This is a genomic window from Psychrobacter pygoscelis (genome assembly GCF_004335015.1).
In the GTDB taxonomy this organism is placed as follows: Bacteria; Pseudomonadota; Gammaproteobacteria; order Pseudomonadales; family Moraxellaceae; genus Psychrobacter; species Psychrobacter pygoscelis.
Genome location: NZ_RQRU01000001.1, coordinates 980418 through 1038088, shown reverse-complemented (window position 1 = coordinate 1038088; position 57671 = coordinate 980418). Strand labels below are relative to the sequence as shown.

At 44.9% G+C, this 57671-nt stretch carries 47 protein-coding genes (2 of these 47 cut by a window edge); 27 read left to right on the top strand and 20 right to left on the bottom strand.

Annotation, left to right across the window (positions count from 1 at the left end):
* Nucleotides 1-1283, bottom strand: the 5' portion of a protein-coding gene (locus EGV92_RS04085) for a transferrin-binding protein-like solute binding protein (protein ID WP_131667910.1). 517 nt of this gene lie to the left of the window's left edge; only the first 1283 of its 1800 coding nucleotides appear in the window; its start codon is at nucleotides 1281-1283; the stop codon falls past the left edge of the window.
* A gap of 324 nt (nucleotides 1284-1607) precedes the next feature.
* Between EGV92_RS04085 and EGV92_RS04080 the strand changes: the two genes are divergently transcribed.
* Entirely contained in the window at nucleotides 1608-2099 is a 492-nt protein-coding gene (locus EGV92_RS04080; protein WP_131667908.1) for a hypothetical protein, read from the top strand.
* Nucleotides 2100-2279: 180 nt separating this feature from the next.
* Here EGV92_RS04080 and EGV92_RS04075 read toward each other — a convergent pair whose 3' ends face one another.
* Nucleotides 2280-2813 carry a DUF2058 domain-containing protein gene (locus EGV92_RS04075; protein ID WP_131667907.1) on the bottom strand — a complete coding sequence of 178 codons (534 nt, stop codon included), beginning with the start codon at nucleotides 2811-2813 and terminating at the stop codon, nucleotides 2280-2282.
* A 357-nt stretch (nucleotides 2814-3170) separates the two neighbouring features.
* Here EGV92_RS04075 and EGV92_RS04070 point away from each other — a divergent pair, with 357 nt between their 5' ends.
* A complete protein-coding gene (locus tag EGV92_RS04070) occupies nucleotides 3171-3821 on the top strand; it encodes a hypothetical protein (RefSeq protein ID WP_131667906.1) in 651 nt (216 codons plus the stop codon).
* 37 nt (nucleotides 3822-3858) lie between these two features.
* On the opposite strand, the gene hemJ is transcribed toward EGV92_RS04070, so the two are convergent.
* From hemJ to serB, 6 genes are all read right to left on the bottom strand, one after another.
* Entirely contained in the window at nucleotides 3859-4293 is a 435-nt protein-coding gene (hemJ, locus tag EGV92_RS04065; RefSeq protein WP_131667905.1) for a protoporphyrinogen oxidase HemJ, read from the bottom strand.
* A 308-nt stretch (nucleotides 4294-4601) separates the two neighbouring features.
* Nucleotides 4602-5714 carry a biotin synthase BioB gene (gene bioB, locus EGV92_RS04060; protein ID WP_131667903.1) on the bottom strand — a complete coding sequence of 371 codons (1113 nt, stop codon included), beginning with the start codon at nucleotides 5712-5714 and terminating at the stop codon, nucleotides 4602-4604.
* A gap of 456 nt (nucleotides 5715-6170) precedes the next feature.
* Entirely contained in the window at nucleotides 6171-6677 is a 507-nt protein-coding gene (locus EGV92_RS04055) for a hypothetical protein (RefSeq protein ID WP_131667901.1), read from the bottom strand.
* 743 nt (nucleotides 6678-7420) lie between these two features.
* A complete protein-coding gene (gene aciT, locus EGV92_RS04050) occupies nucleotides 7421-7837 on the bottom strand; it encodes an AciT family ciprofloxacin tolerance protein (RefSeq protein WP_131667900.1) in 417 nt (138 codons plus the stop codon).
* A 341-nt stretch (nucleotides 7838-8178) separates the two neighbouring features.
* On the bottom strand, nucleotides 8179-9216 hold the full coding sequence (locus EGV92_RS04045; RefSeq protein ID WP_131667899.1) for a DUF368 domain-containing protein: 1038 nt from the start codon (nucleotides 9214-9216) through the stop codon (nucleotides 8179-8181).
* Between the two features lie 213 nt (nucleotides 9217-9429).
* The gene (gene serB, locus EGV92_RS04040) at nucleotides 9430-10614 is read right to left on the bottom strand and encodes a phosphoserine phosphatase SerB (protein ID WP_131667898.1); all 1185 of its coding nucleotides are present in this window, start codon (nucleotides 10612-10614) and stop codon (nucleotides 9430-9432) included.
* A 286-nt stretch (nucleotides 10615-10900) separates the two neighbouring features.
* Between serB and EGV92_RS04035 the strand changes: the two genes are divergently transcribed.
* The 10 genes from EGV92_RS04035 (at nucleotide 10901) to EGV92_RS03990 (ending at nucleotide 21419) form a co-directional block, all read left to right on the top strand.
* Nucleotides 10901-12439 carry a hypothetical protein gene (locus EGV92_RS04035; protein ID WP_131667897.1) on the top strand — a complete coding sequence of 513 codons (1539 nt, stop codon included), beginning with the start codon at nucleotides 10901-10903 and terminating at the stop codon, nucleotides 12437-12439.
* A gap of 788 nt (nucleotides 12440-13227) precedes the next feature.
* Nucleotides 13228-13488 carry a PA3496 family putative envelope integrity protein gene (locus EGV92_RS04030; RefSeq protein ID WP_131667895.1) on the top strand — a complete coding sequence of 87 codons (261 nt, stop codon included), beginning with the start codon at nucleotides 13228-13230 and terminating at the stop codon, nucleotides 13486-13488.
* Between the two features lie 182 nt (nucleotides 13489-13670).
* Nucleotides 13671-14222 (top strand): UPF0149 family protein, encoded by a 552-nt coding sequence (locus EGV92_RS04025; protein WP_131667893.1) that lies wholly within the window; start codon nucleotides 13671-13673, stop codon nucleotides 14220-14222.
* A 258-nt stretch (nucleotides 14223-14480) separates the two neighbouring features.
* Nucleotides 14481-15956 carry a sn-glycerol-3-phosphate ABC transporter substrate-binding protein UgpB gene (gene ugpB / locus EGV92_RS04020; RefSeq protein WP_207401731.1) on the top strand — a complete coding sequence of 492 codons (1476 nt, stop codon included), beginning with the start codon at nucleotides 14481-14483 and terminating at the stop codon, nucleotides 15954-15956.
* A 176-nt stretch (nucleotides 15957-16132) separates the two neighbouring features.
* The gene (gene ugpA / locus EGV92_RS04015; RefSeq protein WP_131667891.1) at nucleotides 16133-17014 is read left to right on the top strand and encodes a sn-glycerol-3-phosphate ABC transporter permease UgpA; all 882 of its coding nucleotides are present in this window, start codon (nucleotides 16133-16135) and stop codon (nucleotides 17012-17014) included.
* A 353-nt stretch (nucleotides 17015-17367) separates the two neighbouring features.
* Nucleotides 17368-18216 (top strand): sn-glycerol-3-phosphate ABC transporter permease UgpE, encoded by an 849-nt coding sequence (ugpE, locus tag EGV92_RS04010; RefSeq protein ID WP_242678593.1) that lies wholly within the window; start codon nucleotides 17368-17370, stop codon nucleotides 18214-18216.
* 89 nt (nucleotides 18217-18305) lie between these two features.
* Complete coding sequence (locus EGV92_RS04005) at nucleotides 18306-19517, top strand: ABC transporter ATP-binding protein (protein ID WP_131667890.1); 1212 nt, start codon at nucleotides 18306-18308, stop codon at nucleotides 19515-19517.
* Nucleotides 19514-20311, top strand: a complete 798-nt coding sequence (locus EGV92_RS04000) for an HAD family hydrolase (RefSeq protein WP_131667889.1) — start codon at nucleotides 19514-19516, stop codon at nucleotides 20309-20311. Before EGV92_RS04005 ends, EGV92_RS04000 begins: the two co-directional genes overlap by 4 nt.
* A gap of 127 nt (nucleotides 20312-20438) precedes the next feature.
* Nucleotides 20439-20813, top strand: a complete 375-nt coding sequence (locus EGV92_RS03995) for a YbjQ family protein (RefSeq protein WP_242678592.1) — start codon at nucleotides 20439-20441, stop codon at nucleotides 20811-20813.
* A gap of 33 nt (nucleotides 20814-20846) precedes the next feature.
* Nucleotides 20847-21419, top strand: coding sequence for a YbjQ family protein (locus EGV92_RS03990; protein ID WP_423227883.1), 573 nt, complete (start codon nucleotides 20847-20849; stop codon nucleotides 21417-21419).
* 9 nt (nucleotides 21420-21428) lie between these two features.
* Here EGV92_RS03990 and EGV92_RS03985 read toward each other — a convergent pair whose 3' ends face one another.
* Nucleotides 21429-22427 carry a formate/nitrite transporter family protein gene (locus tag EGV92_RS03985; RefSeq protein ID WP_242678591.1) on the bottom strand — a complete coding sequence of 333 codons (999 nt, stop codon included), beginning with the start codon at nucleotides 22425-22427 and terminating at the stop codon, nucleotides 21429-21431.
* A gap of 163 nt (nucleotides 22428-22590) precedes the next feature.
* Here EGV92_RS03985 and EGV92_RS03980 point away from each other — a divergent pair, with 163 nt between their 5' ends.
* The 7 genes from EGV92_RS03980 (at nucleotide 22591) to EGV92_RS03950 (ending at nucleotide 30991) form a co-directional block, all read left to right on the top strand.
* A complete protein-coding gene (locus tag EGV92_RS03980; protein ID WP_131667887.1) occupies nucleotides 22591-22836 on the top strand; it encodes a hypothetical protein in 246 nt (81 codons plus the stop codon).
* 436 nt (nucleotides 22837-23272) lie between these two features.
* Nucleotides 23273-26215, top strand: coding sequence for a valine--tRNA ligase (locus EGV92_RS03975; protein ID WP_131667886.1), 2943 nt, complete (start codon nucleotides 23273-23275; stop codon nucleotides 26213-26215).
* 221 nt (nucleotides 26216-26436) lie between these two features.
* On the top strand, nucleotides 26437-26763 hold the full coding sequence (locus EGV92_RS03970; protein ID WP_131667885.1) for a hypothetical protein: 327 nt from the start codon (nucleotides 26437-26439) through the stop codon (nucleotides 26761-26763).
* A gap of 74 nt (nucleotides 26764-26837) precedes the next feature.
* On the top strand, nucleotides 26838-28547 hold the full coding sequence (locus tag EGV92_RS03965; RefSeq protein WP_131667884.1) for a hypothetical protein: 1710 nt from the start codon (nucleotides 26838-26840) through the stop codon (nucleotides 28545-28547).
* Nucleotides 28548-28598: 51 nt separating this feature from the next.
* Entirely contained in the window at nucleotides 28599-29891 is a 1293-nt protein-coding gene (locus tag EGV92_RS03960; protein WP_131667883.1) for a VWA domain-containing protein, read from the top strand.
* An 18-nt stretch (nucleotides 29892-29909) separates the two neighbouring features.
* The gene (locus EGV92_RS03955; protein WP_131667882.1) at nucleotides 29910-30290 is read left to right on the top strand and encodes a hypothetical protein; all 381 of its coding nucleotides are present in this window, start codon (nucleotides 29910-29912) and stop codon (nucleotides 30288-30290) included.
* Between the two features lie 275 nt (nucleotides 30291-30565).
* Nucleotides 30566-30991, top strand: coding sequence for a YbaN family protein (locus EGV92_RS03950; protein ID WP_131667881.1), 426 nt, complete (start codon nucleotides 30566-30568; stop codon nucleotides 30989-30991).
* A 45-nt stretch (nucleotides 30992-31036) separates the two neighbouring features.
* Here the strand turns inward: EGV92_RS03950 and EGV92_RS03945 are convergent, their stop codons facing one another.
* Nucleotides 31037-32164 (bottom strand): YeiH family protein, encoded by a 1128-nt coding sequence (locus EGV92_RS03945; RefSeq protein ID WP_131667880.1) that lies wholly within the window; start codon nucleotides 32162-32164, stop codon nucleotides 31037-31039.
* A 180-nt stretch (nucleotides 32165-32344) separates the two neighbouring features.
* Between EGV92_RS03945 and EGV92_RS03940 the strand changes: the two genes are divergently transcribed.
* A complete protein-coding gene (locus EGV92_RS03940) occupies nucleotides 32345-33310 on the top strand; it encodes a LysR substrate-binding domain-containing protein (protein ID WP_131667879.1) in 966 nt (321 codons plus the stop codon).
* A gap of 153 nt (nucleotides 33311-33463) precedes the next feature.
* Here the strand turns inward: EGV92_RS03940 and EGV92_RS03935 are convergent, their stop codons facing one another.
* Entirely contained in the window at nucleotides 33464-33922 is a 459-nt protein-coding gene (locus EGV92_RS03935; RefSeq protein ID WP_131667878.1) for a universal stress protein, read from the bottom strand.
* Between the two features lie 437 nt (nucleotides 33923-34359).
* On the opposite strand from EGV92_RS03935, the gene EGV92_RS03930 reads away from it, so the two are divergent.
* Both EGV92_RS03930 and EGV92_RS03925 read left to right on the top strand, forming a co-directional pair.
* Nucleotides 34360-34572, top strand: a complete 213-nt coding sequence (locus EGV92_RS03930; protein ID WP_131667877.1) for a cold-shock protein — start codon at nucleotides 34360-34362, stop codon at nucleotides 34570-34572.
* 661 nt (nucleotides 34573-35233) lie between these two features.
* Nucleotides 35234-38275 carry an insulinase family protein gene (locus EGV92_RS03925; RefSeq protein WP_131667876.1) on the top strand — a complete coding sequence of 1014 codons (3042 nt, stop codon included), beginning with the start codon at nucleotides 35234-35236 and terminating at the stop codon, nucleotides 38273-38275.
* Nucleotides 38276-38380: 105 nt separating this feature from the next.
* Here the strand turns inward: EGV92_RS03925 and EGV92_RS03920 are convergent, their stop codons facing one another.
* On the bottom strand, nucleotides 38381-38944 hold the full coding sequence (locus EGV92_RS03920; RefSeq protein ID WP_131667875.1) for an NUDIX hydrolase: 564 nt from the start codon (nucleotides 38942-38944) through the stop codon (nucleotides 38381-38383).
* Nucleotides 38945-39241: 297 nt separating this feature from the next.
* Between EGV92_RS03920 and EGV92_RS03915 the strand changes: the two genes are divergently transcribed.
* The gene (locus tag EGV92_RS03915; RefSeq protein ID WP_242678590.1) at nucleotides 39242-40078 is read left to right on the top strand and encodes an NUDIX hydrolase; all 837 of its coding nucleotides are present in this window, start codon (nucleotides 39242-39244) and stop codon (nucleotides 40076-40078) included.
* Nucleotides 40079-40421: 343 nt separating this feature from the next.
* Here the strand turns inward: EGV92_RS03915 and EGV92_RS03910 are convergent, their stop codons facing one another.
* The 3 genes from EGV92_RS03910 to nhaA form a co-directional block, all read right to left on the bottom strand.
* Nucleotides 40422-41804 carry an oxygenase MpaB family protein gene (locus tag EGV92_RS03910; protein ID WP_131667874.1) on the bottom strand — a complete coding sequence of 461 codons (1383 nt, stop codon included), beginning with the start codon at nucleotides 41802-41804 and terminating at the stop codon, nucleotides 40422-40424.
* A gap of 469 nt (nucleotides 41805-42273) precedes the next feature.
* A complete protein-coding gene (locus EGV92_RS03905) occupies nucleotides 42274-42855 on the bottom strand; it encodes a DUF2799 domain-containing protein (protein WP_131667873.1) in 582 nt (193 codons plus the stop codon).
* A 152-nt stretch (nucleotides 42856-43007) separates the two neighbouring features.
* Entirely contained in the window at nucleotides 43008-44213 is a 1206-nt protein-coding gene (nhaA, locus tag EGV92_RS03900) for a Na+/H+ antiporter NhaA (RefSeq protein ID WP_131667872.1), read from the bottom strand.
* A gap of 670 nt (nucleotides 44214-44883) precedes the next feature.
* Here nhaA and EGV92_RS03895 point away from each other — a divergent pair.
* Nucleotides 44884-45645, top strand: coding sequence for a TSUP family transporter (locus EGV92_RS03895; protein ID WP_131667871.1), 762 nt, complete (start codon nucleotides 44884-44886; stop codon nucleotides 45643-45645).
* Between the two features lie 30 nt (nucleotides 45646-45675).
* On the opposite strand, the gene EGV92_RS03890 is transcribed toward EGV92_RS03895, so the two are convergent.
* The 5 genes from EGV92_RS03890 to radC all read right to left on the bottom strand — a co-directional run bounded on the left by EGV92_RS03890 (nucleotide 45676) and on the right by radC (nucleotide 55007).
* Nucleotides 45676-46587 (bottom strand): AEC family transporter, encoded by a 912-nt coding sequence (locus EGV92_RS03890; protein ID WP_131667870.1) that lies wholly within the window; start codon nucleotides 46585-46587, stop codon nucleotides 45676-45678.
* Nucleotides 46588-46788: 201 nt separating this feature from the next.
* The gene (gene gltS / locus EGV92_RS03885) at nucleotides 46789-48063 is read right to left on the bottom strand and encodes a sodium/glutamate symporter (protein ID WP_131667869.1); all 1275 of its coding nucleotides are present in this window, start codon (nucleotides 48061-48063) and stop codon (nucleotides 46789-46791) included.
* A gap of 892 nt (nucleotides 48064-48955) precedes the next feature.
* Entirely contained in the window at nucleotides 48956-50347 is a 1392-nt protein-coding gene (locus tag EGV92_RS03880; RefSeq protein WP_131668104.1) for a dicarboxylate/amino acid:cation symporter, read from the bottom strand.
* A gap of 336 nt (nucleotides 50348-50683) precedes the next feature.
* Complete coding sequence (locus EGV92_RS03875; protein ID WP_131667868.1) at nucleotides 50684-53533, bottom strand: acyl-CoA dehydrogenase; 2850 nt, start codon at nucleotides 53531-53533, stop codon at nucleotides 50684-50686.
* Between the two features lie 793 nt (nucleotides 53534-54326).
* The gene (radC, locus tag EGV92_RS03870) at nucleotides 54327-55007 is read right to left on the bottom strand and encodes a RadC family protein (protein ID WP_131667867.1); all 681 of its coding nucleotides are present in this window, start codon (nucleotides 55005-55007) and stop codon (nucleotides 54327-54329) included.
* Nucleotides 55008-55455: 448 nt separating this feature from the next.
* Between radC and coaBC the strand changes: the two genes are divergently transcribed.
* From coaBC to EGV92_RS03855, 3 genes are all read left to right on the top strand, one after another.
* Nucleotides 55456-56703 (top strand): bifunctional phosphopantothenoylcysteine decarboxylase/phosphopantothenate--cysteine ligase CoaBC, encoded by a 1248-nt coding sequence (coaBC, locus tag EGV92_RS03865; protein WP_242678588.1) that lies wholly within the window; start codon nucleotides 55456-55458, stop codon nucleotides 56701-56703.
* A gap of 34 nt (nucleotides 56704-56737) precedes the next feature.
* Nucleotides 56738-57505, top strand: a complete 768-nt coding sequence (locus EGV92_RS03860) for a sulfite exporter TauE/SafE family protein (RefSeq protein WP_131667866.1) — start codon at nucleotides 56738-56740, stop codon at nucleotides 57503-57505.
* A 65-nt stretch (nucleotides 57506-57570) separates the two neighbouring features.
* On the top strand, nucleotides 57571-57671 hold the 5' end (the start) of the coding sequence (locus EGV92_RS03855; RefSeq protein WP_131667865.1) for a DMT family transporter. Its footprint extends 844 nt past the window's final position; only the first 101 of its 945 coding nucleotides appear in the window; the start codon lies at nucleotides 57571-57573; the stop codon falls past the right edge of the window.

The following is a 57671-nucleotide window of genomic DNA, read 5'->3' as shown; positions in this document are numbered from 1 at the left end:
TTGCTGTTTTCTTTAGCCGCTTCGGTAAGCAGATTAATCTTCACCCCATTTAGAGTGATTTCATCTAACTTTGGAAGTTTTTGCGTATTTTCCATCACATCTTCAAAGTTTGTGGTAAATACTGGCTTACCACTTTCAGTAAAGTTAATGGCTTTGGCTTGGTTATAAATGGTTTTTGGTTTAGCTTCACCAGCGGTAATATTTTCACTACCGGTTTGTTTAGCGGCAAAGACCCCTGCGGCATTATCACTAAGCAGTTTGCCGGCAAGCTCAGCTCCCTGATCACCAAAAAAACCTCCTGTTACTTTTGCTGTATCTGGGTTGGTCGCTGCATCTGTTGAAGTGGCATCTGCTGTAAAAGTATTGCCGTTGATTTTGCCATTTAGTGTATAAGCAAATGCTTGATCGTTAGCAAGATTCTTGTTCAAATTACCACGGATGCTTTTATTAGAAAAATCGACAGTGAAATCTGCTGGTGTTCTTGTATTCAGCGAATCTGGGCCATAACCAACAACCGCCTCACCGGGATTAACCTCTACTTTTCTAACCACAGTCCATGCGCCATTATATTGAGCCGTACCACCTGAAGGTAATAATTCAGATGCATCTTTGCCACGATAGAAGATGTTGGCATATTGATTACCACCTGCCTCGAATACTGCGCCTGCTTTGGTGTGGTTAAATGCCACCATTTTTAGTGCATCATAATTATTGCCATCAATAACCAAGACTAAGTTGTCTTTAATATCGGCATGGGTATCACCAGACACAGGATAATATGTTTCAGTATCGGAAACTGAGAAGACATTATCTGTAAAGCCATCTTTAGTAATGGTGACTTGTTTTGTGCTTCCATCCGATTGTTTTTCAGGACTATTAACAAATGTCAGGGTATCATAATCATCGGCAGTTGCATCGCTATCTGCCGCCGCTTTATTAATGCTGGCATTGGTCTGTTTTTGCTCAGTTGTCATACCATCAAGTGTGGGACCGCCTGTAAATGGAGAGGCGATAGAATAGCCATACTCTACTTGTGGGGCAGGCTCGTTATTACCCTCTTCAGTGGCATTGTTTAAGGCAGTGATACTAGAGTCATTGACCTTGACATACTTAGTTTTCGATTTGTCATTATCTTTACTGCCGCCATTAGGAGTCCCCTTACCGGGAGTCGGTATGGTAGAGACGCCTCCATTTCCGTTGTCTAAACCACCACCTGTACTACAGGCAGTAGTCATAGCAGCGAAAACAGCAATACATAGCAGTCGTTGTTTAGTTATAGCCATGGTTTTTCCTTCACTTCTAACAGTAATTAGTGATGTTATGAAAATACAATATATCTTGTATTAGGTATAAACGTCTCTTTAGGGGTTGAGTTGCTATAGGTATCACAAGACTAAAAGAGAGGTTGATTTTATTTAAATAATAACTCAGCAAAGCCTAGTACGATTCAATAGGAATGTTTAATAAAATTAATGGTATAAAAGCTAGCGCTAATGATAATTATTTCCATTTAAAAATTCAAGTTTTATAATAATCATAATAGAGATAACTAACTCAAGTCATCTAAGATACAATAAAGGTAAGATCTCTAATGGGAATAATTTACCATGCTAAAACTCACAAATGATGGCGCGCATATTATTCTAAAAGGACAGTACACACCGAAAGGTGATGGTATGTTTTGGTTTGCTGCGGCGCTATTAATCGGTGCGGTAGGCGTCGCGATGGCGATGAGCTTGCTGTCAGAGCGCTTGGCTATTGGTGCCTTGGCGCTATTGATCGTCGGTTGCTTTATCTTCAATCGGCAGCGGCAGCAGCAAAAAAAGCAAGCCGCTAGCCACATTTGCGATGGGGTGCTCGAGGTACAAGCTGGCAGTTTTATCCACAAGTCATTTGCACGGCAAAACCAAGTGGTAATCGATACCAATGACCGCATTGAAGTTAGTGACACTGAGCTGATGATAATGGGGAGTGATAATCAGCAAAAATATGTCATATCTGGCTTTGAGTCACCTAAAGAAGTGCAAGTCATGCAGGCGGTATTAAAAGGACAACAGTTTGGCAAGCGTCATGCCAATATTAAGATGCAGTCCAATTAGCCTAGGTTAACTTAAGCAAAAATTGGTTGGTATCTTTATCTTAGGTAGCTGGTGATCTGTCGATTCAGCACGGCGACAAGATATGGACGGTCTTAATTTAGCAAGCTTACACAGCCATTAACGGCCCTAAAATAAAAAGTCCTGAATAGATTTATTCAGGGCTTTTTAGTATATACCGTACTACCACATTAAGTCGTCAGGAATCACATAAGCAGCATAGGGGTCGTCTTCTGCCGGCTCATCTTCTGCTTTGTCGTTAGAGACGACGATGAAGCCTTCTAATTTTGCATTGATACGATCTGCTAAAGGTCGCGGAAGCAGAGCATAGCCGTCCTCTAATCGAGCTATCACCACATGACCTGCTACGATTTGGTCATATAGCTTTTGTGTGACATTGATCTTTTTGACTTTCGCTTCATCAACAAATTGATAGGTGATCTCACCTTGGGTGTCCGTAATTTGATGCTGCTTAATCATTTGAATCACGTTAGCTTTTAGCGTTTTTTCTTCTAAAATCTGTTGTTTTTGTTGATTTAGCTTTTGATCTTTAGCGACTTTTTGCGCTTGGGCTTCTGCCAATGCTTTTTTTACTTCTGCATCTTCTGAGTTGCCAGTACGCTTCGCATGCGCGGACTGTTTGCTGATTTTTTTGGCTTTTTTACTATCCACCAATCCAGCTTTTAAAAGTTGAGCCTGAAGGGCATTTTTGGCCATAATCCAACCACCTAAATAATGTAATCCAAATCGAAACGCATAAATATACATGGTAGCAAATTTTGCTAAGACATGGGCTGAATTAACGCTAGCTACCGGCTTTAATGACTAAGGGCACTCACTAATATCTACGAAATTAGTCACCACTAACTACTAGAATTGTCTGATTAAAAATAGTACATTTTTATTTCTAGCATCCTTAACTACCTGCTTGCAAATACCATCGTTATAGTATTACCAAATGGTGACGGTGTGACATCTGTATTAATATGCGATCCGGATTAATATATAGCCTACCTGACGCTGCGTTGTGTCCGTTTTAAACCGTGGCAACTATACAATAGAGAAGTCAATAAAATGTTAAAAATATACTATGAATTACCAAGAATTGGTGTTCAAGCCTTGGGCAGTATTGCGCTATTACTGACACCATTGTGGGCAAACGCCACACTGCTGATTTCCTCAGAGCCTTGGCAATCACCACCAATCACGAGTGCTGTCTCAGCTCCTCTCCATATTCCTAGCCAAGCTGCATACTCCTCATTGGCAGTTGCCCCAGATCGCCAGCAAGCCTATGATAATTTAGCGCCAGAACACGAGCCGACGCTCCTCGCTGCTGAATCTATGGCCCTACCAGCCGCGCAGAAGGTATTGCAGCAAGCAAGGCGCATGACCCTTGATGAGCGTTTTATTATTCGCGGAGGCTGTTGGGATTATCTGAATGAAGTCTTCCGTCGAGCAGGTATTGAGCGAGAGACAGTATTTAAAGGCAGCTATGGTGCAGGGCCGTATGCGGATGTGGAGTCATTACGTTCAGGAGATTGGCTGTATTATATCAATCACGGTTATAACGATATTGAGCACAGCGGCTTATTTGTCGGTTGGCTTGATAAGCCCAGTCGTCAGGCACTGATACTAAGCTATGCAGGTGAGCGCCGACATGAGCCAGCGCGCTACAAGGTTTACGACTTAAGTCATGTCTATCAAGTCATGCGCCCCGTTGAGTGACGAGTCGCTACTAACTTTAGGCTTAGATGGATTGATCTTAAAACGGCTTCACAATAACTAAGGTAACCACAGCAATCAATATCAGTACTGGCACTTCATTGAACCAGCGCCAAAAGGTATGGGATTTATAGTGTGGGTTGTCTATAAGCTTCTTACGGTAAAAGCCGCAAGCCCCATGGTAGCCAGATAAAAGTACTACCAGCACTAGCTTGGCGTGCAGCCAACCTTGCGTCTTATATACGTCCCAACCTAAAGTGAGCATCCATAAGCCAAATAGCCATGTTGCAATCATAGAAGGGGTCATGATGCCGCGATAGAGCTTGCGCTCCATAATAGTGAAGCGCTCTTGACTGATACCATCATCACTCATGGCATGGTAGACAAAAAGTCTGGGTAAATAAAAAATCGCCGCAAACCAGCACACCATCGAGATGACGTGCGCGGCTTTAATCCAATTAAAATAATCTGCCATTTTGCTGCCTTTCGTATTGGGTAGCGCTATTTAGCTACGGTTGGCTTAGTTATTTTTAGCTTAGATACTGCTAGTTTCGCTATTATAAAGCTTGCTTATTTTTAGCCCAGTTATTTCAAGCTTCGCCACTTTAGCTGCATATAGTGAGGCTATCGTAGTGACGTAAGGCAAGCTTAGTTCAGACCATTCGCTATTCGCTATGGTCTTGAGTCAGCCTTATAGCTGTTAAATCAAAAAGTAGTTATGCTAGATACGCTACTAATAATTCGAGCTTTTGATACTGAATATAATCCAACGATAACACTGGGCTAGGCTTCTAGCAGTAGGCAAGAGGTCTGAGCACTGACAGCATCGGTGACGAGCAGTCGCTTTGGCTCGCTCACTTGGCTAGGCTGCGCCTTAAGTCCTAGCGTGCGCATTAGTCTATCATCGTTAGATTGACTGGCATTGCCGGTGGTCAGTAGCTTATCACCATAAAAGAACGAGTTGGCACCAGCCATAAAGGCCAGCGCTTGCTCAGCATCCGAAAGGCTTTCTCTACCCGCAGACAGGCGCACATAGCTGCTAGGGCAGCTAAGTCGAGTCACGGCGATAGTACGAATCCACTCCAGCACCGACAGCTCACCCTCAGCAAGGACTTTATCACCGAGCGGTGTACCTTTAATCGGCACCAAAAGATTGACAGGAATCGATTCAGGCGGCGTTGGCATACTGGCCAGCTCATAAATCCAATCGATTCGATCGTCTCGCTGCTCACCCATTCCAACGATACTGCCGCTACAGACATTGATACCGGCATTACGGACGTGGGCGATAGTGTCCAAGCGATCATCGTAGCTGCGGGTACTAACGACTTGGTCGTAATAACGGCGAGAGGTATCTAGATTGTGATTGTAATAGTCGAGTCCAGCCTCAGCGAGTTGCTGCGACTGCTCGGCGCTCAGCATACCTAAGGTCATACAGGTCTCAAGCCCTAAGGCCTTGACCTCCTTGATAAGGGTTGCGACGTAGGGCATATCTTTGGCACTGGGATGTTTCCAAGCCGCGCCCATACAAAAGCGCGATGAGCCAGATGCTTTAGCGCGTTTAGCAGCAGCGATTACTTTATCGATTTCGATACGCTTTTCTGCTTGAAGGCCCGTCTTATCGCGGTGATGTCCAGATTGCGAGCAATACCCGCAGTCTTCAGGACAGTTGCCAGTCTTAATTGACAGTAGGGTGCTCACTTGCACTTCATTAGCTGAGAAATGCTGACGGTGGACCGATTGCGCCTGCAATAACAAATCCATAAATGGCATCTCAAACCATGCTGCGATTTGCTCACGGCTAATGGGAGCTGACTCACCACCAATTCCCTTATCTTCACTCTCAATGCTGGCAGCGCTAGCGCTTGGCTCGGCAATATTAAGTAATCCTGTCATGACCTCTGTCCTTTAAGTTATGCTGATAGAGTAGAGCAGCACTGGCATTAAAAGATAAAAAATATCCTTTGTAATCCGGTAAAGCTAATCTACTTCAAATTGGCTATAGAGTAACTGAAAATAAATAGTACTGTCTGAAGCTTGCTATGACTTCTAGACTATCCATTTATTCCTGCCACTCGTTTTATATATCGATTTTATCGTTGCTAGACTACAGCGATGTGCGCGTCGTCCTTGATCCAATGTCGTCTTTTTAGTTAACTATTATCTTCCTAATTTACTGTCACATTGCTGAGTAACTCTCCATTTTATCTTCATTTTCTACCGTAATTATTGCCGTATTTAGACATTATATATTATCACTAGGTGAATAAAAAACGCCTAACCTGCTGCTAGAGAGGTTAGGCGATAAAGAATGTCGAACGCTAACTATAAAATGACTAGCGTTTATTCAGTCTATTTTGATAGTTTGTGTTTGGCGACACCCATCCAATGCTTAGCAAACTGTTGTACTTTGTAAGCATAGGGTTTGGCTTTTTGGATATACGGTTTATATTCTTCTGGAATTTCAGGCACGATGTGCTTAGCCAGCTTGTTAAACCACATCAGCAAGCTATAATCGCCTTCCATCTTCATTTTACCGTCTTGAATTGCGGTCATAAAGGCTGAAGCATCGCCACCAGATAGCAGCTTAACACCGGTCATAGAATCCTGAAAATCGATGGTTAAATCCGCATCTTTTGCCTCGCCACTATGTTGGCTAAAGCTACCATTATTAAACTGATAATAGCGCGCTATACCAGCGTCATCGCTACCTAACTGGATGGTCACTTGACGATCATTAAGTAGGTCTTTGAAATCCTCATTGTCACTGCCTGCAAGCATGGACAAGCGGTAGCCAATAGCGGCAAGTAGTGCATCTAACGGATCCGCTTTGATATTTAGTACCGGAATAGTAAACATGGTAAAACTCCTAAAAAATTAAGATATAGAGTAACGATATAGATTAATAATAGATGACAATGAAAAATACGACCTGTACCATTATTATAGGGAATATCAAAAGTAAGATCGCCATTATAGTGACAATTTAATGATAACGAGCAGTATAAAGCTTAATGACCATGGCAGTCATTAGTAATTACGTAGGTATTTTAGTAATTAGGTAGCCACTTTGGTTCAGCATGTAATTACTTTAAGAATAGAGTAAGTGGGGCAATAGTCAGTATTCTAGCTTAAGGCAAAAGTAAAAAAGCCTATCATCAATGTTAGATGATAGGTGCTAATTTAGTAAACTATAGTTGAGTATAAATACAATCGAGTCATCGTAATATGATGGCAATTGGTATAAATTTTTCTGGCTTTCTGTGGGCGCGCCGACAGAGGCTGCGAAAGATGCATCCCAGTACCGCTAAATCGTTTTTATAATGAGCTGACTATAATTAAAATTAAGAGAAGATAGCCTAAATGACGGCAGCCGCAGTATAAACAAGACAGGTATCAGCAGTAATGCGAATAAAGGTGGTAATGATGAGCGATAGAAAATAGCTTATTAAAATGAGTTGCCTCTAGTTTTCCAATCTTTAGCTATTGATAACTATAGAGTGTAAGAAGGTGCTATATGACACCTAATATTCAACGTATTAAACGGGCAGTATTGCTGATGGCTGATAATAGTGGCTCAAATGGCTGCCATGGATAAGTAACTATTGAAACTTGGGTTGGTATTGATCGTAGACGGGTGTGTGCTCAATGTAGCGACTTTGTGCCGCAGCTCGGCGTTTTTTAGTGGTCAAGCTGACTGTGTCATAACGCCATATTCTGGCGATAACCCAAGCACAGAATGGTAGCCAGCTAATCGCCATCGCGGTGACATAACCGTGCCAACTAGACAGTGGTAGGGTGGAGGTCAGGACAGTCTGCATGCCCTCGATAACTAGCCAATACATCATGCCTGCTAATGCATAAAGTAGTAAGTAGCGCTGTGATGATAGTGCAGTTGCTATAACGCCTATTGCCAGTAGACCATAGCCCATCAGCTCCCCTGAACTTAAAGAAGAAGTACCGATAGGAGCCGCATTAATATCGCCGGATGTGAGCGTTGTGAGGGTAAAGATAAGCATAGTGCATCGCCTCGTTAGCAGTCAGATGGTATGCAGCTATTATGGCGATAAAGTGTGACAATCGAAAGAGCAATTCGTCAGCTTTGCGACAGCAGTTGTCGTATAAAATTAGATAACATTTTTGCACTTTTTTAGCGCTTTTTTGACGCAAGATGACATAGGGTGTTAAGGAGAACTTATAGTCGAGTCCAAATAAAATAGAGTCATCGTAATGTAATGCGGAACTGTTATAAATTTTTCTGTCTTACTACGGACGCGTCGACAGAGGCTGCGAAAAATTCATCCCAGTACCAGTACCATTGAACTATTTTTATAATGAACTGGCTATATATTGTCAGTCACTAATAAGCTTGATTACGTCGTCCCCACCAAGAGATCAATAACACGACAATTGCTCCTACGAACATCAGTCCTAAAGTGGTCAGCCACTGAGCGCCACCAGGGTAATGCCAAGGTAAGGTGTGGCCTAAGCTTTCTGTCTTCCAAGGCCAAATCTTGAGTAAAGAGCCAGCGATAAAGCCAGTTAACAGCGCCAAAGTACCTTGATAATAATGAGACAATAGCCATTTGAGTACCCGCGAGAACAATAGCAATCCTGTCACCATACCCGCAAGTACAGTGAGTAAAATAGACAAATTCAGCGAGTGCGCTGCTTCAAGTACGGTGTCATAAGCCCCCAATAGTAACAATATAAAAGAGCCAGATACCCCTGGCAGGATCATGGCGCAAATCGCCACAGCTCCGGAGAAGAATAGATAAGGTAGACTTGGGGTGACAGGAATAATAGGCGCTATACTAATGAGTACAGCAGCGACCATACCTGCCGCAAAGAGTGCCAATCGAGAGACAGACCAACGCTTGACCTCGGTCGATAAAATAAATACCGTTGCGACGACCAAGCCAAAAAAGAACGACCAAATTAGTAACGGCTGATTATCAAGTAAATACTTAATAGCACCGGCCAAGGTGACAAAGCTTGTAGCAATCCCGGCGATAAGACACAGCAAAAAGGTCGCATCGACATAGCGCCAGATAGCAATCAGGCCTTTGATGCCGCCTTGACGCCGCCAGACCTGCCACAGCTCTGGGCCGACGCTGCCAATCGCATTGATAAGCCGCTCATAAATACCAGCGATTAAGGCGATAGTACCCCCTGACACGCCTGGCACGATATCAGCGGCGCCCATAGCCATACCTTTGATATACACACCCAGTAGCTGCTTGGGGCTATTATCCTTCTCGCCATCTAAGCGGGCAGTATTGGCAGTGGCAGAGCTTGAATGAGCCGCTTGATCTGAGCCGAACTCAGGCTGCAAGGTCGTAGTCGTATCCTTAACAGCAGGTTTAGAGACTTTGGAAGTGTGACGAGAAGAAGACATAGATTGCGCTCAGAATAAAGTTAAAAGCGGACCAATATAATTGAGACTGGAGACTGCCCAATATAAAACTGTCATTAATTGAGTAGATTGTTATCACGCTTGAGGTGCGACTGATAAAGACTATCTCGCTGTTATTGTGGTTCTTTATCGCGGTTTTAAACAACCAGATCTATAAAGCTAGAGAAGTTCTATCAGCAGCGCGCGTGGTATTAATTAGCTATTTTCACGCGATGGCGCTGGATAGCCTAGAGCATATAGCACACCTTCTAAGCCAGTCACATTGATCGCCGCATCTGCGCGGGCTTGCACAATAGGTTTGGCCTGATAAGCAATACCTAAATCAGCCTCAGCCATCATGGGTAAATCATTAGCGCCGTCACCGATACAGACGACTTGAGTCATCGCAATTCCTAAGTGCTCAGCAGTCTTGCCAGTGAGCATGGCTTTACGCTCGCCATTAACAATAGGGAGCTGAGGGTAGCCTGTGACTTTACCATCTTCTATATCTAGCTTATTAGCATGGATCTCATCGATACCTAACTGCTCAGCAACACGCTGTGCAAAATAGCTAAACCCACCTGACACCAATACGGTATGATAGCCGAGTGCCTTGAGCGCGCTTAAGGTAAACTTGGCGCCTTTAGATAAGGTAAGCTGCGCACAGATATCGTCAAGGACTTCGGTAGATAACCCTTCTAATAGAGATAAGCGTTTGGCGAATGATTCATCAAAGTCGATCTCACCACGCATCGCTGATTCAGTAATCTGGGCGACTTCTTCACCAATACCAGCCGCGCGGGCCAGCTCATCAATGACCTCTTGCTCAATTAAGGTAGAGTCCATATCGAAGCAGGCAAGCTTATGTGGTCGTAGCATATGTCCAACAGACAAAATATGACAGTCAACGACTTCGAGCGGGGTTAAGCTAGTATTAGCAGTCGCAGTAGCCTGCTGATGCTCGGTAAGTTTGCGGCGCAAACGGGTGGTCAGTTGCTCATCAATGATATGCGCTGCCGCCGTCTTTTTCTCCGGGTGCATGAGCGTAGCTGTCGTCGGGATCAGTAGGTAGCGCAGCACCGTAACATCAGTGATAGCGCTGTCATTATCAAAGTCGGCTTCGGGTAGGGAAATACGTGCGGCATCGGCATCGTCGGCGACTGTAACCAGTTGCCAGCTTGGCTGATCGTCTACCCAAGCCTGAATATATTTTTGCACCTTAGTAGTAGGGTCAGTTTCAGCTTTAGGCAGTACAACAATCAAAGCAAAGATGGGCAGGGACTGGAGAGTATCCAAATCCTCACTGGTTACATTAGAGGGGAGTAATGAGGCGACAGAGTCTAACGCTTGTTGCCAAGCTTTGCTGTCTTTTGGTAACGAGTAAGGTGTATTTTTTGGCATGGCTCAATTGTCCCTTGTGTGCTTAGATAAGATTAGGAATAATAACAGCTTTCATATCATCATTATAGACAGTAACTTGAGCTGATATATAATCAGTTGCGCTACAATATAAGATATTATAAAAAGCGTAAAGAATGACGGGCAAAAGTAAGATTAGCAACTCTAATTTTGATGACCGTTTTGCCAGCACCAAGTTAATGCTTGGTTGACCCTTACCCTTCAATAAGAGCAGATGTTGTTAACCCTTCATCTTTAATGACCCACTAATAAAAAAGTTTAGCACACCATGACGTATTTAGCGCCGCGACAAGGCTTATTTGCCACGATTATTCTCATTAGTTTTAGCTTGCAGACCTTGCTATTAGTACTTAGTACTGAGCAGCAGTTAGAAAAAAGCCAAGCGCAAAAAGGCGAGCAGATGGTCACGCAGCTGATTAATGAATCTAGCTTTGCTCTGCAAAACCGAGACCGAGTCAGTTTGAGCGTCATCGCTGGCCGTTATACTAGTGAGCAAGATGTGGCGCGGTTGGTCATTAAGGATGCCAATGATGAGGTATTGGTGCCACTTGGCAATGCGCCGATGCATCAAGGTAAGACCATTCGGCAGATAGCGACCAAAGGTGATGCGGTGATTGGCAGTGTGGCACTGACTCTAAAAGACACCAGTAAAGGTGAGATTATTGCCAGTCAATGGCCCTTTGTGATCGGCTCTTTGCTCCTGCATTTATTTTTATGGTTGCTTTATGGTTATGTGGCGCGCCCTACTAAAGCTCAGATCAATGCCCTTAGTCGCGACATTCACGAGCACTATCGCCAGCAATACAAGCCTACAACCCAGATGGGCAGAACAGCACATGAAGACCCAAGTCTGGTGCAGACTAGCGGCGCTGATGATGTCAGTACTGATGGCGCAGCACATAAGCGTTGGTCGCTATTCGGTCGTCATCATGAGGATACAGGCGCTACGCCAGACTATAATGCCGCGCAAGCAGCTCAATCAGATAACACCTTAGCTAAACCATCAGCGACGGATATTCATAATGAGCTAAATGCCTACGTACAGTCGCAGCAGGATGACAAGTCTTTGGACATTAGTGCCGATGATTTGCTGACGAGTGCCTCAGAGGAGCGAGCGTTTAATAAGCAGGCAACGGCTAACTCAACCGATGTCTCAGCACAAGATAATCAAGCTCATAGTACCGTCTCTGCCTCTGTATTGTCTGCCAATCGCCATATCGATACGGTGGATGTTCAGATTGTCTATGATGACAATTATCGATTGTTAGACAAGTTGGCGCCTGAAACGGCAGATCCATATTTCACCTTATGCTCACAGCTATTGAATCAGGCGGTTACTGAGCTTCTGAAGCAGCCTTTGCTGCATGGTGTCTCTTTGCTCAATCAGCCTAAGTTTGACCATAGCGGCGCTGTGGTGGTGTTAAAGGCTGATAATGACCATAGTAAAGTAGCTTTGGCAGGGGTGATGTTAGGTAAGCTATATCTCATGCTCAACCAGATTATTTATGATAAGCACCGTGAGCTTTCGCGCTTTGCCTTACCTATTCGCATCGGTGTTAGTGATGATAAGCAAGCTCGGCCACTAAGCAATCTGTTGACGACGGTAGGTCGCCGCGGCGAGATGCTAATACTATTTCCTAAATCGGGGCTAAAGCAGATTGGCAATCATGTGCAACTGCGTAGCTTACCGAGACCTACGACGGTCTATGAGCGCGAAAGTGCGTTTTTTGATGGCACCAATGAAGCCATGATGCAGCGGTTAATTGATGTGCGAAATGCGGTGCTACTCTCTGGTAATGAAGCATAAATAGAGGTGCAATATCCAATTCATAGGTAAGCTGATTAGAAATAAATTGGCTAAATATCAATAGATGATGATAGTCATCGTCTATTTCCCTTAAATAAAAACTGATAGAGCCAGTAGTACGCTGACTTACAGCATTAAGATTATGTAACGATGGTCAAGCTGGCTTGCAGTTTGCGAGTGCTGTGCAGCTTTTGTTAACTGTGAGGTCTTCTGCAGGCAGTTACTGGGACAAATGAGCAAAGTCGATTAAGGGATAGCAGGGTTTTGCGAGGTAAAATTACAATAGTCATTGACAATCTTCAGTTAAGGTTTTATAAGAAGCCTTGAGGTACGCTTAATCTATCGCTTGGATTTATACTTAGCATTGGCTCTAAATGCTGCGCTGCTAAATATAGCTTAAAAAAGTAGGAAAGTTAGGCGATAAAGACTATAGTTTTTATCTAGATTAGTGTATAAAGTGGCCTTAATAGCGCTTAGTTTTTAGCAATATATAAGCTGGCTTACTAAGATTATCCTTATCAATATGACAATCAATTTGACGAGATGATGATGGCTTTAGTGAGTAGGGCCGCAGTAAGCTAGAGTATAAGTCAGATGCGGTAAAGCGATATTGAGCGTACTAGGCAGATCATTGGTAGTGAGTAGCAGTAACTGCCGCTATAGCTAATGATCAGTAATTCGTTATAAAGTTAAGTCTCTAATAACTGTCTATCATTCCAATTGTGAAATATGGTGACATTGATGAGACCATGCCGACCCCAATCACCTTAAGGTAATAGGAGCCTGTTGTGAGCGATCCAGATATCGATGACGATTTTGATGATGCCTTTGAAGATGAGGATCCAGAAGCCAAGCTGGCAGACGAAGCAGCGGCTACCGCCAAAGAGCGGTTAACTAGCTTAGAGAAACGCCGCTTAATTGACAACCTGCTTGAAGAAAAGCGCTTAGCTCGTGAGCTAAAAGATGGCTTCGACGACGACTTTGATGATGATTTAGATGACGATCTTGACGATGACTTAGATGATTTAGATGACGAGTTTGATGACTAGTCATAGCTACTGTCGTTTTTATTACCCTCGTTATCAATGTCATTATTACCGTCGCTATTGTCATCGCTCGAAAGATTCAAGTGTCTTAGCTTACGTATAAAAGTATTAATAGACACACCTAGTTTAACGAAGTTTAACAATCAACTATTCGGCTAATTTACCGATACAATAAGTGACCTAATATGACTTTAGATGAATTAAAAGATTACCTAGATTCTGACGCCAATGAGTTTGGTCTCGATAGCGTCGCCACTCATGGTTTTTTGGCAGCTACTGTGGTTGGCAAGCCATTACCAAATTGGATGTCGCTACTTTTTGAAGGTCAAGATAGCAAGATTGATACTGAGGTTAAGGCGGCAATAATTGCGTGGCGTGAGTCGCTTATTGCTGATCTTAAAGATGAGATAGGTATTGAGCTGCCATTGGATGCAAGCGATGAGGTGGTAGATTTTTCCCCCGAATCTGAGTTGGCTGCTTGGTCAGTTGGCTTTGTCGATGCGATGTATGGTGATGAGAGTGTAGATTGGTTCAGTGACGATGATACGGCTGAGGATGTTGCTGTATTGACTTTGCCGATGATACTGTTCAGCGGTATCGATATGGCAGAGGACGTAGAGGATGAAGACCCTGACTTGGCTGAGATTCGTAGAGATGAAGATGCCCTCGCGCAGATGGCCAATAGTATCGAGGGCAATTTGACCGAGCTGTATTTACTGTTTCATACTGCAGAGTAAGCGCCATATTTCCGACACCAGCGATGGTTGAGTGACTCTATTAAGTAAATAGAAAGTAAAAAAGTTAAGCAAATAGAAAGTAAAAAAGAAAGACAGTCATCTTTGGTGGCTGTCTTTTTTTGTGCTATAGATTGAAGACTAAAATCTGGATTTAAAACTAGGGATTACCTATTTATTAATATTCCTAAATAGTGATTCATATAATTGTCACAATCAGTGTCTAAAATGCCTGCCAATAACAATAATTTGGAAGGCAATATGCGTTTATGTCAATTTGAAAATTTTAATGATAACCCTTTAGTAAGCCAAAATAACAGCGCGGCAATAACGCCAGTTCAGCGTCCTACTCGATCCTCAAATGTCACCTCTTGGACCGCCAAGACCTTGCTAGCAGCATTGACCCTTAGTGTCATGGCCTGCTCAAATAACAATACGCCCGCTTCCTCTGAGTCCAGTGCTTCAACTGATGGTGAAGCGGTCACAGCCACTGCCGCAGGCGTCACGCCGATTATCTTTTGGCATTCAATGTCTGGTGAGCTTGGCGAGACTCTCGATGGTATCGTCGCTGACTTTAACGCCGCCAACCCTGAGTATCAGATTACCGCCGTCTATAAAGGTGGCTATGACGAATCAATGAATGCGGGTATCGCCGCTTACCGCGCTAAGCAATCTCCAGATATCTTGCAAGTCTATGAGGTTGGCACCGCCACGATGATGAATGCAGGCGGCGCTATCAAGCCCATTCAAGAGCTGGCAGAAGAAGTGGGCGACCCTATCGACGCCTCTAAGTTTGTGGGCGCTGTCGCAGGCTATTATTCGAGCACGGAGGGCAAGCTGGTGTCTATGCCATTTAATAGCTCAACGCCAGTCTTGTATTACAACAAAGACATGTATGCAAAAGCAGGCTTACCAGACCGTGCGCCATCTACTTATAGGGAGCTAAAGTCAGATGCCAAAGCGCTTAAAGATGCGGGTTTCTGCGGTTATACCACGGCGTGGCCGACTTGGGTGCTGGTGGAGAACTTCGCGGCTTGGCATAACATTCCTTTTGCTAGCAAAGAAAATGGCTTCGGCGGCCTTGATGCCCGTCTTCAACTGACTCAGCCATTATATAAGCGTCTGTTTTCAGACCTAGCGACGATGTCCAATGAGGGCACATTTACTTATGGCGGCCGCGCCGATGCCGCCAATTCGCTTTTTATGTCAGGCGAGTGCGGCATCTTTACCGGCTCCTCTGGATCACGGGCGCAAGTGCTCAAAGACGGTAAGTTTAAATTCGGTATTGGCAAACTGCCCTACTATGAAGACGTGGCAGGCGCGCCGCAAAACACCATCATCGGCGGCGCATCACTTTGGGTGTTTGATGGCAAAGATCCTGAAGTCTACAAAGGCATCACCAAATTCTTCCACCATCTATCCACAGCTGAGAATGCGGCAACTTGGCATCAAAAAACCGGCTATGTACCTGTCGTTAAGTCGGGTTATGACTTAACCAAAGATCAAGGCTACTACGATGAAAACCCAGGCACCGATATCGCGGTGCAGTCGTTATCTGCTGATACTACGGCGCAGTCTCGCGGCGTTCGCCTCGGTAACCTGCCTGAGATTCGCGAGATGGAAGAGGGCTACATGGAGCAGATATTCAATGGTTCGATGAGTGTCGATGCCGCTCTAGCCAAGATGGAAACCGAGGGTAACAAAATCCTTGAGCAGTTTGAAAACGATAATAAATAAAAAAGTTAGCGTTAATAAGTAAGAAAAACGATTAATGCGCTGACCACCAAGCGTCGCCACCTAGGTTGGTGTAATGTCTGAAAATTTAAACGTCCTTAACTGCTTAAGGGCGTTTTTGTTGGCGGCGCATTGCGAATAATAACGATACATTACGAACAATCGATTGAGCCATCTTCATGAGTCGACAAGTCACTTTTAACCATCCTGTTCTGCCTTATTTTTTATTATTGCCGCAACTGCTTATTACTGCGGTGTTCTTTTTTTGGCCAGCAGGGCAGAGCATCTATGCGTCTTTTTTTCGCGAAAAAGCCTTTGGCGGTAGCAAAAGCTTTGTGGGCTTAGAAAACTACGCCGCGCTTTTTGCCAACAGTAATTATTACGAAGCCACCGGGGTGACAGCGATATTCGCCGTCGGGGTCACGGTCATCGGTATGGGACTGTCATTACTGCTGGCCGTCATGGCCGATAGGGTCATTCGTGGCGCGACCTTTTACCGAACCATCTTAATCATTCCTTATGCGGTCGCGCCAGCGGTCATCGGTACCTTGTTTGCCTTTTTGCTGTCGCCCTCCGTCGGCATTATTAGTGTCTGGTTGCGTCAGCTCGGTATCGATTGGAACCCCAGACTCGATGCCAGCGATGCCATGACCTTGGTTATCGTTGCCGCAGTCTGGAACCAAATCTCCTATAACTTCTTATTTTTCGTCGCCGGTCTTCAGTCCGTCCCGCCATCCTTAATCGAAGCCGCAGCTATCGATGGGGCAGGGGCGTGGCGACGCTTTAAAGATGTGATATTCCCTCTATTAGCGCCGACGACGTTCTTTTTATTAATTATTAACGTGGTTTATGCGTTCTTTGAAACCTTCGCCATTATTGATGTCACGACGCAAGGTGGCCCAGGGGTAGGCACGACGACGCTCGTTTACAAGGTCTATAAGACGGCGTTTCAGTCTTATGATTATGGCTCATCAGGCGCGCAATCTGTCATCTTGATGGGGGTCATTATTGTCCTGACGGTAGTGCAATTTAAATTTATCGAAAAGCAAATCCATTATTAGTTTGAAGTCATTAATAGAGGGTAAAGCGGTAACGGTTTCAATTTAATCGCTTTTATCAGGGTCTTTAAACCCCCAGGCCCTCCCTTTTATCGAGAAAGGAAGCGGACTCGTTTTCATAACAGGGTGGGTAGCATTGGTTGGCAGGGGTCAGTTCGCTGTAGTCATTGCCAGATTTTGTGACCGCTCCAGCTAAGCTGACATATAGAACAGTTGCTCTGCCTTAGGGTGAAGAAGGAGATGGAACTTATCCTTTATCTTTTATCCAAGGGCAGACAGGGCGAAATGGTACTAAAGCCTAGACCGCCTGAATGAATAAAAAGAATGGTCAATCAGTATTTTAAGGTAAGCGCATTATGAGTATGTTAAATCGCAGTAGAGGGGCGCAAATCAGCAGCCATTTGGTGCTGTTTTTGGGCGTAGCGCTGGTGGTATTTCCGCTATTTATCACCTTTATTGCCTCCACACAGACCTCGTCTGATATCTCGCAAGCGCCGATGTCGCTCTTGCCGGGCAATGAGATGATTGACAATTATCGCCGCGCATTATTTGAGTCTGATGCGGGTAGGGCCACGGTATCACGAATGCTGTGGGTCAGCTTTGTGGTGGCGATGGGCATTGCGGTAGGAAAAATTATCTTGTCATTGCTCGCGGCCTTTGCGGTAGTATTTTTCAGATTTCCGTTTCGTGGTTTGTGTTTTGGGCTGATATTCGTGACCTTGATGCTGCCTGTCGAGGTGCGAATTTCCCCTACCTTTGCGGTCGTCGCGGGCTTGCATCTCACCAATACCTACGCTGGGCTTATCTTGCCTTTAACGGCGTCTGCAACGGCGACCTTTTTGTTCCGGCAGTTTTTTATGACTGTGCCTGATGAGCTGGTTGAGGCGGCGATGGTCGATGGCGCTGGACCCATGCGTTTCTTTTTTGACATTTTGCTGCCACTGTCCAAGACCAGCATTGCTGCGCTGTTTGTCATTCAGTTTACCTACGGTTGGAACCAATATTTATGGCCGCTAGTGATGAAGACCACCGAGTCGATGACCACAATCGTGATTGGTATCAGTGCCATGATGGGGTCCAATGATGGCACGGCAGATTGGGGTGTGGTAATGGCGACCACTATTTTGGCGATGATTCCGCCCTGTATCGTGGTCATCGGTATGCAAAAATGGTTTGTCAAAGGCCTAGTCGATGGGGACAAGTAAGACAGAGGCATGTAGAACAAAGAATTGTAAGACAAAGATAGGTAATAAAAAAATTCCTTTTATTAAATACAATAATTGAAAAGACAACTATGGCAACTCTTGAATTAAACAACCTTAGTAAAACTTATCCCAACGGCTACCAAGCTATCAAAGCTGCTGACCTCAGTATTGATTCTGGCGAATTTGTGGTCATTGTCGGGCCATCCGGCTGCGGCAAGTCCACCTTGCTGCGCATGGTCGCAGGGCTAGAGTCGATAACCGGTGGCGACTTAGTCCTTGAGGGCAAGCGCGTCAATGACTTGTCACCAAGTGAGCGAGATATCGCTATGGTGTTTCAAAACTACGCACTGTATCCACACATGACGGTCTTTGACAATATGGCTTATGGGCTTAAGATTCGTAAAATGGACAATGCCGAGATTCGTGAGCGTGTCGAGCAGACGGCTGAGATTTTGGGGCTTGACCATCTGCTAGAGCGAAAGCCCAAGCAGCTCTCTGGTGGTCAGCGTCAGCGCGTCGCTATGGGGCGCGCCATTGTGCGTCAGCCCAAGTTATTCTTATTCGATGAGCCATTGTCGAACCTAGATGCTAAGCTGCGGGTGCAGATGCGCCTTGAGATGCAGTCGATTCATAAGCGCCTGGGCATTACTAGCCTATACGTGACCCACGACCAAGTCGAGGCTATGACTTTGGCGCAGCGAATTGTCATCTTAAATGGAGGTAACGTCGAGCAAGTGGGCACGCCCGATGAGATCTACAATCAACCCGCGACTACTTTTGTCGCCGAGTTTATTGGCTCGCCGCCGATGAACCTATTGCCAGTCACCCTAAATACCGCAGACGAGGTAATGCTCGAGGGCCAAAATACGCCGCTGGTGCTAGATAACGCCTCTGCATTATTACACTCTGCCAATACCCATCAAGTGGCGATGAATAGTCCTGTTTGGCTAGGTGTCCGCCCTGAGCAGTTGCACTTAATTGCTGAAGATAATTCAGCGCCCCAACCGTCCAAGCAAGTTCGATTTACCGCGCAAATTGAGATGAAAGAGTTGCTCGGCGCGGAGGTGCTTATGTATCTGACGCTTCAGTCTCAAACCATCATTCTGCGCTGCGCCAGCGATGAAGTAGCCGCCAGTTATAGGGTAGGTGACAGCTGCTGCGTAGGCTTTGATGACGCTGCAATTTATTGGTTCGATAAAGAGACGGGCAAAAATTTAGCAACTTATGCTAATCTGGCGACGGACTCGCAATCGATGACCCATTTAAAATTAGTAACCACCCCTCAAGAGGCAAGCGTATGACTTTGTTATCAGGCTCTAATGATTATCGCAATCAAGACAATCAACCAGCTTCTAATAGGGCCAACAATACAGAATTAGCTTCAGAATCAGCAAAAGTAGTTGGGGATTTAGCCATATTTGATCTGGATCATACTTTGCTCGGTGGCGACTCCAATATGATCTGGACGGACTATCTCTATGAGCGTGGCCTAGTCGACGATAGCTTTATCAGCCAACGTGATAAATTCTTTGCGGATTATAAGGCAGGCAGCTTGGACTTTACCGCCTATATGGCGCATATGTTTACCCCCTTTGCTCGCTTCGACTATCAAACGCTATGCCGCTACCGTGATGATTGTTTTAAGACTCAGGTAGCGCCTAAGCTATATCCGCAAGGCCGAGAGCTTGTTGAAGCGCACAGGCAAGCAGGAGATACGCTGCTGATTATCTCTGCGACCAATGAGTTTTTGATTGAGCCTGTCTGCCGCGCTCTGGGCGTCTCAGAAATAATTGGGGTGCAACTAGAGCGTAGCAAGCCTGACAATACTGATAATGCAAATAATGCTAACAGCAACTTCACAGGCAAGCATATCGGTACACCAAGCTTTGGCGCGGGCAAGCAAGTGAGGCTTGAGCAGTGGCTTGATAATCAAGGCCGCGAGTTAAGTGACTATGGGCGCAGCTACTTTTATAGCGACTCGATTAACGATGCGCCTCTGCTTGAGACCGTCACCGATGCGATCACCGTCAATCCTGATGATAAATTAAAAGCACTGGCGCAGACGCGGGGCTGGCAGGTATTGAATTTTGAATAGGTTGGAGAGGTAATCAAATAGCGTTTTAATTACACTGCAATAGATTTTGATAAGGTGCCAAATAGTGCCAATTAGTATAAGATAAAGCTATTCATCTCTATCCTTATCTTAGTAGAAGCGTTTTCTTATGCAACTCTCTAATCTCGAGCACCTGCCTAATTATCATATCACCGAGCGACTCGATGTAGTCTACGGCAGCACAGTACGCTCCAAGCATGTGGGCAAAGATCTCTTTGCCAGCTTCAAAAACCTCATAGGCGGAGAGCTGACCGCCTATACCGAGCTACTTGAAGAGTCGCGGCAAGAAGCGATAGAGCGGATGGTGGTCAAGGCGCAGGCTCTAGGGGCAGACGCTATCGTCGGTATTCGCTTTTCGACATCCAGTATCGCGCAGGGTGCGTCCGAGCTATTCGTCTATGGAACAGCCGTTAAAGCTGAGCCTATTCAAGCTTATAATAGCGATACTAATACCGCCCACATTCAGCCGCCGCCATTAGGATAAGCACGTGGTTGGTGCGCGCTAAAGGAGGCGGTAGTGTTGGATATCATCTTAGACTTTATAAAAAATAATGCAGTATTTATTATCTTATTTGCGGTGGGTTGGTTCTTCGGCCGTCGTCATGAGCGTGCACATCTAAAAGAATTGGCCCAGTCTGAAAAGGTATTGGGTCACATCATCGTCTCAAGCGAGCGCTTTTATCGACCTGAGCTGGCGGATCATACCCACGGCGAGCTAGTCATTGGCAGCGTCGTCATCGCCCAAGATTACTTTAAGATGATTGTCGCCGCACTCTTTAATCTACTGGGTAGAAACCTGACGACTTATGAGACCTTGCTAGACCGCGCCCGCCGCGAAGCATTAGTGCGAATGAAGCTGCAAGCGCAGTATCAAGGCTATAATCAAATCTACGGCGTGCGCCTTGAAGTGACTAGTATTAACCAAGCTGGTAGTATGGTCGAAGCGATCGCTTATGGTACAGCTGTCTATACAGTGAACAATCCCAAAGTGCCACCACCATTACCCAGTACAGCGGTGGGCTCACCTGCAGTCACCACTTATGAGCGACTTGATAACGGTCTAAATCAGCCTTCCTTTAAGCTTAGATAGTAATATCAGCTACCTAATATTGTGAGCATCTTCTTTTAGCTTTTCGATATCATACAAAAAGGTGCGATTTTTTAGGACTGCGACGAACACCACGCCGCCTATGGTATTGCCCAACAATACAATTAGCAAAAATTCTAAGTAAGTCATCACATCGACGCCATGACCGTAGATCAGCGCCGAAAATATCTCAATATTGCCTACAATACTGTGGTGCAACCCTAAAAAACCAATACTACCGGTAATGAGGGTCACCAAAATGATACGGCTAATTGTATCGCGTGATGACGTCACGAGCCATGCGGCAACCCCCATGAGCCAACCAGCCATTATGGCGCTGCCAAGCATTACCCACCATTTAAAGTCCAAAACATGCTGCGCGTAGTGGTCAATTTGCTCCGTTCGGTACAATCCCATTTGTAGCCCCAAACCAATAATCACTAGCGCAAATAAACACCCTCCTACCAGATTGCCCGCGATAACGATGCCCCAAAGCCTAAGCAGCTTACTGACGGGTTCGATTTTATTGAGTACCGGTAAGCTAAGCAGGGAAGTTTGCTCAGTGAACAGTAAAGATTGCCCGATAACGACGACGATAAAGCCAATGGGATATAGTAAGGAGGCTAAGACCAAGGCGTAGTGATTGTCCTGAACACTAAAAATATCACTTAATAGCGCGTAGGCGGTAAAGATGACAAATAGGCTAATGCCAATCTCAATCCCTGCGGTAAAGGCGCTGGTAAATAATGAGCCAAGCGAGCGATTAAAGGTTTCTTTGGCATCAAAGACTTGCTCGACCAAGATACTGGCGTAGCTTTTGGGTTTGCTTAGATTGTCATCCTCTGCGACCTTTTTAATGGTTTCTTTATCTTCCTCGCTTAACTTATCCGAGAAGTCTTCGTCTTTGAGCTGTAGGGTAGTCTCTGACTGTGGTTTATTAGAATTATCGTCCGGGCTTAGGTGTGAATCAGGGTCTGGGTGAGTTGGCGTAGGACGATTGTCTTGGGTCACGGTAGGCTCGCTGTTTATTTCTAATGCATCTTGCTTGATATCATAGGGTATTTGTTTTTTTTGGCCTATTGAGTTTTGACAGGATTGCTGTTATTAATTGTTTAATAAGGCGCTTTATACATCTCAAGTTTGTAGAGTTCAACGCTTCAAAGGCATCATGCTAATGCTAACAAACTATACCACTTGGCAGATTGAGAGGGCCGTGACTGCCAGCCTCGTAGAGCTTGGCTTGTTTAGTGATAAGCAGATCATAGCCTATGCTCATTGGCTGCTTAATCACGGTTATTATGATGATGACTTGCTAGATATCATCGACAATGACCCTTTGTACCCCTTTCCCAGTAGCAAGCAAACCTCATTTCGAGACGCCAGGAGAAAGTTAGGTTTTCCTACTGTTTCAAGTGGATAAGCTAAATGGGTTTATTCATATTTCATTATTAATTGTTATGCCATCGAGCCTAATGATTATGATGCTTTAGACTTTAGTAAAATTAGTGCGTATGACCACTTTGAATCGTTTTTAAATGAAGGTAGCTATTTACAAGATATAAGTGATATTAAAAATCTGCTTTATTGTTTAGATGATGCTTGCGGTAATGTAGATTTAAGGTTTATAGCTAAAGGCTATAACGACCCTGATACTATCTTGACAATGCAAAGGCAGTTTTTCCAATTATGCCAACATTGGCTGATTAGAAACCACCACAAAATAGAAGCGATTTTCGCTAGTCTGTTCGACTAAATTAGCTTGCTAGCTAACAAAATCTGCCCATCTACGTTAAAATCAACTTATCTAATACTTTGTCCCCATTTTTTCATCATTTCAATTGATAAGACAGCGAACTATGAGCCAAACAAACAGCCAAACCAACCTTACCCAATCTATCCAAGCCGCTCTAAGCCAGTTGGAGAACGCCTATAACCCTAGCGAAACCGAGCAAGGCATGTACCAAGGCTGGGAAGAAAAAGGCTATTTCCAGCCCAAATTTGACAGTGATAAGTCGTTCTCTATTGCCTTACCACCACCGAACGTCACCGGCAGCCTGCACATGGGTCACGGCTTTAACAACGCCATTATGGATGCGCTGACCCGCTATCACCGTATGCAAGGTGACAATACCCTGTGGCAGCCAGGTACTGACCACGCTGGTATCGCCACGCAAATGGTCGTCGAGCGCCGCCTAGAGGCTGAAGGTATCAAGCGCCGTGACATGAGCCGCGAAGACTTCGTGGACAAAGTCTGGGAGTGGAAAGAAGAGTCAGGCGACAATATCACCCGTCAGATTCGCCGTCTAGGGTCATCGGTCGACTGGTCACGTGAGCGCTTCACCATGGATGATGGCTTATCGAACGCCGTCAAAGAAGTGTTTGTCCGACTCTATAACGATGGTCTCATCTACCGTGGTAAGCGTTTGGTCAACTGGGACCCCAAGTTTCAAACCGCGCTGTCTGACTTAGAGGTCGAGAATAAAGACGAAAAAGGCTCGCTGTGGCATTTCCGTTATCACTTTACCGATAAGACCGTTAAGACCCAAGACGGCAAAGACTATCTCGTCGTTGCCACCACACGTCCTGAGACTTTACTGGGTGATACCGCCGTCGCCGTCAATCCTAAAGACGAGCGTTATGCGCATCTAGTGGGTAAGACCATCACTTTGCCAATCACCGGCCGAGAAGTGCCTATCGTCGCTGATGACTATGTCGAGAGTGACTTTGGTACGGGTTGCGTGAAGATTACCCCTGCCCATGACTTTAATGACTATGAGCTGGGCCGCCGTCACGACTTGCCACTGATCAACATCCTCGACGCCCACGCGCATATCCTCCCTGAGATGGAAGTTTACCCTGACTTGCAAACTCGTGAGCCAAAGCTTGAGACGACGCCAGAAGGCTATGCCGGTGTTGAGCGCTTTGCCGCGCGTAAGCAGCTGGTCGAGCAGGCTAAGACCGAGGGCTGGTTAGAAGATATCGAAGACTACGCCCTTAAAGCCCCGCGTGCCGAGCGTGGCAATACCATCGTCGAGCCGTGGCTTACTGATCAGTGGTATGTCGCCACCGAAAAACTCGCCAAACCTGCGATTGAAGCGGTCGAAGATGGTCGTATTGAGTTTGTCCCTGCCCAGTACAAAAACGAATACATGGCCTGGATGCGCAACATCCAAGACTGGTGTATCTCCCGTCAGCTTTGGTGGGGGCATCGTATCCCTGCTTGGTATGACGAAGAGGGTAATATCTACGTCGCCCGTGATGAAGCTGAAGTGCGAAGTAAGTACAACCTCGCTGACGATATTAGCCTGCGCCAAGATGATGATGTCCTCGATACGTGGTTTAGTTCGGGACTGTGGACGTTCAGTACCCTTGGCTGGGCGGATGAGTCTGATGATGCTCGGGTATTAAAGACTTTCCACCCCACTAGCGTGTTAGTCACTGGCTTTGACATCGTCTTTTTCTGGGTTGCGCGCATGATTATGCTGACCATGCACTTCATCAAAGACGAAGATGGTACGCCGCAAGTTCCGTTCAGAACGGTATACGTCCATGGCCTCGTGCGCGATGGTAACGGACAAAAGATGTCCAAGTCTAAGGGTAATGTGCTCGATCCTATCGATCTTATCGACGGTATCGACCTTGAGTCACTGGTCGATAAGCGCACCAGCAATATGATGAACCCGAAAGATGCGAGTAAAATTGAGAAGCAAACTCGCAAAGAGTTCCCAGAAGGCATTGCTGCTTTCGGTACTGACGCGCTGCGCTTTACCTTTACCTCTTTAGCCAGTACGGGCCGCGATATCAATTTTGATTTGAAGCGTGTTGAGGGCTATCGCAACTTCTGTAATAAGATTTGGAACGCCAGTCGTTTCGTGCTCATGAACTGTGTCGATAGCGAAGGCAATGCCTTAGCTATCGATCAAACGGCCAACGCTGATGCTTGGGAGCTGCCTGAACGCTGGATTGTCAGCCGTCTAAACTCAACCATCGCTAATATCGATCAGCATTTTGCCCAATATCGCATGGATATGGTCAGTAAAGATATCTATGAGTTTATCTGGAATGAGTACTGTGATTGGTACGTTGAGCTTGCCAAAGCCAGCCTCAATGATGACTCAGTCTCTGACGAGCGCAAGGCGCAAATTCGCTACGTGCTCCTGCATGTGCTTGAGACCGCGCTGCGCTTTACCCACCCTATCATGCCATTTATCACCGAGCAGATTTGGCAGACCATCGCGCCGCTATTGGGTCGTAAAGATACCAATAGCATCGTCGTCGCTAAGTTCCCCCAAGTCGATGAGTCGCAGATTAACGCGCAAATTGAGGCTGACATGACATGGTTACAAGAGCTGATCGCTGGCGTGCGCAACATTCGTGGTGAGATGAAGCTCGGTAACGCCGTACGCTTGCCTGTGCTGCTTGAGAACATCACTAGCGAGCAAGTTGAGCGTCTATCCCGCATCGAAAACCAGTTTAAAGCCTTGGCCAAAGTCGAAAGTCTGACTATCTTAAAAGACGGCGATGACGTGCCACTATCATCATCAAGCATGGTCGGTCAACTGCGTGTCCTCGTACCGATGAAAGGTCTTATCGATCCTACTGCTGAGCTGACTCGCTTGGGTAAAGCTCATGAAAAGCTACAAAAGCAAGCAGAAGGTATCGCACGTAAGCTTGATAATGAGAACTTCGTCAGTAAAGCGCCTGCGGAAGTGGTGGATGCTGAAAAGGCGAAATTGGCGGAGCTAGAAGGTCAGCTGAAAGTGATGACTGAGCAGATGGCGCAGTTGAAGGCATTGTAAGCTTCTAGCCTAAATCAGAGTGCAGTAGAATTAACTATTGTTTATTAACCCGATATTAAGTAACCTAGTTGCTGGATATTGGGTTATTTTTTGGCCTAAAAAAACTCATCTAGATAGTTAGTTCAAAATTGGCCTTAAATGATTGGTTAGATTAAACGACAAGTATAAGAAGGAAGGCCACTGTCCGTGCTTAACGTACTCATTAAAAATGTGGTTTCACTATGTTAACGGTCTTGCCGTTTTTGGTACTCGCGGGTGGCTTCTTTTATATCAACCGTCATGAACCTACTGACACCCATACTATCGCTGCCACGGTATTTGTAGGGGTATATCTCCTCGCCTATATCTTCTTTATAGCCCCAGAGTCCATACCGTCGCATCGCTATATTAATAGAGCGTTAATCCTTCTGCCTTTCGTCTCGTATGGCGCTGTCTTGTTTCCTGAAGTGAATACTTCGATGCCTGTCTCTGGAACGAGGGGGTTTGGTTGGTTGGGATTGGTTGTGGCGGCGGGGTTATTGATTGGGTTGAATGTTTTTTTGGTGTAGAATAAATTAGTTAAATGTTGAGGCTGATTTAAGATGAGAAGTGAGAAAATGAAAAATTTTGGAAGGCTGGTTTTATGAGGGAGAGTATTCTAAGTCTGACAAACTCTTTATTAAAAAATTTTAAGTCAGGTGATGAACTATGCCAAACTGACTTGATTCTAGAAGACTGGAGTATATATCATACTTATTCTAGTTTTATTGAGGTCGAAGATTTAGATTTAGAAGATTTAGCGTATAAATTAGTTGACTCAGGGGTTTCTACATGTGCCGTTCATAAAAATAAAAATACTTGGGTAAAATACCAAAATGAAACAATTAAAGCAAAGACTGAATTTAATATAGGAGAGTTTCTAAATAGGGCTGAAGTCCAGTTAACTTATAATGATAAAAGTATAATATCTGACATTGAAAATTTTGCTTTGGAGTCATGGTATCAAAGCGTCCAATTTGCGTTAAGTGAAATTAAATTGTGTTCTGATGAATATTTGGCTGAATATATTAGAGCGGATTTAGGAGTGATTACAGCTACTGTAGAGACATCTAGTATCAATCTTGCATTATACCCCCAAATTAAACTTTATAAAAATGGAGTGGTTACGATTGCCTTTAGGCATATATCACCTAAGCTTAGTTTGCATTATTCTGACTTTATCCAAGACCATTTAAATCTTGCTTTATTCAATTTGAGCAATGTTAAGGTCAATTTAGGAATAGCCAAATTAGCTCCTGTCGCTTACCATCAGCATGTATTAAAAGCATTACCAGTATTCAAAAGATATCGGTTAAAAAAAATAGCACAGAGACATATGCAAATAGCTAATCAGAAGTCAGAAACTATTCAAGTGGGTGATTTCTCTTTTAGTATGCTCAATTTTACACGTGGTGGTGACTGTGAAAAACTATCTACACTGGCACAAACTATTTTTAGCATATTAGCTTATCTCTCCAGTACACAAAGGCAAGTTTATACGCATATTGTATATAGTCAAAAGAAGGTTAATTCAGTAGGCAATTTCTGGTCAGGTAGACCTTACGTATTTATTACCAGCTTTGAAAATCAGCAGTATTCCTCAGAGTTAAACTTACTGCACTTTAAGGATTCATTTAATTGTATATTGGGTAGAACCTACCCTGTTATTAATATTCCACAAATTAATTATGCGAATAGGGATTACCGATATTTTGATGATTATTCAATATTAATATCAGACGCCTCAATTCTATACGTTTGGTCTAAAAAAGGCGTCGAGAACCAACAAGAATGGCAGGATATTAATATTGGATACTTAATCTATGAACAACATATGGTTAATGAACTTGCTGAGTATGGTTATATGATTCATAGAATGTTGCTAAATAAAATCAAGATATCAGATGACTTAGAAAAAATAAATAATTTAAGGCTACAAGTATTAGAATTTAGATCTAATATCACTGACTTGTTAAGATATGGTGAGTTGAGAGAGGTGCTCGAAGATAGCTTAAATAAGTTCAATACGCCACAACTTTATCAGCAGATTGAAAAAAGCTTAGTAATTAAGAAAGATATCTTACTCCAAAGGTATAATGAAAAAAAGCAAACTGCTGGTATGTTATTAACTATACTATTCGGCATTCTAACTTCGATGAGTCTCTCTAAAGTATTTATAGAACCGTTGTGGGATTTAGCTAAGTTGCCAATAAGTCAAGATGAAAATTTGCAGTTAATTTACTATAACTCTGTGTCTTTTATTTTAGTTATATTCTTCATTATCTTAATACTGCGTTTGAGTGATAGAAAATAACAAGCTAAGTTATCCTTGGATGAAAAAGAAAACTAAATAGAGCCAATGTTTATGAACCAGCTAACCATAGGTCAGCGTACACCCCTAAAAAAAGTCAACATAGACGAAAACGCACTTATTAATGTCAAGTTCACCCGTCAAAGCCTGATAGAAATAGATATCAGCTGCTTCGCATTAGATGCAGCAGGTAAACTAATTAACGACGATTATATGGTGTTCTATAATCAGCCTGTATCACCTTGTCAGCAAATCAATCTCACCCATTATGACGCTCAGCCTAGCGCAAGTAAAAGCGTCCAAGCAGAGTTTGAAATTAACCTATCCAAACTACCCATTAATATTGATAGTCTATTCTTTGTATTATCTGCCGACTCGCCGCTTAAGCAAGTACAGTCGTTAGAAATAGCTCTATGCCAGCAGTCACCGAAAGCGCAGGCTGTTTATCAATCAGCAGATTTTGCTGACTTACAAGCCAGTATGCTGCTGCAGCTGTATCGCAAGAATGGTGTTTGGCGAGTAGCGAACGTAGGGCAGGGATTCAACGGTGGCTTGGCAGCGGTGGTTCAACATTTCGGTGGGGATGTGGGAGAAGAAGAAACAAAAGCAGCTGGTGCTCCTAGTGTAGATAAACCCAAAGTTTCGCTAGAAAAGGTGATGCTAGAGAAAGCACCTAAGCTAGTTAACCTTGCCAAAAAAGCGACTGTATCTCTAGAGAAGCGCCAATTGCAAAGTTTAACAGCAAAGGTGGCCTTAGTATTAGACGCTACAGGCTCTATGAATCGGCAATATAAGCAAGGCCGGGTGCAAGAAGTGGTCAATCGACTTCTGCCTTTGGCTGTCAGCTTTGATGATGACCAAGCAATAGACTGCTGGGCATTCGGTGAGCATCCGCTATATCTGGGTGAGGTCGGTCTGAATAACTTTGATGACTTTATTAATACTGCCGAAGGTGGTTGGCGGGATTGGACATTAGGCGCGCGGACAAATAATGAAGCGGGCGTGATGGAGATGGTCACCAAGTTTTATATCGCTCAAGGGTTAGACGTTCCCGCCTATATTCTATTCATTAGTGATGGTGGCGTTCGAGACAGCAAAGGCATCAGTAAGATTATGGCACAAGCGGCTAAGCTACCGATGTTTTGGCAGTTCGTCGGTCTCGGCGGTAAGAATTACGGTATATTGGAGAGCCTTGATGATATGGAAGGTCGCGTCATTGATAACTGTAATTTCTTTGAGTTAGATGACTTAAATGACATTAGTGAAGAAGACTTATATGAGAAGATGCTAGAGGAGTTTCCGGGTTGGCTTACAGAAGCTTGGCAGATAGGGATCATTAGCTCTTAATTGAATGGATTCAATAAAATGACCCCAAAACTCAAAGCTCTAACCCTAACCGCCATCCTGCTCAGCCTAGCAAGCTGCGTCACGACCGCTGCGCCATCAGATACTTTAACAGATGCCGAACTCATAAAGATTGCCGAGACGCATGACGGTGACTATAGCCAAGACAAACGTGTGATTGGCACTCATAATGGCAATAGCGTCATTGAAGAGTTTCACTGCTCAGACCTTTGCCCAGAGAACACCACACGAATTGTGCATTACGAAGTGCCGGAGCAAGCCACTTGTGAGAGTATCGGCGGCGTCACCAAGTCGATTTTAGTACCCATCGCCATTACCGTGATGCCGCGAGAGTATTGCTTTCCCAAAGTGATTGCCCCGTATTGGCACAGTGCAGAGTAATAACAGGTGCTATTATCAGATTACAACTCAGCCTTAGCCTTTAGAATTCAATTTTTAATTGGCCTAGGACAAAAAACCGCTATCAGTCATGCTGAGGGCGGTTTTTTTATGCCCGTTGAATGAGCGTTTTGATTGTCAATTACCCATCAATCTTCTGCCAAATAAGGCAATTCAAGGCGTCCACGAATTTGCTAAACATACTGTCTTGTACTTACCGACTATATCCTGCATGATAAGTATTCTTATTTACTCTAATTGAAAACGTGGAGTGATTTATGAGCTCGCCGCAGCACTCTGAGCAGCCGCATACTGGTAATGTTAAGCAATCCCGCCACTCAGTCGTTCGTTGGGTGTTTTTGCTGTTAGGCAGTATATTTTTTGCTCTAGGGATTATCGGGGTCGTACTACCGGTACTACCGACGACACCGTTTATTTTATTGGCAGCAGGGTGCTGGGCAAGGGGATCAAAGCGATTTTATCATTGGCTTATCAATCATAAGTACTTCGGCAAGATTGTGCGCGATTGGGAAGCGCGGCGTGCAGTGCCGCGTTACGCCAAGTGGCTAGCCTGTATTATGATGGGATTGTCGGTGGCGATGCTGTTTTATCGTCTGCCCGATAGCAAGCTGTGGCTAGCATGGCTGACGGCGGCGATATGTACAGGGGTAGGTGTCTATTTATGGCGTCTGCCGGATGCTTAAATGCTTATATATAGGCAGTCTAATTAAAAAGGTGTTGTTAACGGGTTAAATAAACTGATTAATGAATACATTAATTAACCCACCACCGATGATCAGCCAGACAAACATAATAGCGCCAAGAAGTAATGGTTTAATACCAGCTTGTTTAACAGCGCTTAAATGGGTGGTCAAACCAAGCGCAAACATCGCCATAGTCAGTAGCATGTCATCGGCTTTTACCATGGTACGAATGAAGGGCTCGGACATATCTAGGACAGTGTGCAGCACGACGATAAGAATGAAGATAAAGGCAAACCACGGCACTTTGACCTCAGTAAGCCGCCTCATAAGCGCACTTTTACCAGACACTGGGACTGAATTGTTCGTCATATTAGTCGTATTAGAACGGGGTGACGGTTTGGTGGTTAGTAGAAATGACAATATTAGTAAAAACGGCGCGAGCATCATTACTCGAATCATCTTAGTCACTACCGCAGTGTTGCCCACCTCAGTATTAATGGCATTGCCCGCGACCACCACCTGAGCGACTTCATGCACGCTCGATCCTGTATAAATACCGTACTGCTGCGCTGAAAGCCACGGCTGTAGCCAACCCAGATGATAAAAGACAGGGTAGAGCAGCATCGCCAGCGTACCAAAAACGACAACGGTAGCGACGGCGATAGTGACCTTGTGCGCCTCAGCCTTAATTACTGGCTCCGCAGCAATCACTGCAGCAGCGCCGCAAATACTCGCGCCTGAGCCAATGAGTAAGGTGGTCTGACGGTCGACTTTAAGCCAGCGTGTCCCGAGCCAATAAGTGAGGATAAAGGTAGAGCTAAGCACCGCCGCATCTATCATGATCGCGGGCATGCCAACGCTTGCGACTTGGGTCAAGGTCAGCTTAAAACCGTAGAGCATAATAGCAAGGCGCAGTAGCTGACCTTTGGCAAAGCTAACACCACCTACGAGCTTTGGGGCAAAGCGGGGATAAATAGTATTGCCCAAAACCATGCCAATAATGATAGCGAGCGTTAAGGCGCTCAGTCCGACCACGCGGCCTTGACTTAAGATATCAATTTGGGTGTTAAGCCAAATACTAATAATGCTACCGACCAAAACCAAGCCTAGCCCGAATAGGTGACAGCGGCGCGGTATGTAGCTGCTTAGTGTGGTTTTGAAGGCAGAGAGCATAAGATTGACTCACTCATGACATTATATGGGGCTGGAATAACAATATGCATAAGTAGTATATCTAATGGACTCTTATTTGAATAACAGATTAATCCGTTATAATCTATCGATTATATCGATAAGTAGGCGACACTTTAGCCAGTAAGTCGCTAACACTATGCTGAAATTAGGGATAAGCGCATGTCATTACCGAAGATGACCCTCAAGCAGTTGGCGATATTTGTCAGTGTCTTTGAGACGGGTAGTACCAGTGGCGCAAGTGAAGTGCTGCATCTGTCGCAGTCGGCGGTGAGTAGTGCTTTAACTCAGCTTGAGTCGCGCTTAAATATGCCGCTGTTTGAGCGGGTGGGGCGCAGATTAGAGGTGCATCCTTATGCCGAGCAGCTTTATGCGCAGGCGCAAGCAATATTGAGCCAAGTTCATAGCTTGGAGCAATACCATGAGCATCAGGCAGGGCAGATTAGGATTGGCGCTAGTACCACGATTGGCAATTATGTATTACCGAGTATTATCGCTAAGCTATCTGCCGCGCAGCAGGGTGCGGATATTGATGTGCACATTGCCAACACTCGCGAGGTTATCGCAGAGGTTGAGCAGCTTCGAGTCGATATTGCTTTAGTTGAGGCGACCCCTCATCCAAGTAATGTCAAAGTGCTTACCCAGCAGATATGGCGAACGGACAAGCTCGTGGTATTCGCCAAGCGTGATAGTCGTTGGCTTAGTCCGTTTGCAGCTGATTTGGCAGCTGTAACAACGAAGCCCCAAGGCCCGTTAATACAGGGAGAAGATAACCTAAGGATGGGCTACTCACTCAGTACCGAGCAGCTGGCAGGTCTACCGTTTATTGTCAGAGAAGCGGGGTCTGGTACTCGGCAAATTATCGATGAGAAGCTATTGCAGCATCTGCCAGGGGTGCGCGTCACTATGGAGATTGCTCAATCAGAGGCCATTAAGCGTATGGTCAGCGCTGATATTGGTGTGGGCTGCCTCTCGCAGCATGTGATTGAGTCAGAGCTGGCAAGTGGTGAGCTAGTGCAGATCACAGTAGATGGTCTTGACTTGTCGCGGCAGTGGTGGCTAGTCTGGCATAACAGCTGCCATCAAAGTAGACTTTGGCAGCAATTTATCCAGATGATCGCTACCTAAAATTTTACTGACTTAGAGTTGTTACTGACTTAGACCTTAGTAATGAGCAGTGACAGGCTACCGCTAGCGCAGCTATAAGTGACGCACTAGCAGTATGCCTCTAAACTACAAAGCTAATCTTAGCTCTGAGTGTCTTGTTCAATAACAGATTGGCTATTTGACCGGTTTATCTAATTTCACCACCAAGATATCACATGGCACGTTAGGCATAATATTGTCAGCGGTAGCGCCATTGATCCAAGCGGAGAGTCCGTGACGTTCATGGCGACCGATGATGAGTAGGTCAACGTCATTCTTATGTGAGTAGTTAATGATACCCTCACTGTTTGAGATGGCAGTAGTGACCTCTGATGTCTCTGCATCAAGACCATTCCGCGTCAAAAACTTCGCCATATCTTCTCTAGCATTTTGACAGCGCACATCGTCTACTTCGTCGTACAAGCTAGAGGCGGGCACTAATTCATAACCAAAGCCGACCATTGTATCTTTGACAATATGCAGTACTGACAGATGAGCATTCTCTTGCATAGAGACAATGCGTTTGGCTTTTTGGGCGACGATATCGGCATCGGTACGCAGATCAGTTACCAGTAAAATATGTTGATAGCTCATAGTAGTACTTCCTATATAGAAGTTAAGATAGGGCCAACTAAAAGAAGAGGTCAAAGCTAAATCTAGCACTCATCTACTAAATAGCAAATGATGATCGTAAAGTATTGATAACGACCTTAGTAGCCTGTAATTAATATCTTAGCACTGCCTACGCGCCCATGCTACCGCAATTACAAAGTCTTGAATTCAAAAAATTAACTGAGACGTCTAAAAGTATAAAGTTCGCTATAAGTTGGCAATACTATTAATTAATTAAAAATAAAGCTTGCATTACGGTCATCATCTACCTATACTGGGCTCCTGCTTAAGAGAAGTTCTGCACCAAATCATTACCTCGTAGTATTAGTTATAATCCTTCGTTTTAAGATTTACCGTTCAGTTGCTATTCCCAAGCGTTATCGGCCAAGGGCCATCATTGTTAAAACTAGGATTATATTATGTCTAACGAAACTCAAAAAGGTACTGTAAAGTGGTTCAACGAAGCTAAAGGCTTTGGTTTTATTGCTCCAGAAAACGGTCCAGACGTTTTTGCTCATTACAGCGAAATCGCTAGCTCAGGCTTCAAAACTTTGGCTGAAGGCCAAGAAGTTGAGTTCACCGTAACTCAGGGCGCTAAAGGCCCACAAGCACACGGTATTACTGCTATCTAATTTATAGCCTAGCTATATAAAGATACAAAAAACGAGCCAATTGGCTCGTTTTTTTTGCTTCAGTTTTCGGTAATGCTCATAAGGTGTTATACTTGCCAAGCTTAAAATAGGGTCTCTTGATAATCATGGATTCTGTTTTAATGTAGCATCATTTATTAATAAACTCGCATTTATTAACGAATTGGCTATAGTTAAAGCACGGCAAAACCGATACAGTGCGATTGGGTATTTTTACTATCTTGACAAACTATGCTACAGGTTAAATCGATAGCTTTAAAAGCTCTCCCAGTTGCAAGATTAGGCAATGTATCTATTATATTTTATATATTATTAATCTAACTATAACTTCATCAGTGAGTTTGAGGTCATCGCTTGACTTCACGGTTAGCAGTCTCCATTTAGTCACCCTAGGCATCTGCGTCATTGTCATCCAGTTACAATCCAGACTACCCAACTCAACTTTATATGAGCCATTATTATTAATGGGTACTGCTCAACGGCATATCTTGGTCTGATGCTTATCTCAACACCCTCTTAAGGCCAGTATTGACCCACTATTGATGTATCATGATGTGGATGCGCTCTTTTAGCTCTTTGTAAGTAAGCGAACCTTACACCCTAAGATGAGCGGATGCATATTTTGCAATTTTCAAGGATATTTATGACTGACACTGTGACAACCCCTGATCTTACGCTTCATCCTGAGTTTCGACTTATCGAGCACCGCCATATTGATGCCCTGTCGCTTGATGTATTGATCAGTCAACACGCTAAGACTGGCGCCATGCACTACCACCTTGCCCATCCCAGTGATGAAAATGCCTTTTTAGTCGGCTTTCGTACCCAGCCTATGGACTCCAAAGGTGAGGCGCATATTCTAGAGCATGTGGCGCTATGTGGGTCTGCTAAGTATCCTGTCCGTGATCCTTTCTTTTCGATGATCAAGCGCTCCTTAAATACTTTTATGAATGCCATGACCGCGGCAGACTGGACGGCATATCCCTTTGCCACGCAGAATAAGAATGATTATTTCAACTTATTATCGGTGTATTTAGACGCTTCGTTTTTCCCCAATATTCATCCCTTAGATTTCGCCCAAGAAGGTATCCGTGTTGAGCTAGATGAGCAGGATAAGCCGCAGTTCAAGGGCATTGTCTTTAATGAGATGAAAGGTGCTATGAGTGGCGAAGTGGATCAGTTGTATCATTCGGTGGCTCACCATCTGTTTCCAACCACCACTTATCACTATAACTCAGGTGGTGACCCTGCTGATATTCCAGACCTTACGCACAATGAGTTGGTCGAGTTTCACCGCAGCCATTACCATCCGTCAAACAGTGTCATTATGAGCTTTGGTAATATTCCGGTGGCCGAGACCCAAGCCAAGCTACACAATGATGCATTGGTACAGTTTGAGACTGGCAAGAAACATGTCTCGCGCCCTGAGCAGCGCTTGAGTGCGCCTATTCAAGCTACTGAGACGTATACGGCTGATGAAGCAGGTCCTGCTAAGACCCATCATGTGGTCGCTTGGTTATTGCCTGCGATTACTGATCCAAAGCAGCGCCTGGCACTGCGATTATTAGAGGGAGTGTTGATTGAGCATGCAGGGTCGCCACTGCGCGCCTATCTTGACTCGCATGAGCTTGGCACTGCACCAAGCCCACTTCTTGGTCTCGATGACAGTCATTTTGAGATGGTATTTTATACTGGACTTCGCGGTTCTGAGCCTGAACATGCTGAGGCAGTAGAGCAGGGGATTTTAGCGCTACTGAGCAAGGTCGTCGAACAGGAGATTAGTAGCGAAACTATCGAGACGATTTTGCATCAGATTGAGATCGATCAGCGTCATATCGGTGGCGATAGCATTCCTTATGGTCTCAATCTTATGTTAGAAGGCTTTAGTACTGCTATCCATGATGGCAACCCTATTGATATTTGGGAAGTCGATGAGCATCTGGCTTGGCTACGTGAGCAGATTAAAGACCCAAGTTGGCTACCAGAGCTGATCAAAACGCATCTTATCGACAATCCACACCGCGTCCGTGTGACACTGGTTCCGGATATTGAAAAGGCGAGCAAAATAGCCGCCGCTGAGCAGACGCGCCTTGATACTATCGCGGCTGAAATGACCGCAGATGATAAAGCTATCTTGCGTCAGCAAGCCTTAGATTTAGCTGCGCGTCAGAGTGCTGTCGATGATCTTAGTTTATTGCCTAAAGTGGGTCTTGAAGACATTCCAGAGTCGGTCAGTTTTATCCATGGGCAGCAAAAGGATATTACCTTAGAGGGGCGACAGGCCAAGCTATTTGAGTATGAAGCAGGGACCAATGGCTTGTACTACTATCAAGTGATTATGCCGCTTGAAAGTCAAGTACTAGGCGATGCAGAGTCAGCAGACGATATTATTAATCATCCACTCTTGCCTTTATATTTAGGACTGCTGTCTGAGCTGGGTACAGAGACAATGGACGCGCGTGAGATGCAGGCCCTTCAAGCTGCCCACTCATCGGGCGTAACTGCGCGAATTAGCCAACGCACCAGTATTCATGATCGTAATAAGATCGCCAGCTACTTTGTTATGGCAACGCGAGCGCTCAACCGTAAGGAAGAAGCTATTGGCTTGGTCAAAGAGGTACTGACTCACAGTGTCTTTGACGAGCATGCGCGTATCAAAGAGCTGCTTCAGCAAAAGCAAGCAGGATGGCAGTCGCGCTTGGCAGGGGCAGGACATGCTTATGCTATGCAAACCGCCAGCCGTGATATGAGTCGTCAAGCTCACCTTGAATACGTGCGAAGTGGTCTACCTGCACTCAATGCCCTTACGGACTTTTTGGCAAGTGCTAAAGCAGATGGCAAGCAGTGGGATAGCTTGGCTCAAGGTCTAACAGCGCTGCATCAGCGTATCGTCAACTTACCTAAACATGCGCTTATTATCTGCGAAGCAGAGCAAACTGAGCGCTTAACTAAGCTTATCACCCAAAGCTGGCAAGAGCGTCCTGCGGACGCTGCAAATCAAGGCAGTAGCCCTACAAAGATTGATACTGAAAGTACTGTGCCAAGTGAGTTTGCAGGACTGCGCTTGCAGTCGTTGGATACTGAAAAGCTAGCAAAGGCAGATAGCGAAGATATCGCTTGGCTAGTCGCGACTAATGTCTATCACAATGCGGCAGTCTATCCAGCGACGTCTGCTGACCATCCAGATACCGCGGCACTAATGGTACTGGCCCCTTATTTACGCAATGGTTATTTACACAGTGCTATTCGCGAAAAGGGTGGTGCTTATGGTGGCGGTGCAGGCTATGATGCCAACTCTTGTGCCTTTAAGTTCTTTAGCTATCGCGATCCACATTGCGGCCAGACTTTCGAGCACTTTGCTCAAAGTGTGGAGTGGTTGCTGAATGAGCCACAGACAGACGCGCAACTAGAGGAAGCCATCTTAGGGATTATCTCTGCGATGGATAAGCCAGGATCACCAGCTGGTGAAGCGGTCAAGTCGTGTTTTGCGGACTTACACAACCGCGGTGAAGCGTGGCAACAAAAGATGCGCGCTAATATCTTGGCGGTGACATTGGCTGACTTGCAGCGAGTCGCCAAGCAGTACTTACAAGAGATGCCGCACGCTCGAGCTGTCTTGGCACCTTTTGATAAAGAAGAGGTAGTGAAAGCGCTAGGCTTCACGGTTAAGCGGGTGAAAGGCTAACAATTTTACTGCTTTTGAGCTTAGTCGCTCAGTAGAAAACGCCGCTTTGAGAGATCAGAGCGGCGTTTTTGGTATCCTGTATGGTTTTTGCTATTTCGGATAGGCCTAGTAGCGCTCAATGCTTTTGTCTTTACCGATATACTCTTGATGAATCTTAAACTGATCATGACTATCATGCTGCTGGCGGTCTGAAAAGTAATGCTTCAGAGTTCGGCGTACTGCTTCAAAGGCGATATCCTCCCAAGGTATTTCAGACTCCGTAAATAATGCACACTCTAGACTTTCAGGACCAGTACCAAACTTACCTTCTTTGAGGCGCGATAGATAAAGCATATATATCTGCCCAATAGCCGGAATGTCATAGATGCAATAAAGCTGCGGGTCTAGAGCGTTGGCAGCGGCTTCTTCGATGGTCTCACGGACCGCTCCTGCAGCGATGGTCTCACCAATCTCCATAAAGCCTGCGGGCAAAGTCCAGTAACCATAGCGCGGTTCAATCGCACGTCGACACAGCAGTACTTTGTCCTCATGAACGACCAGTGCCCCACAGATAATTTTAGGATTCTCATAGTGGATATAGTCACAATTAGGGCAGACCAATCGGACATTATGATCGCCTTCAGGGATTTTACGCTCGGCCAAATGGCCACATTTTAGACAATACGACATAGTAAAGCGCCTAGAAATTAGAATGAGGTAGCAACAAAACTAAAAAGAGTAACGATTTATTATAAGCTAATAAGATAGCATAAGAGCTTAACATTGGTCTGTTGCACTATAACAATTCTAGATCTGGTTTGGCTATTGAATCGCGTTAGCTGGTTATGCCATTTAATCATACCCTTCTATAATTGATTTTTGCCATGAAAGTGTCTGGTCCGTCATGCAATAATGGGTCACATAAAGCATGTGCAAGATGATGAAGTTTGCGCTAGGCTAAAATTATCGTCAAAAGAGAACCACCCGATGTCTGATACTCTACATTCCGTTCGCTTCGATGAATTGGCAGTGGCGTTGCCCGCGCATATCTCGCACCCTCTGTTACGTCAGCTGGCAGCGCGGTTACAAGCACCGCTTTTATCACCATCATTTGATGATGCTGCCAATCAAGATGGCGTTAAAGGTAGCAGCAAAAATGACAGTATCAGTAGCGGTCAAGCTTATGAGAGTGGTGTGATGGCGCAGAGCGGGCATGCTCAGATTGACGATCATCATGCGAATCATGATATCCAGCAAAGTGCACAGATTTTAATGGCATTAAATCAGACGCCCATTGCAGATGCGTCAGTGCTAGTAGCGATTACTAATGAACAGGTACCGCGATTACTATTAACGCGGCGTGCAGGCCACCTCAATACACACGCAGGTGAAGTATCGTTTGCCGGCGGCAAGCATGAGCCTGCCGATGGCAGCAATATCGTGACCGCGCTTCGAGAAGCTTGTGAAGAGACCGCGCTGGCGCCCAATCAAGTTCAGCTCCTCGGTCAGCTGCCCGTTCAGACATCAAAAAGTGGTATGAGCGTTCGTCCTATTGTGGTCTTAGTGCCAGCGGCGATGGTGCTAGTGCCTGAGCTTGGCGAGATTGCGCGGATATTTTGGGCAGACTTTGAGACGCTGATTGATCAGCCGCTAGAAGAGTATGCGATAGATTATCCAGTGGACAAGCAGACGATGACTCTGCTGACACCCAGCTGGCGTGTGGATGGTGAGACAGTGTGGGGGCTGACAGGTCGTATTATCGCCAGTTTATTAGCGGTAGGATTCGATCGGCATATTGATTGGTACTATCGTGCTCAAGCTTAGCGTGCTTAGATTTAGAGAGCCTAGATTTAGCGTACAAGGGCTTAGGATGTCTAAGTTTAGTATGCTTTGACCCGATAGTCTGACCTGACACGCTTAAGCCGAGCGCGGCCATGTTGATAGCCGCATCGGTCAAGAGGTTGGTTAAAATGACAATGGAGCTTACTGATAGGCTAGAGTCCTGCCTGTTTAATTTAACCCTTTACTAACAGTTGTCTCTGTAAAGGTCTATAGGGGGCAACATTCAATATCTAGCATGATAATGACTGTTGGTCTGACAGTCTTAGTTCAGCAGTTGTGCTCTGGTAGTTTTGCCCCACTAGTCTTAGTCTTGCTTCAATAGGCGTTATTTACTGTCTGCTATTTGATAATAGTCGTCATGCTGCTTGAGCCACCAGTTCATATTGTCCTGACGTTTAGCGCGAAAGTCCTCTAGCTTACTTGCGATAGTGGGGCTATAGCGGCGAGCAGAGTCAAGACCAAAGAGAATGGGTACGGCACTGAGCACCCCGAAGCGTAGTTTTGACTTGGGTAGTCCTAATCCATCACCGATATCATCACCGACCAAGGTTCGAGTCACGCTAGCGTTCACTAGCTCCACAAACTGACCTCGGCGGTTGTCCTCCCCCATAATTTGACTGGGTAAGTCGTGCAGTGCTCGAGCTAACGGTTTACCCGTCTCAAAGTCGAGCTGCTGAATAGATAGATAAGTGTAAAGCCAGGCCCAGCAAGCGGTCTCATCTTCAGGTAGCCGCTGCAAGTCCACCCCTAGCCAGTAACTGGCCAATTGCCACAGGTGCAAGATACCTTGTGCTTCTTCTTCACTAATCCGGGCGCCAAGTAAGCGTAGGCCTCGCATAATCAGTAAAGAGAACTGCAAGTGCGTCGCTACCATGTCGGTCTGGTTGATTGGAATACCCCAAAAGGCGCTGTTCCAGCTACCATCTGCCCGCTGATGAGTGTTGATCTGATGCAGGCACGCTGGATTATTGTCTTGATCACCAGCCTTGATTTTCTGTGATTTAAACTGACCTTTTAGCAGCCCATGGCGCACCATAGTATGAATCTGACGCACTTTAATAGACTGTCGCCAACCCTCCGAGCCAATAGCCAATACACTAGCAGCGCCGTTTAGCTCAGGATATTCAGACACCGCTAAGATATAAGCATAAGTTCGCATCAGCCGCGGTAAGGCCTCATGAGTAAGAGCACCTGTCTGCACTAGTGGTAGAGATAGGGCAGGAATACTATAGCCCGCCATTAGAGCCACATTACGCAGTAGCCAGATCAGCATAAGAGGATAGCGGCGATAGGCGATCGCTCCAATCTCAGCAAGCTTAGGGTCGTACCAACGCGGATGCTGGCTAAATTGTTCAGCCAGTTGGCTAAATTGCGGGTGGTCTTTTAAGGATTCTGGAACTTTATCTGTCAATACGGCATGCTGTAAAGGCTTGGCAAATCGAACACCCGCTTTGACTAGGCTATCAGCCGCAAGGTCACCAATATCGTAGCCTGCTACCATCTCTTTTAGTAAGCCATCCTCAATTACAAAGTCATTAGGAAGCATAAAACGGCGAATCCGTCTTAGCACTTGTAAGTCGGTATGGTCATCAATGCTTGTGGTTCGACCATGCCGACGATAATGAATAGGGCTTGGCTCAGCGTGCGAGCTGAGCATATCGTGGTCTGCACTAGTAGCAGCGTCAAGAGAGGAGGGGTGAGTAGTCATGATTGGCGACAGCTTATAGGGTGATGGCGCTTTTGTTAAAAGCTAAATAAATTTAGGACCAGTCATACAACGACTGAATAGGTAGTGGTAAGTCATAAGGCTACTGTAGCAGACAAAGTGAAGCCTCAGCAAACTACCTCTTACAAATGCAACTTATGAATAAAAGGCGAGATATATTGTACGATATCGACAGCTTACGGCTCATTATTACGAGAAAACAAGAGATAAAGACAAGCAAAATAAGCGAATGATAATCGAGCCTAGAAGACGCGCTGATGAGATAAATACGCCAATATCCTAATTTAGGGCTCATTGCCACAGGGGCAAGGTAGCACTCGCACAAAATATTAGGGAATAATTCATTAAAGGATAAAAATAGCTAGGTTAGCAACTAAGACAGCTAACGCTAAAGTGAAACAGTCAAGGGATTCAGGCAGTTTGGTTAGCTGGCACCGCTAGTTAGCATAGTTTAGTAAAGAGACAGGCGCTTGAGCGATTCTAATTGGGCCTCATTATCGGCTATTTGTTGCCTAAGTCTACGAATTCGAGCTGGTAATGATAGGAGCCTAGCGCGCGCTTCTTTTTCTGATTTGAAGTTGAGCATCTCGCCATCACGAAGTTTAATATATTCGGTTTGGTACTGCTTTAATTGGTTTCGCGCTTCTCTGAGCTGATTGCTCAGCGCATAGTACTCTCGGCCTTGAGCGTTGATATTCTGTAATCGTTGGCTGACTTCGGCTGAGCAGACGCTGTTTAGCGGTTGACCGCGGCGACCAAGAGCAAAGGCATTATCAGCGCTACAATACTGCTTCAGCCCCTGCTGCCTACCACGCTCCCAAGCTTGATAGTCGGGAGCCACACCCGCTTTTGCACAGGCTTTTGCATGCAAGCTGAGTCTATCTGCATAGTAGCCCGCCACGCCATCGCTATAACCAATAGCTTGCCAATCTCCTACCATACATTGCTCTTTGGACAAAGTGGCACAGCTGGCCAGTATTAGGGCGCTGCCTACTAGCGGTAAAGTTAGTACCGTCAGCCTTGATAGTCGCATGGGCTTATCCTTTGCACTGTTTGAGAGTGTCTCATGGCTTAACAGTGCCCCAACTTTAGGTGTATTTAGGGGCGCTATTAAGGGTCATGGACGGCTTATTGTTAATCTACAACCGGTCAATCTATCTAAGGCGTGGGGCAAATAGTATCGTCTTATGTAGAGGGCTGCGTTAAATCAACGGCAGTACCATCGGTAGTGTCTTTTAAGGTTGTTTTTAGCATTAGATAACCTGCGATACCTGAGACGATAGAGCCCATGATAATGCCGAGACGCTCATCAAATAACGGACTACCACCACCGAAGGCAAGACCTCCGATAAATAGACTCATGGTAAAGCCCACACCGCATAGCAATGCCGCGCCATAAATCTGCTTAAAGTCCATACCCGCTGGCATCTTACAAGCACCAAGCTTGATAAGCAGCCAACAAGTGAGCATCACGCCCACTTGTTTACCAATAAATAGTCCGGCAGCGATACCCAAAGGCACTGAATGGAATAACTCAGAGAGTCCAGCTCCCTCTAAGGAGATACCGGCATTGGCAAAAGCAAAGATGGGCAATACACCAAAAGCGACAGTATTGTGTAGGTCCTCTTCTAGCTCTTCGAGCGGCGAGTGCTCTGGATCAGTTTTATCCAATAATGGAATAAATAGTGCCAAAACCACACCTGCCAATGTGGCATGAATCCCTGATTTAAGTACGGCAACCCACATGATAACGCCAATTAGTAGATAAGGGGTGATATTGGTCACATTGCGGCGATTCAATAAAAACAGTAAAGGCAGACAAGCGCCAGCGATGGCTAATGAGCCAAGCGAGAGATCGCTGGTATAAAAAAGAGCAATAATTAAAATAGCCCCTATATCATCAAAAATCGCGATAGAGACTAAGAATATCTTTAATGAGTTAGGAACGCGGTTGCCAAGTAAGCTTAAGATTCCTAGAGCAAAGGCAATATCAGTCGCTGCTGGAATGGCCCATCCTTTGATAAATTCAGGATGATGGTAGTTGAAGGCGAGATAGACAAGGGCGGGCACTAGCATACCGCCGACCGCTGCTGCTGCTGGTAGGACAATCTGCTTGATGTTAGACAGCTCACCGACCAGTACCTCACGCTTAAGCTCTAAGCCGACCAAAAAGAAGAACACTGCCATTAGGCCGTCATTAATCCAGTGGTGGGCGTCTTTGGCAATCTCAAGATTGCCGATGCGTAGCTCAACAGGGGCATGAATAAATGCTTCATACCAGTGGTGAAGGGGAGTATTGGCAATGATCATAGCGACAATAGCCGCAATTGCTAAGACGATACCCCCTGCTGCTTCTAACTCAAAAAATGACTTTAACCTTCGTATTGCCATACTATCCTCAATTTACTAACACTTAACACCATCAGTTGTTAGTGTGATTGTCCTTTTACTTACATTAAATGATGACTTATTTTACATGAAAATAAGCGGTCTCACATACCAACGCTATAGATAATACCTATTTGTAATCATTGAATCGCAACGTTTTATAATGCGTATTCGCCTGATTTGCCATCGATACTATAATTCAAAATTGCGTAGGAGGTGTCGTCATTTACCAAAACTAACGTTTAATGGACTCAAAATGGCTATATTTCTGCCAGTCTTTGCAAATTTCTAGACAATAAGTTCATATTCTCTGCAAAATTTACTTTGATTGACAAAAATAACTCTCATATTAAGCCTTATGAGCTAATTGAGGTCGGGCACTAATTAATGCTATAAATCGTATTATCAGTAAAAGTCCAGTCCGCTAATGAGGCTTTTGTACTTTATTTATAGAGCGTTTAGGCGTATCTTGTCGAGGGTTAATCTATCGCCAAAGCAGAATCGGTATGGTTGTTAATATATCATTGGTTATTTACTAAGTAACTCTTTAATAAATAGCCCTTTCAAGAACAGCTCTTTAGTTAACAGTTTTTTCCTAATTGGCTTCTTACTAAGCGCGGCTCTGTTAATAGCGCTGTTTAATGACAGCAGTGATTGGAATGAAGTGAGTGTTATGGACTTACAACTGTCCCTCGAAGTTATATTAATGCTGGTCGCTGTGGCTGGCATTGCTGGTTTTATCGATGCCATTGCCGGTGGTGGTGGACTGTTAACCATTCCAGCTATGCTACTGGCCAATATCCCCCCCGTTTTGACACTCGGCACGAATAAGCTACAAGCAGCCTCTGGTGCATTGGCAGCGTCTATTACCATGATAAAAAAAGGTGTGGTTCAGCCCGTTAAGATGAAGCGCGCCATCATTGGGGCTTTTAGTGGGGCGGTTGTCGGGACGATCGCGGTCCAGTTATCACCACCAGACCTACTAGAGAGGCTCATACCGTTTTTGATTGCTGCCATCGGTATCTATACGCTATTTGCCCCAAGCTTAGGTGAGGTGGAGGCGGAGCCGCGTATCTCTGAATCGGCTTGGCAAAAGCTTGTCGCACCACTGATCGGTATTTATGATGGTTATGTAGGCCCTGGTACAGGGATGTTTTTTGCCTTGGGCAATGTGGCGCTACGCGGACGACAAATTATCGTCGCAACGGGAGCGGCGAAAGTGCTCAATTTATCGACCAATATTGCCTCACTAATATTCTTTATTTTAGGGGATAATGTGTTGTGGACTGTGGGACTATCAATGATGGTGGGGCAAGTCATCGGCGCTTACTTCGGCTCGCACATGGTGGTAAAAGGAGGCAGTAAAATCATCCGTCCGGTTATCGTTTTAGTTTGCCTAGCGATGATTGCTAAATACGTTTTTGATGCAAGCTAAGCGTGTGGTTTTTGGTTGATTCAACTGCACCTAAACCACCCTAAAAACAAATAAATACAGCGGTATCAGGGCGATAGATAATACTGTACTGATCATTACCGCTACCGCAGCCTTATCAGGATGGACGTTTAGCTCATTGGCCAGTACCACGGTATTGCCTGCCATAGGAACGCAGCACATCACCATCACTACTGCTTGTTCAAGCGTGTTTAATTGTCCTGCAAATAGGCTAATAAGTACAAATCCTATCAGAGGATAGACAAGGTATTTCCACAAATTAGCCAAAACAACAAATTGCCAATCGATATGCTGTATTTTGACCTTAGCTAAGGTGATGCCGATGACCATCATCCCAAGCACACTATAAGTGCCCGTAAAGATACTAAAGCTCTCAGTCAGACTGTCACTCGGTTTGATACCAAAGTAAGACAGCCCAAATGCTAGGCCAAAGGCGTAGATAAGCGGCAGCTTCAACATCTTAATTAGGCCATCTTTTTTATCGTGCTGACCTTGCGCGGTAATATAGTAGCCTACAGTAAACTCGTAGAGAGTAACGCCTAGAATAATAAATGCGGCGATGACCCCCGCTTCATAGCCTAGAGAGTAGATAACTACCGGAAGACCAAAGTAGCCTGTATTACCTGTACCGCCAGAGAAGGCGAATAGGTTTTTATTGCCTCCTGACCATATCTTGCCGCCTAATTTCAAGGCGCTCACACTCATTAATGAGCACAGTAAAAAACTACCGATACTTAGCAATAAATACTTGGGGCTAAAGTCCTTAGATACGACTAAGAAAAATATAACAATGGGCGCGACAATATAGACCAGTATTTTGGAGATGCTATAAGCCTCAACATCGGATTTTTTACCGAGCAAAAAGCCCAAGATACTTATGGCGACTAAAAATAACACTTTATAAAAAATAGTAGTTAGGAGCATTTATTATTATCCTTTTTACGTCCCATTTAGCACGTCGTTAGCGTTTTGCTAGAGTCTCATCCTATGATAACTCAGCAGTTATTACTAGCACATATCCTTATTTAATCTTACTGAATTTAATCTTACTAATGAAAAACCCCCATAAATTAGAGCTAATTTATGGGGGCGGCTTAGTTCATTGTAGCGCTATAAATGAGCGGCTTACATAAATGGTAATTTAGTGAATATCTGTAGCACAGTGGCATTGACGATATCGACAAAGAACGCCCCTACCATCGGCACGATCAAAAATGCCTTATGCGATGGCAGATACCGGTCGGTGACTGCCTGCATGTTAGCAATAGCTGTCGGCGTAGCACCCATACCGAAACCACAATGGCCTGCGGATAGCACCGCGGCGTCATAATCTTTGCCCATGACTTTAAAGGTAACAAGGTAGGCATAGCCAATCATAACCACGGTTTGTACCAGTAAGATAACCAATACAGGTCCCGCTAGCTCTGTTAGCTGCCAAAGCTTTAATGATAACAAGGCCATCGCCAGAAATAAGCTCAAAGAGGCATTACCAATCACATCAATGGCGCGGTCAAACATGTTGAAATCAAAAACTATCGTCAACACGTTGCGAATAATCACGCCACCAGCCAGCGCCCATACGAAGGTTGGTAACTCAAACCAAGTGTCTTTTGCCACTAAGGTCATAACATCTGCAAACGCCAAGGCCGCTGCAAAAAGTGCCAATGACTCAATAGTAGAAGAAGCGGTGATAAGGCGGATATTATCTGGTTTTTCAAATATCTCTTTATTACCACGGTCCTCATTTTCAGTGTGTTTGGTACTGTACAAAGACTGCTCGGAGGCCAGCTTTTCTACTTCAGTTGGGTTTGGATTGGCAAGGGTAGGTTTTAGCCCAAGATTATTAATTAATCGGCGAGCAACTGGACCACCAATGATGCCACCGGCAACCAAGCCATAGGTTGCGACTGCGATACCAAGCGTCGTGGCGCCAACCACACCGTACTGCTCCTCTAAGGTAATACCCCAAGCGCCTGCCGTGCCATGACCACCAGTTAAGGCAATAGAACCAGTTACTAGACCGAGCAAAGGATCAAGACCGAGAGCGCTTGCCATTGCCACACCCACTGCATCTTGAAGAATAATAAAAACAGATACGACAACGGTGAAAATCAGCAATGGCGTACCACCAGCCTTAAGCCGAGTAAAATCAGCACTTAGACCAATAGACGCGAAGAACATCAGCATACAAGCTGTCTGAAGGTCTTGCTGAAAGTTAAAGCTATATCCCCAAACGAAATTAAGAATATAAACAATAATGGCAGCCACTAGACCGCCCGCTACTGGTTCTGGAATATTGAAATCCTCAAGAAATTTTACTCTCTTCACCAATACTCGCCCAAGTAACAGTACTAATGTTGCCAATATCAGCGTGTAATAGCCGTTTAAAGTAACTTCCATAAAGTGTTCCTTTTATAAACATAGATCAGCCTCAATCGGCAACAAAATCTATGATTTGCTGCATTTCGGATGATGCTAAGCGGTGTTAAACCTTAAGTCAGATTGCCACTCACCAAGAAGACACAGTGACTAATAACATAGCCAAAGAGACAGTCGACCCCATGTCACTGATCGCTATCGAATTGAGATAATAAGAAGAGTGTTTGAGATGATGTCTTTTGATGATGGCGATTAATAGGCTACAAATACCGCTGTCACCTTGGTATTTATACCCTTGCCCTTACTGATAAATGGTGCATCCTAAGCCTAATAAAGATGGTAATAGCTCTACATTATTAATGACTAGCAAGATGGCTATTGGCCACCGTGCTAGCATTGATAAAATCGAATTGATCAAGAGACGATCAATGATGATACAGAGGAGCGTGGCAACCCAGTAGCGCCAGTTGCTCCTTTATATTATTGAAGGTCAGCAGGGATAAAACTTATTATTTTATTTAAAATCAAATACTAAGAAGAAACCTCTGTCAGTCCCATGCCAGAATCGTGGTCAAATTCTATCCAGCTTTTTATCCACATTTATAGGATGTTCATATAACGCAGGACAATATAAAAGATAAGCTGCCAGAGGTGCAACTATTTTTATAATTTTGCTACTAAAGTTTTGAAAAAACTAAAGTTTAATGGGTTACATTCTCTAGAGGGCTGTATCTAAGTAATACCCTGCTAAGCGGGATAAATACACGGACTCTTTTGTAACAAAGTGACTGTCTCAAAGGCAGTTTTTGACTTTTTAGCTCTCTACAAAAAAGCCCCAGCTAAATAGTAGCTAGGGCTTTTTGTTATTTAAGTTATTTAAGTTATTTAAGTTTAATGGACATCTTAAGCTACATTATGGTTTATGGTGTCTGCCGATATTGTCGAGGTCATCATACTCGCTACCCATGATGCCATCGTTGAGCACATGCGAGAACTCTCTTTCGTTATCTGGATCGATATGACCTTCGAAGACATCTTTAGTACCTGCATCAGGATCATTATAGATACTGACGTCCATTTTACCTTCAGATTTAGCAATAATAGCGGTTACTGCTGCATCACCACCAACGTTGACGGCAGTACGTAACATATCAAGCAGACGATCAACGCCCAAGATAAGGCCGATACCCTCAATTGGAAGTCCAACTTGAGCAAATACCATCGATAGCATAATAAGACCAACACCAGGCACGCCAGCCGTACCAATAGAAGCCAATACTGACATTAAGATGACCGTAAGATACTCGGTAATGCCAAGATCAATGCCATAAAGATTGGCAATAAATATCGTTGCCGTACCCTGCATAATTGCAGTTCCATCCATGTTAATGGTCGCACCAAACGGAATAGTAAAAGACGCTACTGAGTTATTGACGCCCATACGCTTAGTGACGGTACGAAGGGTGACGGGAATCGTCGCATTCGAGCTTGCGGTACTAAAGGCAAAAATCTGAACTTCGCGCATCTTGGCCAAGAAGGTTTTGATAGACAAGCCAGAAAATAGCTTTAGGATAATCATCATGGTGACAAAGAAATGGAAGGCCAATGAACCGACCAAGACAAGTGTATAACCCACCAACTTTTGAATAAGTTCTAGGCCAAGATCGGCCATCGCAACGGTTAATAGAGCGAAGACACCATAAGGTGCTAGATTCATAATGATGGTCACCATCTTTAAGATGACTTCATTAATAAGCTCTAAGCTCTGAACAAGGCCTTTGGCAGGCTTACCTACCATTAAAATACTAATACCAATTAAGAGGGCAAAGAAGATGATAGACAACATATCACCATTCGCCATAGCACTAATGGGATTGGATGGGATAATGTTGGCGAATACTTCTGATAATGGCGGCGCTGATTTCGCCTCAAAGGTAGCATCAGAGGGGATGTTCATGCCTTGACCGATACCGAATAGCGATCCTAGTCCGATAGCCGTGGCAATAGCCAGTGCCGTGGTCAGCATATACATAAAGAAGGTTTTGGTACCAATACGCCCTAGTAGACGAATGTCCCCGATACCGCAAACACCGCAAATCAGTGAAATAAGGACTAGCGGTACAACCAGCATTTTTAGGGAGTTAACGAATAACTTACCTATAATACCGAACAGACCATTGATCAAATAAGTGTTAACGAAGCTGCCTTCGGTATGGAGTCCTGAATAGTTTAAAAATAAACCGAGCAAGATGCCCAGAGCCATAGCGACAAGAATCTTGCCAGTCAATCCCATGTTTTTCCACATATGTTTGTCCTTTGCAAAATTCATCCCCATTAGTCTTGAACCGTAATAGGGATTGATACCTAACAGGCAATTAAGTAATGTTAGTAAGAGTGATAAAATGTTATCGTATTGTAATACAATATAAAGAAAAGTTAGTATTATTACAAATATTTTTTATTTAAAATAAAGTTTTTTTGTTGATTATCATTGGCTCAGCGGTACGTATGAATAATAAAAAAGCGATGCTAACTTAGCATCGCTTTTAGATAGTCCTACCGTGATAGGGGAGCTTATCATTAATATGCTGTCATTCATCAAAGGGCAGAGCAGATAATTGTCTACAAGTTAGACCCTTATCTATTTAGGCTCATTAGCATCTGCGTCTGTATCGCGGCGTAGCCCGTCATGCCATTCTTTAGCAGGATCTGTTTTGCTAGGTGGCTCTTCAATGACCACATCACCGTTAGCTTCGGCGCCGTGATTGGCCCGCATTCGCGCATTTAGACTATCTTCAGCATCACGCTGACGGTGATCTAATGCCTCAGTCTCAGGATGCGCCTCATCAAAGTCAGCTTGATCGACCTTTTCAGTGACCGTACGCTGCTCATCAGCCATCTTCACGTCGCCATCTTCCTCATAGCCATGCGCGGCATTCTCATCGCCTGTTTTTTCATGGACAGCTTGGTTTGAGTTGTTTTTGACGTCAGCATAGTTCGTAAGATTGTCAGCGGCATTTTCTAGAGTATGCGGGTTAGCTCGCTCTTGAACCTCGCTTAAGCTATGGTCAAAGACATCGGTGAGCAAAGCGTCAAAACGCTGAGCGTTATAGGTAATTAGCTGCTCGGCCTCGGACTCAGTGAGGTTTCCGCTTTGCGTCGCATTCACCACATGATCTTCAAAGGTTAAGCCTTCAAAGCTGCCTTTGTGCTCCGCCTTTTTGAACTTATGCCAGAGCGGTTCAATCTCAAGTAAGGTCTGATAGGTATGCTCAAGACGACCGGTCACATCATTAGGCTCGGTGTTGTAGTACACCATCGTCTTCAAAAAATCGCGGAAAGGGTTGTCGCTATGATCATCCATAATGACATCGCCAAGCTGACGTTTTAGCTCGTCACTGGCAGGGCTAAAGATACGCCCGCTTGGGAAAGTAACAAACTTGACCAGTCCTGCCGCCATCTTGTTCGGGAAGTTGGCAAAGAAGGATAAGAATGCTTCTTGCACGATATATAAGGAATTTTTAAGTGCCAGCTCGGCATGTAGTCGTTCAGTCTCAGATTTACTGCCATGCTCATAAAACTGCAAAATAGCCGTGGCAATAAATAAGTGACCATGAATATCAGCCAAGCGCCCAGAGAGCATCTCTTTACGTTTTAGGTCACCAGCGAGTAGACCAAGCGCCATGTCTGCAGTTAGGGCAAAGTCAGCACTTAAACGATTGATATGCTTGTAGTACGGGCGAGTAAAGCTATCAGCAAAGCTTGGCGCTGCGCTACTACCACCGATATAACCGGCAATAAAGGCTCTGGCACCGCGGTTGAAGGTATAGCCAAGATGTTTGAAGAACATATCATCAAAGGTCTTAACAGCCGCCTCTTTATCATCGCTTTGTAACAGTTGCAGCTCTTCGAATAGATAAGGATGACAGCGCATCGCCCCTTGACCGAAGATCATCAAAGACCGTGTCAAGATATTAGCGCCCTCTACGGTAATAGAGACGGGAATAGCTTGATAGGGAAGGGCCAAGAAGTTACGCGGGCCAAGCTGAATAGCACGGCCACCGACCACGTCCATACCATCATTGACGACCTCGCGCATCGTCTCAGTGGCATAGTATTTCGCCATCGCTGTCATTACAGATGGTGTGCCGCCTTGGTTCAGACCGCAAGTTACTAGGTGACGAAATGCCTCAAGCATATAGGTATTACTGGCGATACGACTGGTGGCGTCTTGCACACCTTCGAACTTACCGACAGAGATCTTAAACTGCTCACGAATCTTGGCAAAGGCTCCAACGGTGAGATAGCTCATATCCCCTGCAGATGTCGATAAGGCAGGCAGAGAGATACCACGGCCGACACCGAGACACTCCATAAGCATACGCCAGCCGCGACCGGCATTTTCGACGCCGCCGATGATAAAGTCGAGCGGAATAAAGACGTCTTTGCCGTCAACCGTACCGTTCATAAAGGGCGAGCCGCCTGGATTATGACGATTACCAACGATGACGCCCTCATGGTTAGAGGGGACTAAGGCACAGGTGATACCATAATCGGTTTTGTCTTTATCGCCGAGTAGCCCCTCAGGGTCATACATCTTAAAGGCCAGTCCTACGACCGTTGCAATAGGCGCAAGGGTAATCCAGCGTTTGGAGAAGTTCATACGTAGGCCAAGCATCTGCTCGCCGTTATGCTCGCCATAGCAGACCACGCCTGTATCTGGGATAGCGCCCGCATCAGAGCCAGCTTCTGGTCCCGTCAAGCCAAAGCACGGAACCTCAGTACCTTTAGCTAATCCTGGTAGCCAACGATCCTTTTGCGCTTCGGTGCCGTAGTGCATGAGCAGCTCACCAGGCCCTAAAGAGTTGGGGACCATGCAAGATACTGCAGCCGTTAGACTGCGCGAGGCAATCTTACTCATCACGCGGCTTTGTGCATAAGAGGTAAACTCGCGGCCACCATAAGACTTAGGAATAATTAATCCCAAGAAGCCATTGTCTTTGATGTATTGCCAAGCTTCAGGCGAGAGGTCTTTATCCTCATGATGAATCTGCCATTCATCCAGCATCTTACAGAGCGTCTCGACTTCATTATCAATGAACGACTGCTCTTCATCCGATAAGGTAGGATAGGGGTAGCTGGCAAAGGTATCCCAGTCGGGCGCTCCCATAAACAGCTCTTTTTCCCACCAGCTAGTACCGGCATCTAGCGCTTCGCGCTCAGTATCACTCATGCTTGGCATAGCCCCGCCCAGCGCTTTATAGACAGGCTTGGTAATAAGCGCTTGACGTAGCGGAGTAAGGAGCAGCACTAAACATAATAATGCAATAGGGACACCCAAAATCAGCGACCATGGACTAATAAAGGCAGTAACAATCACAGTCACTATGGCCACTATGCTGCCGGTAATACGGGACAATCCTATTAAAAAGATAGCCAATACCATGGCTAGCTGAATCAGAATTGCCAAAATAAATAGGCCAATCGCCATGATTGCCTCCTTAGCATTTGAATATAAAGATACGAGGTCAACGTCTAATAGTAACGTTTAAATAGTAAAGCAGAATGACAAAGAATGACAGCTTATTAATAAGAATCCCTTAGGAGTTCACGTCAAAGCTCAATTATTAAAAAAGCCAACTCACGCTATAAACGAGGTAAAAATACTGGCTATAAAATTCACTATATTATAAAAAAGCATAGATAATCCCCCAAAGCTATCAAGTGGAGAATTGCTAAGCTATGTGCAACAACTATACGTAGATGATAATCACTATCAATAACTAAAGCAATTAGTTTAGCTTACTGAAGCGGTAACTTAAAATAAGGCAATAAAAATAGGAGTATAGTCGAGTCTAACTAAAATAGAGTCATCGTAATATGATACGCAACTGGGATGAATCTTTCTGGCTTGCTGCGGGCATGGCGACAGAGGCTGTGGAAAATTCATCCCAGTACCGCTATATCGTTTTTATAATGAACTTACTATAAAAGTAATCCATCGCCGCAAAAAAAGCAAAGTATAAAACTTAAAAAATATCGACAATATAGTCATCGTAAAATAGACAATGACTTAAAAAGTGCTGAGCATAGAACTTGAGTAAAGCTTGGTCATTAAAACTCAAGATGAAAGCCAAAATACTTAGAGTGATAAAGCTGTTTTGACATTGCTAATGAGACAAGGCTATAAGCTTAAATGCGCCAGATTAGTAAATGGTGCTCTATAAAAATATCTAATAGAAGGCTTCTTTTAATAGGAGGTCTAATTGTCACTTATCGCCACTTTAAAATGGTGCGCGGCCTTGCTCTGCATAAGACATAACCTGATTGCGACCGACGATGATATGGTCAATGAGCTGAATATCAATAAGGGTGCAAGCCTCTTTTAAGCGCTCTGTGAGATCATCATCTGCTTGCGATGGCGCGGCGCTAACTAGAGGATGATTGTGGGTGATAATCAGTCGACTGGCAGCGTGAGATAAGGCATGGCGCAGGACTTGCTTGATACAAATAGAGCATGAGCTAATACCGCCAGTGAACAGTACCTCATAATTGATTAGGGTGAGTGAGTTGTCCAGACAAAGTACCGCAAAGACCTCTCTTGTCTCGCGCCGTAGCTGAGCGGCCACATAGTCTTTGACCATTTGTGATTGATCAAGCATGGCGCCTGATTTTAGCTGACTGTCAAGATAACGTTTGCCCATCTCTAGACTGGCTTGTATCTGGGCATATTTGGCAAGGCCAATACCGTGACAAGCTAGCACCTTTTGTTCGGGCGCCGCTAGTAACTCGGCGATACTACCAAACTGCGTGATGAGCGAGCGAGCCAGCTCTATCGCTGAAGAGTCTTTGGTGCCGGTTCGTAGGAATATGGCTAGTATCTCGGCATCGGATAACTGCGATGCGCCAAGTTTTAGGAGTTTTTCTCGAGGTCTGTCATCTTCGTGCCAATCTTTAATTGCCATCGATAGTTCCCTGTTTATTATTCTTACTATGTATAAATATTCTTATTAATATTATTTATAATACAATGTGGTTTTTATTGAAAATAAATATTGTATAAAACACAATATCATGCTCAGCATATCTTATGCTAACCAGTTGTTCCACTAGTATAAAAAGCTTGCTAACCTAACGATTAAAAGTAACTCTTATGCTTTAGTGGTTTTTCTGTTTGCCATTTTTATGAGGTCTAAAATAGCTGCTAGCTGTTGACTGACTAGCGACTAATAAGCTATTAGGGTTTATGGCTACCTTTATTAATGAGTGAATAAACCTTACCTAATTTGCAGCAGAATTGTTACTATTAGCAAGTTTAATTCCCAGTATTTTTTTTAATAAATTTACTATGAAAGCCACTACCCATTCGACTTTTTATTCGTCTGGTCATTTGTCGTTAGGAACGCCTGAACTATGATTTTTACTCCTGTTAATAAACCAGCGAAACCGCCCATCAAAAATGTTATTCTTGCTATTACTGGCGGTATCGCCGCTTATAAATCTGCGTTTTTAGCGCGATTACTGATCAAGTCAGGATTTAAGGTGCGCGTGATTATGACTGAAGGGGCGCAGGCGTTTGTGACGCCCCTTACTTTGCAGGCGTTGACGGGGAATGAAGTTCACACCGAGCTGCTTGATGAGTCAGCAGAGACAGGCATGGGCCATATCGAGCTGGCAAAATGGGCTGATCTTATGGTGATAGCGCCTGCCTCTGCCAATACGCTAGCGCGGCTGGCGATGGGCATGGCTGATGATCTCTTAGCGACTGTGTGCCTTGCCACAGCAGCCCCGGTAATGGTCGTACCAGCGATGAATCAACAAATGTGGGCGCATCCAGCCGTCCAGCTTAATACGCAGACTTTAGGCGATTTAGGCTATACCCTTATTGAGCCTGCGCGCGGCGAGCAAGCTTGTGGTGATGTCGGTGCAGGGCGATTGCCTGAGCCTGAAGTGCTGCTCGAGCAGGTGCTACACTTTGCAACTCGGCAATCGCAGCCGCAAATACTGGCGGGCAAGCAGGTGACCATCACGGCAGGCCCCACCATTGAGGCTATAGACCCTGTGCGTTATTTGTCCAATCACTCAACCGGCAAGATGGGCTTTGCTCTTGCTCGAGCCTGCCGAGACGCTGGTGCAGAGGTGACGCTCATTGTAGGCGGTAAGGTAAATTTGCCGACACCGTTTGGGGTTACGCGAGAGGAAGTGTTATCTGCTAACGACATGCTACAAGCTGCTACTGAATCTGCAGAGTCAGGTTGTGATATTTTTATTGCGACAGCTGCCGTAGCCGACTACCGAACCCGTGATGCGGCGCCGCAAAAGATTAAGAAGACTCAAGAGAGTATGACCCTAGAGCTGGTCAAAAACCCAGATATCTTGGCAACTATCTCTCAAGAGTATCCTGAGATATTCATGGTGGGGTTTGCGGCTGAGACCCAAGATGTTGAAAAGTATGCACGCAGTAAGCTGGCAGCAAAGCAGCTCGATATGATTGCCTGTAATGACGTATCGCGCTCAGACATTGGCTTTGCCAGCGACGACAATGCGATGACTGTATTTTTTGCTAATCAATATAAGAAGCAGCCTGTACCTTTAGAAAAAGCCAGTAAAGATAATATTGCTCAGCGCTTGGTCACTCTTATCAGTGATACGCTGTCATAACGCCAACCTCCTTGATTGAAGTCTGAGAGTGATCATGCCATTAACCAGTCCTATCATTCTCGCGCTTATCTTCATCGGAGCATCGTTATTACATGGGATTAGTGGTCTTGGCGTAACGCTAGTGACCACTACTGCGCTAGCCAGTATCTACCCTTTAAAGCACGCTATCATTCTCACTATCTTCCCCTCATTTGCCTTGAATGCGATGACGTGGTTGATAGGCGGTGATAAAAGCATTTGGCAGAATTTCAGCTATTATCTCAAAAACTACTGGTTACTGGCTTTGATGAGCCTGCTTGGTAGTATGCTCGGGGTAAAGCTACTACTGTGGGTTAATGCCAGCTATATTCTACTATTGCTGGCGGCGGTCATCGCCTTTTATGTGATTACAGCCGTATCGGGTAAAAAAATTCGCTTACCCGCGACTACCCCTGTCCTTATCGGTACTGGACTATTGGCTGGGGTTATCGGCGGCGCGACCAATGCCATGTCTACTATTTTACTCATGTATCTGTTGTCCGCTAGCGATGATAAAAACACCATCGCCAAGGTCGGCAACATGTGCTATCTACTCGGTAAAATTGCGCAGATTATCATTCTATGGCAACCAATTTCGGCCCTGCCGCGTAGTGACTGGACGTTAATTGCAATACTGACGATAGTCTCTATGGTCAGTATTCTGTTTGGCATTCGCCTACGTCACCATCTGTCGCAGCAGCGCTTTCGGCAGTTGGTCTTGGTGATATTGACGGTATTGGGTTTGCGAGTAGGCTGGCAGGGTATAGTAGGATTATTAGGTTAATTTGCCCTTTCTTTTGACAAACTGATCCATAAAATCACCTAACAACGATAAGACCATCTTAAACTATGCTGAAAGATACCAATAAAGTCGCGCTGGTTGTCATTTTTTGTATCCCAATTTTATGGGGACTAGGGTTTGTAGTGACCCATAATGCAGTCGGTAGTAT

Coding starts and splice junctions, on each gene's coding strand:
- EGV92_RS04080 (WP_131667908.1), top strand. CDS start 1,608: ATGCTAAAACTCACAAATGATGGCGCGCATATTATTCTAAAAGGACAG.
- EGV92_RS04075 (WP_131667907.1), bottom strand. CDS start 2,813: ATGGCCAAAAATGCCCTTCAGGCTCAACTTTTAAAAGCTGGATTGGTG.
- EGV92_RS04070 (WP_131667906.1), top strand. CDS start 3,171: ATGTTAAAAATATACTATGAATTACCAAGAATTGGTGTTCAAGCCTTG.
- hemJ (WP_131667905.1), bottom strand. CDS start 4,293: ATGGCAGATTATTTTAATTGGATTAAAGCCGCGCACGTCATCTCGATG.
- bioB (WP_131667903.1), bottom strand. CDS start 5,714: ATGACAGGATTACTTAATATTGCCGAGCCAAGCGCTAGCGCTGCCAGC.
- EGV92_RS04055 (WP_131667901.1), bottom strand. CDS start 6,677: ATGTTTACTATTCCGGTACTAAATATCAAAGCGGATCCGTTAGATGCA.
- aciT (WP_131667900.1), bottom strand. CDS start 7,837: ATGCTTATCTTTACCCTCACAACGCTCACATCCGGCGATATTAATGCG.
- EGV92_RS04045 (WP_131667899.1), bottom strand. CDS start 9,216: ATGTCTTCTTCTCGTCACACTTCCAAAGTCTCTAAACCTGCTGTTAAG.
- serB (WP_131667898.1), bottom strand. CDS start 10,614: ATGCCAAAAAATACACCTTACTCGTTACCAAAAGACAGCAAAGCTTGG.
- EGV92_RS04035 (WP_131667897.1), top strand. CDS start 10,901: ATGACGTATTTAGCGCCGCGACAAGGCTTATTTGCCACGATTATTCTC.
- EGV92_RS04025 (WP_131667893.1), top strand. CDS start 13,671: ATGACTTTAGATGAATTAAAAGATTACCTAGATTCTGACGCCAATGAG.
- ugpB (WP_207401731.1), top strand. CDS start 14,481: ATGCGTTTATGTCAATTTGAAAATTTTAATGATAACCCTTTAGTAAGC.
- ugpA (WP_131667891.1), top strand. CDS start 16,133: ATGAGTCGACAAGTCACTTTTAACCATCCTGTTCTGCCTTATTTTTTA.
- ugpE (WP_242678593.1), top strand. CDS start 17,368: ATGAGTATGTTAAATCGCAGTAGAGGGGCGCAAATCAGCAGCCATTTG.
- EGV92_RS04005 (WP_131667890.1), top strand. CDS start 18,306: ATGGCAACTCTTGAATTAAACAACCTTAGTAAAACTTATCCCAACGGC.
- EGV92_RS04000 (WP_131667889.1), top strand. CDS start 19,514: ATGACTTTGTTATCAGGCTCTAATGATTATCGCAATCAAGACAATCAA.
- EGV92_RS03995 (WP_242678592.1), top strand. CDS start 20,439: ATGCAACTCTCTAATCTCGAGCACCTGCCTAATTATCATATCACCGAG.
- EGV92_RS03980 (WP_131667887.1), top strand. CDS start 22,591: ATGCTAACAAACTATACCACTTGGCAGATTGAGAGGGCCGTGACTGCC.
- EGV92_RS03975 (WP_131667886.1), top strand. CDS start 23,273: ATGAGCCAAACAAACAGCCAAACCAACCTTACCCAATCTATCCAAGCC.
- EGV92_RS03970 (WP_131667885.1), top strand. CDS start 26,437: ATGTTAACGGTCTTGCCGTTTTTGGTACTCGCGGGTGGCTTCTTTTAT.
- EGV92_RS03965 (WP_131667884.1), top strand. CDS start 26,838: ATGAGGGAGAGTATTCTAAGTCTGACAAACTCTTTATTAAAAAATTTT.
- EGV92_RS03960 (WP_131667883.1), top strand. CDS start 28,599: ATGAACCAGCTAACCATAGGTCAGCGTACACCCCTAAAAAAAGTCAAC.
- EGV92_RS03955 (WP_131667882.1), top strand. CDS start 29,910: ATGACCCCAAAACTCAAAGCTCTAACCCTAACCGCCATCCTGCTCAGC.
- EGV92_RS03950 (WP_131667881.1), top strand. CDS start 30,566: ATGAGCTCGCCGCAGCACTCTGAGCAGCCGCATACTGGTAATGTTAAG.
- EGV92_RS03945 (WP_131667880.1), bottom strand. CDS start 32,164: ATGCTCTCTGCCTTCAAAACCACACTAAGCAGCTACATACCGCGCCGC.
- EGV92_RS03940 (WP_131667879.1), top strand. CDS start 32,345: ATGTCATTACCGAAGATGACCCTCAAGCAGTTGGCGATATTTGTCAGT.
- EGV92_RS03935 (WP_131667878.1), bottom strand. CDS start 33,922: ATGAGCTATCAACATATTTTACTGGTAACTGATCTGCGTACCGATGCC.
- EGV92_RS03930 (WP_131667877.1), top strand. CDS start 34,360: ATGTCTAACGAAACTCAAAAAGGTACTGTAAAGTGGTTCAACGAAGCT.
- EGV92_RS03925 (WP_131667876.1), top strand. CDS start 35,234: ATGACTGACACTGTGACAACCCCTGATCTTACGCTTCATCCTGAGTTT.
- EGV92_RS03920 (WP_131667875.1), bottom strand. CDS start 38,944: ATGTCGTATTGTCTAAAATGTGGCCATTTGGCCGAGCGTAAAATCCCT.
- EGV92_RS03915 (WP_242678590.1), top strand. CDS start 39,242: ATGTCTGATACTCTACATTCCGTTCGCTTCGATGAATTGGCAGTGGCG.
- EGV92_RS03910 (WP_131667874.1), bottom strand. CDS start 41,804: ATGACTACTCACCCCTCCTCTCTTGACGCTGCTACTAGTGCAGACCAC.
- EGV92_RS03905 (WP_131667873.1), bottom strand. CDS start 42,855: ATGCGACTATCAAGGCTGACGGTACTAACTTTACCGCTAGTAGGCAGC.
- nhaA (WP_131667872.1), bottom strand. CDS start 44,213: ATGGCAATACGAAGGTTAAAGTCATTTTTTGAGTTAGAAGCAGCAGGG.
- EGV92_RS03895 (WP_131667871.1), top strand. CDS start 44,884: ATGGACTTACAACTGTCCCTCGAAGTTATATTAATGCTGGTCGCTGTG.
- EGV92_RS03890 (WP_131667870.1), bottom strand. CDS start 46,587: ATGCTCCTAACTACTATTTTTTATAAAGTGTTATTTTTAGTCGCCATA.
- gltS (WP_131667869.1), bottom strand. CDS start 48,063: ATGGAAGTTACTTTAAACGGCTATTACACGCTGATATTGGCAACATTA.
- EGV92_RS03880 (WP_131668104.1), bottom strand. CDS start 50,347: ATGTGGAAAAACATGGGATTGACTGGCAAGATTCTTGTCGCTATGGCT.
- EGV92_RS03875 (WP_131667868.1), bottom strand. CDS start 53,533: ATGGCGATTGGCCTATTTATTTTGGCAATTCTGATTCAGCTAGCCATG.
- radC (WP_131667867.1), bottom strand. CDS start 55,007: ATGGCAATTAAAGATTGGCACGAAGATGACAGACCTCGAGAAAAACTC.
- coaBC (WP_242678588.1), top strand. CDS start 55,456: ATGATTTTTACTCCTGTTAATAAACCAGCGAAACCGCCCATCAAAAAT.
- EGV92_RS03860 (WP_131667866.1), top strand. CDS start 56,738: ATGCCATTAACCAGTCCTATCATTCTCGCGCTTATCTTCATCGGAGCA.